General features: G+C 46.4%; 34 protein-coding genes and 1 pseudogene (1 of these 35 only partly in view). 27 read left to right on the forward strand and 8 right to left on the reverse strand.

Annotated features, from left to right (window positions below; translation table 11 throughout):
- Positions 1-2,924, forward strand: the 3' portion of a protein-coding gene (locus tag ONB37_12865) for a glycosyl hydrolase-related protein (protein MDZ7401047.1). It extends 343 nt beyond the left edge of the window; only the last 2,924 of its 3,267 coding nucleotides appear in the window; its start codon lies beyond the left edge, outside the window; it ends in the stop codon at positions 2,922-2,924.
- 105 nt (positions 2,925-3,029) lie between these two features.
- Here the strand turns inward: ONB37_12865 and ONB37_12870 are convergent, their stop codons facing one another.
- The 7 genes from ONB37_12870 to ONB37_12900 form a co-directional block, all read right to left on the reverse strand.
- Positions 3,030-3,470, reverse strand: a complete 441-nt coding sequence (locus ONB37_12870) for a LysM peptidoglycan-binding domain-containing protein (GenBank protein MDZ7401048.1) — start codon at positions 3,468-3,470, stop codon at positions 3,030-3,032.
- 435 nt (positions 3,471-3,905) lie between these two features.
- Positions 3,906-4,445, reverse strand: a complete 540-nt coding sequence (locus ONB37_12875; protein ID MDZ7401049.1) for a macro domain-containing protein — start codon at positions 4,443-4,445, stop codon at positions 3,906-3,908.
- A gap of 180 nt (positions 4,446-4,625) precedes the next feature.
- Positions 4,626-4,994 (reverse strand): acyl-CoA thioesterase, encoded by a 369-nt coding sequence (locus tag ONB37_12880; protein MDZ7401050.1) that lies wholly within the window; start codon positions 4,992-4,994, stop codon positions 4,626-4,628.
- Positions 4,995-5,137: 143 nt separating this feature from the next.
- Positions 5,138-6,163, reverse strand: coding sequence for a class 1 fructose-bisphosphatase (gene fbp / locus ONB37_12885; GenBank protein ID MDZ7401051.1), 1,026 nt, complete (start codon positions 6,161-6,163; stop codon positions 5,138-5,140).
- Between the two features lie 71 nt (positions 6,164-6,234).
- Positions 6,235-7,377, reverse strand: coding sequence for a D-alanine--D-alanine ligase (gene ddlA / locus ONB37_12890; GenBank protein ID MDZ7401052.1), 1,143 nt, complete (start codon positions 7,375-7,377; stop codon positions 6,235-6,237).
- A 346-nt stretch (positions 7,378-7,723) separates the two neighbouring features.
- Positions 7,724-8,845: an AI-2E family transporter gene (locus ONB37_12895; protein ID MDZ7401053.1), complete on the reverse strand. Its 1,122-nt coding sequence runs from the start codon at positions 8,843-8,845 to the stop codon at positions 7,724-7,726.
- Complete coding sequence (locus ONB37_12900; protein ID MDZ7401054.1) at positions 8,842-9,369, reverse strand: cyclic nucleotide-binding domain-containing protein; 528 nt, start codon at positions 9,367-9,369, stop codon at positions 8,842-8,844. Before ONB37_12900 ends, ONB37_12895 begins: the two co-directional genes overlap by 4 nt.
- Positions 9,370-9,562: 193 nt before the next feature.
- On the opposite strand from ONB37_12900, the gene ONB37_12905 reads away from it, so the two are divergent.
- The 19 genes from ONB37_12905 to ONB37_12995 all read left to right on the forward strand — a co-directional run bounded on the left by ONB37_12905 (position 9,563) and on the right by ONB37_12995 (position 33,160).
- The gene (locus ONB37_12905; GenBank protein MDZ7401055.1) at positions 9,563-10,711 is read left to right on the forward strand and encodes a peptidoglycan DD-metalloendopeptidase family protein; all 1,149 of its coding nucleotides are present in this window, start codon (positions 9,563-9,565) and stop codon (positions 10,709-10,711) included.
- A 227-nt stretch (positions 10,712-10,938) separates the two neighbouring features.
- Positions 10,939-12,033: a DNA polymerase III subunit delta' gene (gene holB, locus ONB37_12910; protein ID MDZ7401056.1), complete on the forward strand. Its 1,095-nt coding sequence runs from the start codon at positions 10,939-10,941 to the stop codon at positions 12,031-12,033.
- Positions 12,026-12,856 (forward strand): stage 0 sporulation family protein, encoded by an 831-nt coding sequence (locus ONB37_12915; GenBank protein MDZ7401057.1) that lies wholly within the window; start codon positions 12,026-12,028, stop codon positions 12,854-12,856. The genes holB and ONB37_12915 overlap by 8 nt, the downstream gene beginning before the upstream one ends.
- A gap of 291 nt (positions 12,857-13,147) precedes the next feature.
- Positions 13,148-15,196 (forward strand): methionine--tRNA ligase, encoded by a 2,049-nt coding sequence (gene metG, locus ONB37_12920; GenBank protein MDZ7401058.1) that lies wholly within the window; start codon positions 13,148-13,150, stop codon positions 15,194-15,196.
- Positions 15,177-15,998: a TatD family hydrolase gene (locus ONB37_12925; GenBank protein ID MDZ7401059.1), complete on the forward strand. Its 822-nt coding sequence runs from the start codon at positions 15,177-15,179 to the stop codon at positions 15,996-15,998. Before metG ends, ONB37_12925 begins: the two co-directional genes overlap by 20 nt.
- 12 nt (positions 15,999-16,010) lie before the next feature.
- Positions 16,011-16,850: a 16S rRNA (adenine(1518)-N(6)/adenine(1519)-N(6))-dimethyltransferase RsmA gene (gene rsmA, locus ONB37_12930; GenBank protein MDZ7401060.1), complete on the forward strand. Its 840-nt coding sequence runs from the start codon at positions 16,011-16,013 to the stop codon at positions 16,848-16,850.
- The gene (mgtE, locus tag ONB37_12935; protein MDZ7401061.1) at positions 16,837-18,192 is read left to right on the forward strand and encodes a magnesium transporter; all 1,356 of its coding nucleotides are present in this window, start codon (positions 16,837-16,839) and stop codon (positions 18,190-18,192) included. Before rsmA ends, mgtE begins: the two co-directional genes overlap by 14 nt.
- A gap of 93 nt (positions 18,193-18,285) precedes the next feature.
- Positions 18,286-19,071, forward strand: a complete 786-nt coding sequence (gene recO / locus ONB37_12940) for a DNA repair protein RecO (GenBank protein MDZ7401062.1) — start codon at positions 18,286-18,288, stop codon at positions 19,069-19,071.
- Between the two features lie 400 nt (positions 19,072-19,471).
- On the forward strand, positions 19,472-20,788 hold the full coding sequence (locus tag ONB37_12945) for a glycine--tRNA ligase (protein ID MDZ7401063.1): 1,317 nt from the start codon (positions 19,472-19,474) through the stop codon (positions 20,786-20,788).
- Positions 20,789-20,951: 163 nt separating this feature from the next.
- The gene (locus ONB37_12950) at positions 20,952-22,124 is read left to right on the forward strand and encodes an AI-2E family transporter (GenBank protein ID MDZ7401064.1); all 1,173 of its coding nucleotides are present in this window, start codon (positions 20,952-20,954) and stop codon (positions 22,122-22,124) included.
- A 127-nt stretch (positions 22,125-22,251) separates the two neighbouring features.
- Positions 22,252-23,523 (forward strand): methyltransferase, encoded by a 1,272-nt coding sequence (locus ONB37_12955; GenBank protein ID MDZ7401065.1) that lies wholly within the window; start codon positions 22,252-22,254, stop codon positions 23,521-23,523.
- 37 nt (positions 23,524-23,560) lie between these two features.
- Positions 23,561-24,736, forward strand: coding sequence for a hypothetical protein (locus ONB37_12960; protein MDZ7401066.1), 1,176 nt, complete (start codon positions 23,561-23,563; stop codon positions 24,734-24,736).
- A 249-nt stretch (positions 24,737-24,985) separates the two neighbouring features.
- Positions 24,986-25,864 carry an HAD family hydrolase gene (locus ONB37_12965; protein ID MDZ7401067.1) on the forward strand — a complete coding sequence of 293 codons (879 nt, stop codon included), beginning with the start codon at positions 24,986-24,988 and terminating at the stop codon, positions 25,862-25,864.
- Positions 25,865-26,102: 238 nt separating this feature from the next.
- On the forward strand, positions 26,103-27,257 hold the full coding sequence (locus ONB37_12970; protein ID MDZ7401068.1) for an Sb-PDE family phosphodiesterase: 1,155 nt from the start codon (positions 26,103-26,105) through the stop codon (positions 27,255-27,257).
- A 65-nt stretch (positions 27,258-27,322) separates the two neighbouring features.
- A complete protein-coding gene (locus ONB37_12975; protein MDZ7401069.1) occupies positions 27,323-28,480 on the forward strand; it encodes an aminotransferase class V-fold PLP-dependent enzyme in 1,158 nt (385 codons plus the stop codon).
- Positions 28,481-28,830: 350 nt separating this feature from the next.
- Complete coding sequence (locus ONB37_12980; GenBank protein ID MDZ7401070.1) at positions 28,831-29,154, forward strand: hypothetical protein; 324 nt, start codon at positions 28,831-28,833, stop codon at positions 29,152-29,154.
- A gap of 101 nt (positions 29,155-29,255) precedes the next feature.
- Positions 29,256-30,920, forward strand: a complete 1,665-nt coding sequence (locus ONB37_12985) for a CotH kinase family protein (protein ID MDZ7401071.1) — start codon at positions 29,256-29,258, stop codon at positions 30,918-30,920.
- 115 nt (positions 30,921-31,035) lie between these two features.
- Positions 31,036-31,596: a pseudouridine synthase gene (locus ONB37_12990; GenBank protein ID MDZ7401072.1), complete on the forward strand. Its 561-nt coding sequence runs from the start codon at positions 31,036-31,038 to the stop codon at positions 31,594-31,596.
- Between the two features lie 241 nt (positions 31,597-31,837).
- On the forward strand, positions 31,838-33,160 hold the full coding sequence (locus ONB37_12995; protein MDZ7401073.1) for an amino acid permease: 1,323 nt from the start codon (positions 31,838-31,840) through the stop codon (positions 33,158-33,160).
- Positions 33,161-33,199: 39 nt separating this feature from the next.
- Here ONB37_12995 and ONB37_13000 read toward each other — a convergent pair whose 3' ends face one another.
- A complete protein-coding gene (locus ONB37_13000; GenBank protein ID MDZ7401074.1) occupies positions 33,200-37,216 on the reverse strand; it encodes a choice-of-anchor J domain-containing protein in 4,017 nt (1,338 codons plus the stop codon).
- Between the two features lie 526 nt (positions 37,217-37,742).
- Between ONB37_13000 and ONB37_13005 the strand changes: the two genes are divergently transcribed.
- The 7 genes and pseudogenes from ONB37_13005 to ONB37_13035 form a co-directional block, all read left to right on the forward strand.
- Positions 37,743-39,701: a heparinase II/III-family protein gene (locus tag ONB37_13005; protein ID MDZ7401075.1), complete on the forward strand. Its 1,959-nt coding sequence runs from the start codon at positions 37,743-37,745 to the stop codon at positions 39,699-39,701.
- Positions 39,702-39,851: 150 nt separating this feature from the next.
- On the forward strand, positions 39,852-40,121 hold the full coding sequence (locus tag ONB37_13010) for a T9SS type A sorting domain-containing protein (protein MDZ7401076.1): 270 nt from the start codon (positions 39,852-39,854) through the stop codon (positions 40,119-40,121).
- 482 nt (positions 40,122-40,603) lie between these two features.
- Positions 40,604-41,761 (forward strand): hypothetical protein, encoded by a 1,158-nt coding sequence (locus ONB37_13015; protein MDZ7401077.1) that lies wholly within the window; start codon positions 40,604-40,606, stop codon positions 41,759-41,761.
- A 486-nt stretch (positions 41,762-42,247) separates the two neighbouring features.
- Positions 42,248-43,075: pseudogene (locus ONB37_13020) on the forward strand (S8 family serine peptidase).
- Positions 43,076-44,416: 1,341 nt separating this feature from the next.
- Entirely contained in the window at positions 44,417-45,082 is a 666-nt protein-coding gene (locus ONB37_13025; GenBank protein MDZ7401078.1) for a T9SS type A sorting domain-containing protein, read from the forward strand.
- Between the two features lie 441 nt (positions 45,083-45,523).
- Complete coding sequence (locus tag ONB37_13030; GenBank protein ID MDZ7401079.1) at positions 45,524-46,633, forward strand: hypothetical protein; 1,110 nt, start codon at positions 45,524-45,526, stop codon at positions 46,631-46,633.
- Between the two features lie 24 nt (positions 46,634-46,657).
- A partial coding sequence (locus ONB37_13035) for a S8 family serine peptidase (GenBank protein ID MDZ7401080.1) occupies positions 46,658-48,191 on the forward strand: 1,534 nt, incomplete at its 3' end.

Raw genomic sequence — 48,191 nt, forward strand, 5'->3', positions numbered from 1 at the left:
GGATCAATGGCGAAAAGAAGGGGCTATTCAAATGGACTGGAGAATATTTGCTGACACGAGATGCGAAGCCAGGGCAGGCTTTTTCTGTCGCGATCAAAGCAATCAACACGGGTGGCCCGATGCGGCTATTGGAGGCAAGATTGGTATGGGATCGGGCGAAACCGCTGGCGGACAAAGTCCAAGATTATATTTTAAGCCTGCGTGTGGGACAAAAATTATTGAGCGGTGATACCTACTTGAAAACCGGGCGTGTGCAATTGGATCGCGGTATTGATCTCAGCACCGTTCCGACCAAGCAGCGAACCCAGCTTCGCAAACAATTGGAGGAGGCTGCCAGACTCGTCGAAGTCACTGCCTTAAAAAATGGCTATCCCCAAATTTTTGAGGCGTCATTAGAAAAATCCCGGCAAGCCCTTAGACCGATCGGCAAATTTGCCAAGGAATTTACTCTAATATTTGATTCCAACGCCCACATCGATTGTGCCTGGCTGTGGCGATATTTGGAGACCATCAATGTCGCTAAAAATACATTCAGCTCAGTATTAGACATGATGGAAGCACGACCCGATTTCACCTATACCCAAAGTCAGGCCCATCTCTATTGGTGGATGGAAACATTGCATCCAAACGTCTTTCAGCGGATCCAACAGCGCGTCGCCGATGGTCGTTGGGAAATTGTTGGCGGGATGTGGGTAGAACCCGATTGCAACCTCATCTCTGGCGAATCATGGGCCAGGCAATTGCTTTATGGAAAGCGCTATTTCAGAGAGAAATTTGGGGTTGATGTGAAGATCGGATGGAACCCAGATTCATTTGGCTATAATTGGAATATGCCGCAGTTTTACCGTGATGCTGGCATCACTGCTTTCATCACTCAAAAGATCGGCTGGAACGACACCAATATGTTCCCATATCGCTTATTCTGGTGGCAAGCCCCCGATGGAACGAAAATCTTAACCTATTTCCCAAATGATTATGTCAATGAGATCAAGAATCCGTTCGCCTTGGTCGATTGGCTTCGCCAATTTGAGGCCAATACCGGCTTGAAAAACATGCTGGTACTCTACGGTGTGGGGGATCATGGTGGCGGCCCAGATCTAGAAATGATCAATCGGATTGAGGCCTTGAAGAAATTGGACATTTATCCCACCGTTCGTTACGGCACTGCTAGTGAATATCTGGATTGGATTCGTAGCCAAGACCTCAGCAATCTGCCAGTATGGACCGACGAGCTTTATTTGGAATATCATCGTGGCACTTATACCACACAATCGAACACCAAGCGACATCATCGCGAAAGCGAACAGTTGTTCGGTAATGCCGAACAAATCGCGGCGATCGCCGGTCTGTATGGGCACCCTTATCATCGCACCGATATGCTTGCTGGCTGGCGAGGCGTGCTGTTCAACCAATTTCATGATATCCTACCAGGATCGAGCATTTATGCGGTCTATAAGGATGCGGACGAACTCTATCAGCAGAGCCAGCAAATAGCCAAGCACGAATTAGAAACATCGCTAAAGTTTCTTGCAACGCTGATTAATACGAAAACAAAAAAGAACGTCACTCCAGTACTTATCTATAATCCCTTGGCTTGGACGCGCACCGATATTGTGGAGCTTCTCCTGCCCGAAGATGATCATCAAATTTATTCTCTATTCAACAGCCAGGGCAAAGCGATTCCTTCGCAGATCGTCTCAGCTGGAAGATACCGAAATAAGATTCTGTTCATTGCCGAAGATATTCCAGCCATGGGATATGCAGTTTACGAATTGCGCTCGCAACCGCCGAATCAATGGCAACACCTCAGCGCCACAGATCTTTCTGCTGAAAATGAGTTCTATCGGTTATCCATTGATTCTACCACAGGCTGGTTAAGCAGCATCTATGATAAACGATTGGAACGAGAACTCTTGTCCGGGCCTGGCAATGAACTTCAATTAATCAAAGATACCCCCAGTGCCTGGGATGCATGGAATCTGGGATTGGGAGAACGTTACCCCAGCAATTTTCGCGGTGCGAGGTTAATCGAGGAGGGCCCAGTGCGATCAGTGATTCGCGTTCAACATGATTTTTTAAAACCTGGTGTAGAAAAAAGCTATCCGACTCCCAATAATCCCAATAGCTATTTCACCCAGGACATCATTTTATACCGCGGCATCGATCGCATCGATTTTGTGACCGAAGCAGATTGGTGGGAAGAGCATGTGATGTTGAAAGTGGCGTTTGCCGTTGCCGCATCGGACAGCCTCGCAAGTTACGAAATCCCTTTCGGCACCATTCGTCGACCAACGACCATGCGAAACGACTGGGAAAAGGCACGGTTTGAGGTGAACCAGCACCATTGGTTCGATCTGACCGATGCCACGCAACAATTTGGTGTCAGCTTGTTGAATCGCGCTAAATATGGCGGCGATATTCATGGTCAGGTGATGCGGCTCAGCTTGCTCCGCTCTCCCAAATGGCCAGACCCCATGGCTGATATGGGCAAACACCGCATCGAATATTCTCTTTATCCTCATAGTGGCGATTGGAAAACTGGAAACAGTATCCGCAGAGGCTATGAATATAATTATCCGCTGCTGGCGCGAATTATCAGTTCACAAAAGGGTAAGCTGCCCAAGGTCCATTCGTTCATTTCTGTTGCGCCAGAAAACGTGCTCCTTGCTACCATCAAAATCGCCGAGCCGGAAAAAAGTTTCGATTTCGATGCCCAGGCAGACCCCCATATTTGGATCGTTCGACTCTATGAAACTCACGGAGAAGCTGCTGAAACCGTGGTTCGATTCCCACGCCCAGTGAAACGAGCTTGTAAGTCGAACTTTTTAGAAGAAGAAGGCGAGCCTCTCACATTCGAGGCCAATCAAGTGAAATTCAACTTGAACGCGCATCAAATTATTACGATCAAAGTTTGGTTGGAATAAAAAAGCCTCCCAGAGTCCAATTGCGGCTATGATGAGGATGCGGAGCCGACTCTGGGAGGCCGCTGTGGAGGGAGGAAGCTCTTTGCTCAACAAATGTTCATTCCCTCAACTCTCTGCTACTCGGACCGGAATCCAGATGATTGTGCCCACTGGCAACCGCAGCGGGTCGGTGACTTTGTTGATTCTTTCTAGCACTTTCCAATTCACCTGATACTTGCGCTCCAAATCGAATAAGGTCTCGCCGGGATTCACAATGTGAGGTTCCAATCTATATGATCGTTGTTCAACGCCTTCATTATTTGGTTGCTCATTAGGTGCTGTTGGTTGCTGAATTCCATTTTTGATCCCTTTCATCGTTTCATTGATCCTTGATGGATTGCAGACGATCTGAATCCAGCCCGCTGACAGCATCAGCATGAACATAATCAAAAGCAGCAGCATCAAAAAGCTGAATCGGATGACGGACCGAAACATTTTGGTTACCTCCTGTCTTATTTGTCCGGGCAATAAAAGGAGGTCACTCATCGGCGTGCTTCTTTTTTGCATAGGCGTTACCCTCCTTGTTGATTGGATTCGAATCCACTCTGGATATTCACAAAAATAATGCCATGAAATTGGAAGAGAAATAGTAAGGGTAACAGAATGCATATTCAGCGGTTAACAGAGGCTTATCATGGTGCGGTTTTCTAGCTCTTGCAGCAATATCGCAGCACCATTGCTATTTTTTTACGACATTTTTGAAAATGGCGATTTTTGAGGTTCATCAAAACGAAGCGCGTTGGAGAACGCTAAAAGCTATAATGCTCTGAATAGCGCCTGGACAAGTTCAAGAGGTGCAATTCGAACAAGCTATGCACCGGCAATCCATCCTTCGAAAAATTCTTTCGATCTTTGCCGATGTTGATGGAGTTGGCAACAATTGTAACTCAAACAGATCTGTGAGCTTTCTATCATCCGCAGATGATGGATTATGAGGATGTCTCAATCCGCCTGTTCTGGTAATAATCGGTTCAGCTTCTGTTCGAATACATCATAGGTTGCTTGATCGAACAAACAAAAGATTACGAGTTCAAGGCCGCTTTCTCCCTTAAGATATTCGATGGTCGTGGTTAACATGATCTCCGCGCAGCGGTCCACCGGGTAGCCGAAAATCCCAGTGCTAATGGCGGGAAAAGCAATCGATTTTAAAAGGTGCTTGTCAGCTAATTTTAAACTATTCAGGGTAGCATTGCGGAGCTTGGCATCTTCATCACCCTCCCCCATCCGAGGGCCCACCGCATGAATGACATGTTTTGCTTTTAAATTCCCCCCTGTTGTAATCACGGCGCCGCCGACAAATGTTCCCCCGATCTTATTACACTCCTCTTGGATCATAGGACCGCCCTTCCGTCGAATAGCACCGGCCACGCCGCCCCCTAAAATCAGTTGCGAATTCGCTGCATTGACGATCGCATCCGTAGCCAAGTCGGTAATATCCCCCTTCACCAATTCAATCACATGATGATCTATCATCTTCCTCATCTCGATTCCCTCCGATCCGTCGAATTTATTATGCGAACATGTAATAAAAAACTTTTTTTACTACCATGAAACGCAATAACAGCTCACTGACATTTGATTGCTTATCACTGATTACTACTGATGATTCACCACTGATTCCTGAATAGGATAATCACTACGTTCGTCCATTAAATCCCAAGCTCACGGGATCGGCACTGGTTTGCGGTCCTGGTCGACAGCCACATAAGTGATCTCGGCTGAGGTAACTGGAACTTCCTCGCCGGGGTGATCCCATCGGCTGGCTCGGACGTCGACCTCAATAGTGATTGACGTTCGGCCTTTCCGAATTGTTCGCGTATAAAATGACACCTGATCGCCGACGAAGACTGGTTGATGGAATTCCACTTTGTTCATCGCAACGGTCACATAGTTCATCACCGCCGTCTTGCGCGCTTCAAGCACGCCGGCAAGGTCAATATAAGAGAGAATGACGCCGCCAAAAACCGTTCCGTAGCGATTGGTGTCCTTGGGCATCGGCATCACACGAAGCACTGGATCTTGTTGAGCCATCTTTCTACCCTACTTGAAATCATCTCTATTACTGATTCTTCTGATTAAATTAAGCAAATTTCCAGATTTTTTCCGCATCACTGAGCAACTTTATTAATATGATCCCCATCATATAATGGCCAAAACGCATCTAACAAATGCAATTATTTTCTAGGATAGCTGATCTTCCCTTGAACAAATTGTTCTGCCAGATCGACTTCAAATTTGCTTCCGATGAATAACGGGGTGCGTTGGTGCAGCTCAGTTGGCTGGATTTCCGAGATATTGCGATAGCCATCGCTGGCACGGCCTCCAGCTTGCTCAAAGATGAAGGCCATTGGCGCAGCTTCGTAAAGCAACCGCAATTTGCCCGATGGTTTATTCGGGCTTTTGTAATCGAGCGGATAGAGAAATATCCCACCATACAACAAAGTCCGATGCAGATCCGCCACCATGGATCCAATATATCGAAGCGAGTACGGCTTTCCGATGTGATTATCCTTACTCTTCAGGTAATCCACAAATTGCTGGGTCCCCTTGTCCCAATAATGATAATTCCCTTCGTTCACGCTGTAAATATTCCCTTGCGGTGGAATTTTGATATTCTCATGGGATAAAAGGAACTCGCCTACACTGGGATCCAGCGTGAAGCCATGCACCCCATGTCCCGTGGTATAAACCAACATGGTCGAAGAACCATACACCACATATGCTGCTCCAACCTGCTTATAGCCAGGCTGCAAACAATCTGCAATGGTCCCACGCCTTTGATCGCTAATTTTGCGATGGATCGAAAAGATCGAGCCAACGCTCACATTGACATCGATGTTGGACGAGCCGTCAAGCGGATCGAACAACAATACGTACTTCCCGCATTTATATTCTTTGGGAATCAGGATCACATCTTCCTGCTCTTCCGATGCCATCACGCAAACCCGACCGGTTCGATCCATTGCCCGCCTGATGACCCGATCGGCAAACTCATCCAATTTCTGGACTGCCTCTCCCTGAACATTGGTCCTGCCAGTCTGGCCGAGGATCTCAACCAATCCAGCTTTGTTCACGTCGCGGGCAATGATTTTAGCGGCAAATGTGATGTCATAAAGCAATTGAGTGAAATCACCCTTGGCTTCGGGAAATCCCTGCTGCTGACGTTCGAGGATAAACCGCTCAATTGTAATCAATTCCATTTCACTCATTCCCTTCAATGGTCAAAACTATTCTTTTCGAAACAAGCAGACATTCCAAGGTTCTCGACTTATTAGATCACAAAGGAAGCTTTCAATTTTCGTTCCTTTTCGAATCGTTTCAGAGCCAATTGGATCAGTCGATCAATTAGCTCACTGTATGGTATGCCGCTGGCCTCCCACAATTTTGGGTACATGCTGATCTTCGTGAACCCAGGGATCGTATTGATTTCGCTCACAAAAATCTCGCGATTATCGCGCAAGAAGAAATCGACTCGGGCCATGCCCTCGCAGCACAGCACGCGATAGGTCTGGATCGCCAATGCCTGAAATCGCTGCATCAATTCAGGAGCCAGATTTGCTGGGATCTCCAATTTGGCGCCATGCTCGTCAATGTATTTGGCCTCGTACGAATAAAATTCATGTTGGGGGATAATCTCCCCCGGAATAGAGGCAATTGGATCCTCATTTCCCAATACAGAGCATTCGATCTCTCGGCAGTGAATATATTCCTCGATTAAAATTTTCGTATCGTACAGAAAAGCATCCTGAAGCGCTGGCGTAAAATGCGCGCGCTCTTTCACTTTATGAATTCCAACTGAAGAGCCGAGATTGGCAGGTTTCACAAAAAAAGGTAAGCCTAACTGCTTTGTCACATCATCAAAATCGATCGATGCTAATTGGCTGTCATGAAACACAAGGAACTTTGGCACAGGAACACCACCATCTCGCAGCAACCGTTTCATCACATCTTTATCCATGCCCACAGCCGAACCCAGCACGCCAGCGCCAACAAATGGGGTATTGAATAGCTTGAGCAGGCCCTGGATCGTGCCGTCCTCGCCATAAGGACCATGAAGCACTGGAAAAACCACATCGATGTGCCCCAAAGATTGATAGTTGGTAAGGCTGACCAATTCATTACCAGCTTGGCCAGATGGAATCAGAGCGATCCTCTGCGCATTATTCAGATTTAGCGCAATCCGCTTGGGGTCGTCAGCATTCAAAAAAAACCGCGATGGCTCTCCTAAATACCATTGCCCCTCTTTATCGATTCCAATTGATAACACTTCATATTTCTTTTTGTCAATGGCTTCGATGACGTTTTTAGCTGATTGGAGCGATACCTCATGTTCCGCAGATTTCCCCCCAAAGATAATTGCAACCCGAATTTTCTTGTTCACTGTTTCTGGTCCCTTCCGATTTTTTTGATCCATTCGTGTTTCATTCCAGCTCTTTTCAATAGATCTCTTCATTCTGTAACATTGAATTTATCTTATTGATTTCATACCTGCGAATGAAACTATCTTTTAAAACCTCCTGTGTCGGAATCTAAGAAAGTCCTGCATTCCTAGTAATGACATTTCCATGATTGCAAATTTATCGTGTTGTAGAAGGTCAAATCTATTCAGCTATCATGCCTTGAGCGACCGACTCAAATCTTCGGTAGGCAACAGTACAATGACTGAAAAGGGATGATGAGATTTGCATGCATGGCGTAACAAGTAGATGCCGGACATTCTCGCCGTCATTGCGTGCTGCTTCGACGTTCCACTTGGGTGGTCAAATACTCAATCTATAATGCTTGAAACTCCATACGATTTCTTTGACGATCACCTGAGCGACTGCAAAGGCAGGGATAGCGACCAGCATCCCGAAAATGCCACCAATGTTTCCACCCAATAAAATAACAATGATCACCAGCAAAGGATGAATTTGTACACTCCGCGAGACAATCACTGGTGATATTAAGACATTATCTAACAACTGGATCATGGCAAAAGCGATGATGATCCCGATCACTGAGCCAGCGGTGCCGTTTTCCACCACAGCCACCAAGATGGCGGGTAAGGCGCCAACAATTGGACCGAAATAAGGGATCATATTAGCTAGGCCAGCAATGATTCCAATGACGAAACAATAGGGGACCTTCAGAGAATAAAGCGCAATAATCGATAAGCTGCCAACAATCGAGGAAACCAGCAACTGGCCGCGAATATAATTGCCCAATTGAAGATTGGTTTTATAAAGCAAATTGAGCGAAAGCTCGAAATAGCGGTTCGGCACTGACTGGATGATGAACTTTTTGATATTATATCCGTCCTTGAGGAAAAAGAAGGTGATAAATGGAACAGTTACGATCAGCGTAAACGATGAAATGATGGCAAAAATCATGTTCAAACTTTTGCGCACCAAGGACGTGAATAAGTCATGCAACCGCGCGCTTACTTCTCGGGCAATTTCTGGATTTTTGAGGATTGGGATCCGATGCGTCAGGGTCATTTGAATTTTATCAATGACGGTCTCAGAATCTTGGCTCGCCAATACTTGAGAGAGGGTTTGAATTTCATGGTTCAATGTCGGCAACAATAACTTGATTCCGACAATAATTAACCCGCCAAAGACAATAAATAGAATTCCAACGGCTGCTCCTCGGTTGATGCCAAGATTCTCCAATTTATCCACTAATGGCGTCAATAGCAATGAAATGACCAACGAGACCAGCAACGGTAATAGAATTGGCATGAATATCGGCAATAGGCGAATCATTGCACCGACACTTAAGATAACCAGTAACACTTTGACAATTTTTTTGATCAATTGCTTGTTAAGAATGATCACCAATTGCTGATCAGGGCTGGGATTGGGCGTGCCGTTTTTTGGGTGCTGCGTATTCAAATTCATCGAATGATTACTGAGCTCTCATACTGCTGTTTTAATTCCTGTAATTCATTATTGCTGAGCCGCAATCGCTCGGCCAGCATTTGAGCCAGTTTCAGCAAAATTTTATTGCCAAGTCTCGGCTTGCTCTCAATCAAGTTGAACAAATCGGGGCGAAACAGACCAAACACGCTGGAGTTCTCCAATGCCACGGCAGTGGCAGATCTGGGCGATTCATCCAGAAGTGCCATCTCACCCAAAAACTCCCCAGAATGCAAGATGGCGAGTTCCTCCCGACTGGCATCATCATAGTTTTTATAAATGCCGATTTTGCCGGTCTCGATCACATACATGCCAACACCTGGCTCATCCTCAAAAAAAAGGACTTCACCCTTTTTATAGTGGCGATGATGCAGAATCCGCTTGAATTCCCGCAATTCGCTCTTTTTGAGCTGACTAAAAAAGGGCACTTTTTTCAAGATTGAATCAAGATCTGGCTTATGTCGACCGTTTTTATCGAAAATATTATTCCAATAACTGCTCGGCATGGTTGCTTAATCGTGTTTTAATAAAAACCGGGCTATTATCTCCCGTTCAGGCTTTTGTTATCAAACTGACTTTTTTCTGGCTAAATATAACACTCCCAAATTTATGAGTCAAGGCAATTTTAATTTATAATTAAATTTTATTTTTCTATTGATTTTCTTTAATAAATCAGTTATTTTATACGCCATGAAATTTTTGATCTCGACAATTTCGCTGATCATGTTTTTTTTCTCGGCATTGGGCGCTCCTCAAAGCGGTCGAAACCAAGCCAAAGGCCAGCTCGAACAGATTCGAAAAGAAATCGAGAGCTATCGGCGCAAGCTGCAACAAGAGCAACGGAAAGAAAAACAACTGCTGGATTCGATATCGCAGTTGGAGCGAGAGATCGATTTGACCCATCAGTTGGTAATGGAGCTGGAGAGAGAGGAACAGCGCCGCGCCAGAATGATCTCAAAAATCAGTCAGGCCTTGGATACCACCCAGACCGAACTGGATCGGTTGCAACAAATTTATGCGCGACGGGTGGTCAGCTTTTACAAATATGGTCGGGTCAGGGACTTGGAACTGCTTCTGTCGTCTCGATCGTTCACCCAAGCCCTCGCTTGGCTAAAATTTCAACGCTTGATTGCCAAAAATGATCAGCGCAATTATAATAATATTCTCAAAAAGAAAAATAAGATCGAGGTCCAACGGAGCCAACTGAAGCAGGAAGCGGTGGCGCACCGCCAGATTCTCAACGAAAAAAGGCAAGAAGAGGCACGTCTCAGGGAGACCAGTAAGAAGCGTGGCCAGCTCTTGGCCCAGGTTCAGAACAATAAACAAGCATTGCTGCAGCGGCTAAAAGAGTATGAGCTGTCAATGAAAGAAATTCAACGGCTCATACAGATCGAAGAGGATAAACGGATCGGACTGGAGCAACAGGGGGTGGTTCAGGCGACCGATTTTCCTTCTCTGAAGGGACGGATGATTTGGCCAACGCGCGGAAGAATTATCAACCATTTTGGTCGCTATCAGCATCCGAAATTCAAAGGGGTTACACTTCAAAATATTGGGATCGATATTCAGGCTGAATATGGTCAGGAGGTCCGCGCCACGGGGAAGGGGATCGTCACGGCGATCACTTGGCAGCGTGGCCGAGGAAATATTGTGATGATCAATCACTTCGGCGGCTATTTTACGGTCTACACTCATCTCGCCCAGATTTTCGTCCAAGTGGATGATAGTGTTGAGATCGGCCAGGTGATCGGCACGGTTGGCGACTCTGGCTCTTTAACAGGGCCCCAGCTTCATTTCGAGATCTGGAAGAACAAGCAGCCGTTGAATCCTGAGGACTGGCTCAGCTAATAACGTGGGCTATACATCTTCGCAGCCGTTGTTGTTTATCAGAAAAAATAGACTTCTGCAAATCGAACAGATATATCACAAAAGCATATTACTCCTGCGGAAGCAGGAGTCTCTTTTATTTGATGAGACATGATTGGCAAGATACTTGCCTTTGCGGGCATGGCATCAATACAAATTGTCAATGATCTAAGTTTTGCAGGAGTTTTTGAATACCAAGGGATAAAATCATGGCCTTTGCAAATATCATTGGACAGAAGCGGGTGATTGCTATGCTGGAGCGGGCATTGATGAGCGACCGCTTGCCACACGCGCTATTGTTTCATGGCCCTGAGGGCGTAGGCAAAGAGGCCACGGCAATCGAGTTGGCCAAGGCATTGTTCTGTCAGGTGGAAAAAATTTATTGTGATCGATGCGGCGATTGTAAACGAGTGGCACAATTCAGCCATCCCGATTTAATGGTCATCGTTCCAGCGCCGAAGCAAGCAAAGCCCGAGGAGCTTCAGCTCATTTATGAAAGCATGATGAAAAATCCTTACTATCGAACGCAGCTTTGGGCGGCGCCCACTATTTCGATCGAACAGATCCGAAGCTTAAAGAAGAAAGTGACCTTGACATCTTACGAGAACAAAGGCCATGTTGTGCTGATATTTGAAGCGCACCGAATGACTCCAGAAGCCGCGAACGCATTGCTCAAAATTCTTGAAGAGCCGTCTGGCAAGCTCACTATGGTGCTTGTATCGTCTCAAGCGAATTTATTATTACCGACAATTGTATCTCGTTGCCAACAGGTCCGATTTGATCCCATCCCATGGCAGGATATAGAAGCGGCACTGCTAAAAAATCAGGCGCTGGACCCGAAACGAGCCATGGTGATAGCAAGAATGAGTTTCGGGAGCTATCGTCGGGCTTTGGAGTTGCTGGATGAAAACGTCGATCAAAAACAACAGTTGATGATTGAGATATTGCGCAAAGTGTTGCTCTCCGATTTAGAGATCCTGACTATGGCAGAGACGCTGGTGAATCAACAGGAGAAGCGAACGATTAAAGATCTATTCGCGTTGATGCTGGTATGGTTTCGTGATGCGAGGATTATGGAACTCTTGGGAAATGAAAACGATTATAAAGAGAAAATCATTAACATCGATTATCTTGAGACCTTAAAAAAGTTCATTGCGACGATGGAGTTCCTCAATTATGAGCAGATAATTGCTGCCATTGAGGATGCTATCGCCTACATCGATCGCAACGTATTTATCAACTTGGTCGTGTTGCAATTGATGTTTCAATTGAAAAAGCTTCTGCGGAGAAAAACTCATGTATGATTATATAGAGGTGGTGTTCAAAGGGGAACGGAAACAAATTTATGCCAATCCTCAGCAATTTCCTTTTAAGGTCGGCGATTATGTGATTGTTGAAGCGGATAAGGGGGAGGACCTGGGTCAAGTGAATCAGGCTGGAGCGTTGCTTTCGATGAAGAAAAGCGACGTGCCGCTGAAATCGGTGCTCCGAAAGACCACCCCAGAAGATCTGAAAAAGCTTGAGCAAAATCGGCAAAAAGAGCGGGCAGCTTTTAAGGTTTGTAAAGAAAAGATCGAAAAGCACGGGCTTAACATGAAACTGGTAGATGTGGAATACCAGTTTGATGGGAATAAGATCACATTCTATTTTACAGCAGAGCGCCGGGTCGATTTCAGAGAGTTAGTGAAAGATTTAGCAGCGTACTACAAGGTTCGCATCGAGCTGCGGCAGATTGGCGTGCGGGATGAGGCGAGGCGGTTTGGGGGCTATGGGATATGTGGTAGAAAATTATGCTGTACGTCGTTTCTAAAGGAGTTCGATCCAATCACCACTCAGAGCGCGAAAGAGCAAAATTTGCCACTGAACCCTCAGAAACTTTCTGGGGTATGCGGTCGGTTGATGTGCTGCTTGAATTATGAATTGGAGTTCTATTTGGAAGCGAACCGAAAATTCCCTCCGTTGGGAACGCAAATCACCACCGAAAAAGGCATCGCTGTGGTTGACAAATTCGATGTGTTTAAAGAAGAAGTTATTTTAAAATATGAAAACGAGGAATACGAAAAACGATCGCTGGCGGAAGTAAACCAGTTGCTCAAGTCCCCTGCGGCTCAGGTCGCAAGCAGCTAAAACCGCTCAAAGAAAAAATGCTTCATATTCCATGCTTCTTTCGTCAGCTTTTTCCCTTAAGCTGAATTTCGTTTTCGTGTATATTAGCCAAGTTTACAAGACGGGTTTGGTTGGTGCAATCTCACCTGGCTTTTTTATGGCCTCATCTCGTCAAACTCCGATCTTGGCAATTCAGATGGTTGCAACTAAAAACGTTCAATCAATTATCGCCTTGAAAACGTTCATAGGTTGACGTCAATACCAATATCTAAACGAAGTGGTTAGTTCGATCTGAAACTGATGGAGAACATTGTGGAAACAAGAGAAAAGATCTTAGTGACCAGTGCACTGCCGTATGCGAATGGTCCATTGCATCTGGGGCATTTGGCTGGAGCGTATCTTCCAGCCGATATTTACGTGCGCTATCAGCGGCTGAAAAAGCGCGATGTGATTTTCATTTGCGGCTCTGATGAACATGGAGTCCCCATTACCATCGCCGCGGAACGGCAAGGTGTTTCGCCCCAGGAAATTGTAGACCGATATCATTATTTAAACAAAGCCTCGTTCGAGAAAGTTGGGATGAGTTTCGACAATTATTCTCGGACGTCGTTGCCATTACATCATAAAATTTCACAGGAATTTTTCCTCAAATTGCATGCGAAAGGCTATTTGAGCGAGAAGACTGTCACCCAGCTTTACTGTGAACATTGTGGTCGTTTTTTGGCTGACCGCTATGTGGAGGGAACCTGTCCGATCTGCCATGCGCCTGGCGCTCGAGGTGATCAATGTGACGCTTGCGGTCGTTCGATCGATCAGATTCAATTGATCAATCCGATCTGCGTGACCTGCGGCAATCGACCCGTCATCCGCGAGACGCGACATTGGTTCCTCAACCTTAAGAGTTTACAGCCGAAGATCAAAGCCTGGTTGGATACCAAGACTCATTGGAAAGAAAATGTCAAGAATTTCTGTGCGGGTTGGTTCAAGACTGGGTTGGAAGACCGCGCCGTTACGCGAGATCTGCGCTGGGGTGTCCCAGTGCCGCTGCCAGGATATGAGGACAAGGTGCTGTATGTGTGGTTTGACGCGCCAATTGGCTACATTTCTTCGACCGTGGAATGGGCACAAAAAATCGGACAGCCTGATAAATGGAAAGAGTATTGGCAGGATAGTTCCACGCGGCTGATCCATTTCATCGGCAAGGACAATATCGTATTTCACGCCATTATTTGGCCGCTGATTTTAATGGGCCACGGCGATTATATCTTGCCTGATAATATTCCAGCAAATGAATATTTGAACCTGGAAGGGAACAAGATATCGACCAGCCGCAATTATGCCGTGTGGTTGGACGAATATTTAGCCAAATTTCCAGCCGATCCGTTGCGCTATTGCCTGGCCGCCAATGCGCCAGAGACCAAAGACGCCGATTTCTCCTGGAAGGAATTTCAGCAAAGAAATAATAACGAATTGGCCGATATCTTGGGTAATTTTATTAATCGTTCGCTCACTTTTTTGAAAAGGCATTTTCACAATGCAGTTCCTACCCCAGGGCCCTTGGATGAGCTCGATCGGGAAATGCTCTCCCGCTTGGCTCAGGCCCCAGAAGATATCGGAAATTTGTTTGAGAATTTTGAGGTGCGCAAAGCGGTAGCGGCTTTTATGGACCTTGCGCGCTTTGCCAATAAATATTTCAATGACCAGCAGCCCTGGATCACTGTCAAGCAGCAGCCCGAAAAATGCGCTACGACTTTTTATGTCTGTGCCCAGGTACTGAAAGGGCTCGCCATTCTGATGGAACCTGTGCTGCCGTTTTCCGCTCGGGAGCTGTGGCAGATGCTCAACATGAGCACTCCGTTAGCCGATTGTCGCTGGGAGGACGCTGGCCAACCCAATGTTCCAATTGGTCATCGGCTTAATCAACCCAAAATTCTATTCAATAAATTAGAAGATGAAATCATTGAAGCCGAGATCAAGAAACTTCAAGCTATCACTAATAAATCACAAAAAAAGACTGAGGAACCATTAATGCTAGAAAAAATACCTTATGAACAATTTCAAAAAGTCGAATTGCGCGTCGCTACCGTGGTGGAAGCCGAGAAGGTCGAAAAGGCCGATAAGCTGCTGAAGATGAAGATCGATTTGGGCAACGAGCAACGCACCATTGTGGCAGGAATTGCGCTTCATTATACCCCAGAACAAATGATCGGCAAACAAATCGTCGTCGTGGCCAATCTCGAGCCGGCCAAAATCCGAGGGATCGAGTCCAACGGGATGCTTTTGGCGGCGGTGTCAGACGACCAAAAGCTTTCACTCATTGTCCCGGAGAAATTGATGCCCAATGGAACAGCTATCCACTAACATCCAATTGATCGATTCCCATGCGCATCTCGATTTCGAAAATTTCGATGGAGATCGGGAAGCTGTCATTCAAAATGCTCAACTCGCAGGAGTGGTGGCGATCATTAACATCGGGATCGATCTCGAGACGAGTAAAAGGGCAATTGCACTGGCCGAAGCTTACCCATTGATCTACGCGACGGTTGGCATTCACCCGCACGATGCGGCTGGCGTCATTGAATCAGATTGGCGACAACTCGAGGCGTTGATCGCGCATCCTAAGGTGGTAGCCATCGGCGAAATCGGGCTCGACTACTTTCGCACCTATGCGCCTCGAGACGTCCAAATGCAAGTGCTTCAGCGGCAATTGGAATTAGCAGTTCAATATCGAAAGCCAGTGGTGATTCATACCCGCCATGCTTGGCCCGATATATTGCCGATCTTCACTGCAACCTATCGCCGTAAATTGACCGGAGTGTTCCATTGCTTTTCTGGGAGCGAAAATGAAGCCAAAGCGATATTGGACGCTGGTTATTTCATTTCATTCACTGGGGTGGTGACATTCAAAAATGCAACTGCTTTAAAGATCGCAGCGAACCATGTGCCGCTGGATCGATTGCTACTGGAGACCGATTGTCCTTTCATGGCTCCAGAGCCATTTCGGGGGAGACGCTGTGAACCAGCGTATCTACCCTATATCGCACAGAAAATCGCCGATGCAAAAGCAATGAGCCTGGCAGAAATAGCGGAGCAAACCACCCGTAACGTGACCACATTGTTCGGTATTTCGCTCAAAAAAGATCAGCCAGGCAGATCCAATTGAATCTTGAGAACAATGCCTTATCAACGGCTAAAACCGAAAAGGAGCCTAGGGCAAAATTTTCTAATCGACGAGAATATCGCGCGAAAGATCATCGCATCCCTTCGTTTGACGGATCACGATTGGGTGCTGGAGATCGGTGCTGGGACTGGGATGTTGACCAAATATCTCATCGAACGCGCTGGCCAAGTTGTGGCTGTGGAGATCGATCAATCGTTGATAGATCAAATGCGCCAGAACCTTGGTTCTGCCCATAATCTCAGGTTGCTGCAAACCGATATTTTGAAAATCTCTTGGGATCAGATGCTGGAAGGGCGTATTGGTTGGAAGGCAGTGGCGAATTTGCCGTATCATATTACCAGCCCGGTCTTAATCAAATTGTTTGATCATTATCAGCAGTTTGATACCGCCATCTTGATGGTGCAAAAAGAGGTGGCTCAGCGCCTGAGCGCCGAGCCAAATTCAAAATCTTATGGCATCCTATCGGTATTTGCACAATTTTACGCCGAAGTCCAGGTGCTATTTGACGTTTCCAGACATGTTTTTTTTCCAAAACCCAAGGTAAAATCGGCGGTGGTTCAGTTGAAATTTAAACACGACCCAATTTTTGACGAGGTTCAAGAGCAATTATTTCGGCGCGTGGTTCGAGGAACATTTAACCATCGGCGAAAGATGTTACGCAATTCGCTCGAAGCCATACCGAATTTAAGAATTGATATAAATAAGCTCAATTTTAATTTGACACGACGACCCGAACAATTAGCGATATCCGATTTTATCGATTTAACCCGATTGATCGCAGATCGCCTCATCAGCACAGGGCTTGTTCGAAAGAGCGACAATGGAACAGAATGATCTAAGAGAAATTGTAGAGAATCTCGCGTATTTGGCAGATGCCAGCGATAGCGCCATGATCCGCAATATCATGGTGGGGCTTCATCCAGCCGACATTGCGGAGATCTTATACCATCTGGATGACGAGCATCGGAATTATATTTTTAATCTCCTCGATGCTGAAACCGCCTCTGAAGTCATCAATGAGATGGATCAGGTCTCGCGCGAGGACCTCTTAGAAGAGTTGCCAGAAGATCGCATCTCCGAAATCGTCGATGAGATGGAATCGGACGATGCCACAGATCTGGTATCGGAGTTGCCAGATGAAATGGCGCAGAAGGTGCTCGACCGCATCGATCGAGAGGATTCAGAAGAGGTCAAGGAGCTGCTGCGCCATGAGGACGATACGGCTGGCGGTATCATGGCTAAGGAGCTCATCGCAGTGCATCCCCACCACACTGTGGACGAGGTCATCCAAATCATTCGCGACAAGGCTGATGAGGTGTCCGATTTATACTTCGTTTATGTCGTTGATCAGTTTGATCGACTCTTAGGCGTAGTCCATTTGAAAGACCTCTTGTTGGCCAAAGGCGATCAAAAGATCGCGCAGATTATGGACCGGGATATCATTTCTGTCTCCACGGAGATGGATCAAGAGCATGTCGCTAACATCGCCAGACGGTATGATCTGGTTTCAATTCCCGTTGTGGACAAATTAGGTCGGTTAACTGGTCGCATCACTTTTGATGATGTCGCCGATGTGATGGAGGAAGAGGCGTCAGAGGATATCCAGCGTATGGCTGGAATTACAACAGAAGAGGAGTTTCGCGAAACCTCCATCGTGCGGATTTCTCAAGTTCGACTCCCATGGCTATTAATTGGATTTGTCGGCGAACTTGGTTCTGCATACGTGCTCCATCATTTCGAAGCTTCACTGAACCAGATTCTTGTCGCCGCGTTTTTTATTCCCATCATCATGGCCATGGGTGGAAATGCTGGAATCCAATCCTCCACTATTATGGTGCGGGGTATGGCCACTGGCGAGATCGGCCTCTACGATGTCAAGCGACGACTGTTTCGAGAATTTCTGGTCTCATTGCTTAATGGTTCGCTTTGTGGCTTATTGCTGTTTACTGTCGTTAGCTTTTGGCTGAAAATGCCAAAGTTTGGGATCATTCTCGCATCGGTGCTATTGTTGGTCATTTTGAATGCCTCGTTCGTCGGCGCAATTGTACCAGTGATATTGAAGAAAATCAATATTGACCCAGCTATTGCCACAGGACCATTTATCACGACATCGAATGATGTGCTCGGCCTGTTGATCTATCTGGGCACGATTACTATCTTTATTTCATACCTGTGAGCCGCGGCGGCTGCCAGGTTCGATTCTCAATCAAGAATATTTTGGGGTTAAAAATTTAACCTCTGATTGTTTAATGCTGGGATATTTAGTCAAATGCCATTACAAAAAACCGAAGCAATCGTGCTGAAAACGCAACGCTCGGGTGAGACTAGCAAGATCGTCACGTTATTCACGCCAAAATCGGGAAAGCTTCGGGTTGTGGCCAAAGGTTCTCGGGGACTGAAAAGTCGATTTTTTGGAACGCTCGAACCGTTGAACCATATTGCCATCGTGTATTATTTTAAAGAGACCCGAGAATATCAATATCTGAGCCAGGCAGACATCATCCATAGCTATGCAAAAATCAAGGCAGATCTGAAAAAATATGCATTGGCTAATGTGCTGTGTGAATTGGTGGATCGAACTGAATTGGAGCAACCGAATCCTTATCTGTTCCAGATTCTGATCGATGTGCTCAAGGGAATCAACGATAGCAAGACCCGTCTGAGCAGCTATCTGTATTGGTTTTTGCTTCGTTTTTTTAAGATCAATGGGTTTGATCCAGATTTCAGTCTGTGCCGAAATTGTCACAGCAGAACCACTAGTGGCATGGTACGCTATTCTCTGAGTTCCGGCGGTTATTATTGCAACAATTGCCCAATCTCCGAGCCAGAGGGTGTAACCGTCTCAGCAGATACGATTTTGTCGCTTGCTAAGATCAAACAGGCCTCGGTAATAAATGTCGAGTCCATTCCATTTTCAGCCAAAGGCGAAGCTGAGACGCTGCTATTATCGTTTCTTTATTATCATATTGAAGAAGCCAAGCATTTAAAATCGCTGAAATTTTACCGTCAGATGCAGGAAAATATTTTTAACGAGTCGATTGATCAGCCATTGTGAGGGATTCGACTCATCCGTTTGTCCGTCGCTGAGTTCAACAACAGTAATAGCATTCTGAAAGATGAGCAAATTGCGAACATTGAGGGTTTCATTCCTGTGAATACATGAACCCCTCGGTTCATATTAAATAGCATGCCAAAGGATGCACTGCAAGATCAGGCATGAGATCGACACCAGAAAGCAATTCGTATTTCTTAGAACCCTTTCGCAATCATAAAAGCGATCTTTCTCTTTGAGCAAGGATATCGAGCAAAAATGAGTGATTGATTCTGCCATTTTTCTGGTGCTGAAAGTTCATCTCTCCAGCCAGACTCGATGGTTAAAATAGAAATGGCAGATGAAAGATGATAAAATGCATCAATTGATTTAAACAAAACTCGAAAACAAGGAAGGCACGAGTATGAAGATTGCATCGACAGAAATCATGGAAAAAATCGTCTCTTTGTGCAAACGTCGGGGTTATATCTTCCAATCCAGCGAGATTTACGGCGGCATAACCAGTTGTTATGACTATGGCCCATTGGGAGTGGAGCTGAAAAAAAACATTAAAGAGTTTTGGTGGAAGACCATGGTTCAGCTTCGGGACGACGTGGAAGGGCTGGATGCTGCGATTTTGATGCATCCAAAGGTATGGGAAGCCTCGGGCCACGTGGAAGGTTTTACTGATCCATTAGTGGATTGCAAGGTATGTCACCATCGATTTCGGGCGGATCAAATTGCCACCCCGGGCAAATGTCCAGATTGCGGAGGCGAGCTGACCGAAATTCGCAAGTTTAATTTGATGTTCAAAACCCACATGGGGCCAGTGGAAGAGCAGGCTTCGGTAGTTTATCTTCGCCCTGAAACCGCGCAGGGAATTTATGTGAATTTCCTCAATGTTCAGAAAGCAGCGCGGCAAAAAATCCCGTTTGGCATCGCTCAGATCGGCAAAGCGTTTCGGAATGAGATCACTCCGGGCAACTTCACTTTTCGAACTCGAGAATTTGAACAAATGGAAATGCAATTTTTTGTTAAACCTGGGACTGATGCCGAATGGTTCGAATACTGGAAGGAGCAGCGGATGCAATGGTATTACCAATTAGGCATTACCCGCGAAAAACTCCATTTCCACCAGCACAGCAAAGAAGAATTGGCCCATTATGCGGCTGCCGCTTATGACATCGAATACGAATTTCCATTTGGCACCATGGAGCTGGAAGGTATTCATAATCGCACCGATTTCGATCTCAAGCGCCATACGCAGTATTCTGGCAAAGATATGTCTTATTTCGATGATGAGACCAAAGAGCATTACATCCCGTATATCATCGAGACCTCAGCAGGGGTGGACCGAACCTTGCTCACCTGCCTGATCGATGGCTATGAGGAACAACAACTGGAAAATGATACGCGGGTGGTGTTGCATCTCTCGCCGAAAATCGCTCCGATCAAAGCTGGTGTCTTCCCGTTGGTGAAGCGTGATGGGATGCCTGAATTAGCGCACAAGATTGTAGATATGTTACGGCGCTATTATATGGTCTTCTATGATGAAGCTGGGGCGGTTGGCCGGCGCTACCGACGCCAGGATGAGATCGGCACGCCATTCGGCATCACAGTGGACTCTCAATCGTTGCAAGATCAGACCGTTACTATCCGCGATCGAGATACTATGTTGCAGGATCGGGTGGCAATCGATCAAATTAAAAAATATTTAGACGACCGAATTTTGGGCGAATAATTTCAAATTGAATGAGATATTTTTGCCATCCGTTTAGAATTCAATCTTGCATTAAAAGAAAAAGCCAGCACAGAGCATTTTTAGCTCTTATGCGGCACCCATTTCAAGCTTTGATTGGAGTATCCGCGTTGTATATTTGAATTTCGTTCTCAAAGGAATTGAAATGCCAAAGGCAAAACCGAAGCAAGAGCCTCCGATAGAAGATGTAGATGCCATTCGACGAATGCGGGTCGAGCGCTTAAGCCGCATTCTTTTGTTGGTGGTGTTATTGGGCATTGGTCTGCTATTCTTCTGGATGGTCAAACCATTCCTGGTGTCAGCGATCCTGGCTGCGGTTTTTTCGGGCTTATTTTATCCGCTCTACAAATGGCTATTGAAGCTCTTTCGCGGCCGAAAAAGTCTCTCCGCTTTCATGTGCTGCCTCATATTATTCTTGGGACTGCTCATCCCGATCTATGCAGTGGCCAACATGGTATCGCGCGAGGCGATCTGGTTTTACGAAAGCGCTGAGGATGTGGTGCGCGAGATCATCGCCCAGGGCGATAGCGGGGCGCTTGGCCAAATCAAAAATTTGGAATTGGTCAAAAAGCTCCATCTGGATCAAATCGATTGGCAGAAAGAATTGGGCGACCTTGCCAAACGGCTGGCAGCGATCCTCGGCACCGTCATCAACAAGGCGTCGAAAAGCACCTTTCAGTTGATCACCAACCTTTTTCTCACTTTCTTCGCCATGTTCTATTTCTTTCGCGATGGTGATCGGTTTATCCGTCGCTTCAAATATTTGAGCCCATTGTCGGATCGATATGAAGAGGCGCTGATCCAGCGGTTCATCAATGTTTCCAAAGCGACGATCAAAGGGACATTGCTGATCGGCATTCTGAAAGGCGTGCTTGGGGCTATTACTTTTTGGATTTTTGGCATTCATGCCGCAGCGCTGTGGGGCGTCGTCATGGTGATTCTGTCGATCATCCCCATGGTGGGCTTCGGTTTGGTGATGTACCCAGCCGCTATTATCATGATTGTGATGGGAAAAATCTGGCAGGGCGTCGTCATGCTGATCATCGGCGCTGTGGTCATCGCTCAAATCGATAATGTACTGCAGCCCAAGTTGGTCGCCAAAGAAGCTGGGATGCATGATCTGCTCATTTTTTTCTCTACTTTGGGTGGATTGAGCATGTTCGGTGTGATGGGCTTCATTATTGGCCCGATCATCGCAGCGATGTTTGTTGCGGTGATCGAAATCTACGGCACGGAATTCAAATCCCAGCTCGATATTGCCCAACGCATTGGCGCATCTGAGCCAGGGGTCACGCCTCAGCCAGTGGAGCAAAAATGATCATTCCTCAAAATGATAGCGTGCATCTCATCTAATACTTTGTTAAAGGCAATAAGACAATCAGATCCGAAACGATGGATTCGGTAGTGAGACGATTTTTTCATTTAGGCCAAACGGAGGGAGACCAATGACTTCTCGAGAGCGGGTAAACCTGGCGCTTCAGCATCAAGAACCAGATAAGGTGCCGCTGGACCTTGGCGGGAGCGGCGTTACTGGAATGCATGTGAGCTCGGTCTATCTATTGCGTCAAGCACTGGGCTTGGATAAACCTGGGACACCAGTGAAAGTGATCGAACCGTACCAGATGTTGGGCGAAATTGCGCCAGATCTCATGGAGGCGCTGGGAATCGACGTTGTCTCATTGAGTGGCCCAAAAACCATGTTCGGCTTCAAAAACGAAGGCTGGAAACCCTGGCAGACTTTCGATGGGACGCCCGTGCTGGTGCCAGAGGGCTTTAACACCGATCCAGAGCCAAATGGAGATATCTTGCTATATCCCGAGGGCGATAAATCGGCCCCACCCAGTGGCCGAATGCCCCGCGGTGGCTGGTATTTCGACGCCATAGTTCGCCAGCCACCAATCGATGAGGATCAACTCAATGTCGAGGATAATTTAGAAGAGTTCAAGCCGATTTCCGACGAGGAACTGGCCTATTTTAAAGCCGAAGCTGAGCGCCTGACCACCGAAACCGATAAAGCGCTATTGGGCAGTTTCGGCGGCACCAGTTTCGGCGACATTGCACTCGTGCCCGCTGTATGGCTGAAAAATCCCCGTGGCATTCGCGACATCGAAGAATGGTATATCAGCACCGTGACACGGACCGATTACGTGTATCAGATCTTTGAACGACAATGCGAGATTGCACTGGCCAATTTGGAAAAGATCTACCAAGTAATTGGCAACAAAATCTCCGCCATTTTTATTACCGGTACCGATTTCGGAATGCAAACCGGCCCGTTCATCTCACCCGCCACATATCGGAAATTATATCAACCCTTTCATAAAATGGTAAATGATTGGGTCCATCAGCACACCCAATGGCGCACTTTCATCCATTCCTGCGGTTCGGTCTATGATCTGATCCCCGATTTCCTCGATGCAGGTTTCGATATTTTAAATCCCGTACAATGTTCAGCAGCCGGAATGGATCCAAAGCGATTGAAACAACAATTCGGGGATAAAATCGTTTTCTGGGGAGGAGCGATCGATACCCAGAAGACTCTGCCATTTGGTTCGCCACAGGACGTTCGAAACGAGGTGATCGAACGGATCAAGACGTTCGCTCCAGGCGGAGGGTTCATCTTTAACGCGATTCATAACATACAAGCTCGCACGCCAGTGAAAAATCTGCTGGCATTGTTCGAGACATTTAATGAATATCGAAACTACCCAATCTAAACCAACTCTCTAAGATCAATCGCTCCAATCAAACATCATGAAACTTTTCGATCGAACAAAGCTCAACACCCTTTCTCTCAGCCAGCGAACCAGCAAATCGGCCATAGAACGCATTGCGTGGCATCCTTCCATGGCTCCTCCACCTGTGAGCCAACATTATCGAGAGTTAATTGAGAGGATCGCCGTGCAAATGCTCGATGCGCGCCAGCAGCAGGCCAGCGTTATCCTGGTGTTCGGAGCGCATCTAATTAAAAATGGATTAGGTCCCTTGGTCAAACACATGCTTGAGCAGGGATACGTTAGCCATGTGTCCACCAATGGGGCTGGTTCAATCCACGACTGGGAATTTGCCTTTCATGGCTACTCGGAGGAGGACGTTCGCGCCAATGTTCACATCGGCCAATTTGGCATCTGGGAGGAAACTGGCAAGTATATCAACCTTGCGGTGTTACTGGGCGCTGCTCGGGGACTTGGCTACGGAGAAGCCATTGGCGAGATGATTCATCAAGAATGCCTCATGATACCCTCTTGTGATGCGCTCGAACGACAAGTGCTCCATTTTGTCGAAAATCACCAATTCGGTCACCCCAAGCTGGCCGCGATGATCGATCTGCTTCGCACGATGCAAAGCCAAAAATTATCCGTGCCAACTGGTCGATTGCCACTCGCTCATCCGTTCAAACAGTACAGCTTTCAAGCCGCAGCTTTTGGTGCAAAAGTTCCAGTTACGATTCATCCAGGGTTTGGGTACGATATTATTTATACAAGCCGCTATAATTGTGGCGCGGCGTTCGGTCGGGCATCCGAAGTGGATTGGTTACGATTTGCTCATAGCGTCTCTCAATTGGAGGGTGGGGTCTATCTTTCCATTGGCTCTGCTATTATGTCGCCAATGATTTTTGAAAAAGCGCTTTCAATGGCTCGAAACGTGGCGCGACAGTCAGCGCAGTCAATCAGTGATTTTTTAATCGTTGTTAACGATATCCAGCCGACCGGCGAATGGTCCTGGGGCACAGGACAAGAACCACCGAAAGACTCGCCCGCCTACTTTTTGCGCTTTTGCAAGACGTTTGATCGGATGGGAGCCAGGGAAATGCATTACCTCTGCCTCGATAATCGGGCATTCTTGATGAATCTTTATCATTGCTTGAGGCAAAAATCGGAACCGGCCCCAGAAAATACTGGCGTGACGGTGCCTCGCAGCAGCTTATGATCCCATAAGATCATGGCTATTAGAAGTTTTGTCTAAGGATTCTGGAAGAGGGGACAATTTTCTTCAACAGAATGAGTGCTCCACAGCAACAATTGCTAAACTGCATTTGGTGGCATTTCATTGCTGTGGGAGTAAAAGTTCTTTTTAATACAGCATTGAAGTCTGACGAAGCAATTTGATGATGCTTAAAAATTTTGAATTGATAGAGAGCGAAACAATTTTTAAAGGTTAACCCAAAGTTCAGACATCATGATAACTCCATCAATCGAAATCATCCGACCATTTGATGGCCGCAGGATTACGACGGCGTTGTTCGATTTTGATGGCACACTGTCGCGCGAGCGCGATGGCTGGATTAATCTCATGGTTGCCACCAATGCTGCTGCGATGGCTGCTGCATTGCCCAATGTGCCAGTGTCTGAAATTTTCAGTTGGGCGATCAACGACATCGAACAGACGATTGGAATCCCCACCTATCAGCAGATGAAGCGTCTCGCCGATGCCATTCGGAATCGAGGCGGCATTAGCTTATCGCCAGGGCGCTATAAAGAAGTTTATAACTTCGTATTGCAGGCCATGGTCAAAACAGCGCATTGGCAGGTAGAGACCGAGCAGCGTTCCATCGAAGAATTAAGGGTTCCAGGCGCCATTGAATTGCTGACCGCAATGGCGGACAAATTGGGACATGGCGCACTATTTTTAGCGAGTGGGACCGACATCGAACCCGTCATAGAAAGCTCCCGCTTTTTGGGATACGCCCCGTTCTTCGAAAACCGGATCATTGCATCCGGTTTTAATGGGCATTATGAGGACTGTCCCAAAAGACAGATCATCGACCAGCTTATTCGGGAACGTCGGCTCGGACCTGGTGAGTTGCTCACCTTTGGCGATGGCGTCCCAGAGATCGAATATACCGCGCAATCTGGTGGAATTTCTGTGGGGGTTTTGACACGGGATGAAAGCCATTATGAATTTCTTGGCCATTTCACGCATACCAATAAGCGACAGCGCTTGATTCAGGCTGGCGCGCATGTGTTGGTCTCGAATTTTTGTGAAACAGAGCAACTTATGGAACTTCTATTTTCTGACCAAACATTGTTTTCCAGCGCTAAAAATGAGTTGAATTAGTTGTAGCTAATGCATATATTCTTTTGTCTAAATAACAATGACTCAATCGAATCGATTTCGAACTGATGTCTATCAACAAAATCGTCGGAACCAAGTGATCTTCATATCTTTGGCTGTGATCGTCCAGAGTTGCGATCGAATTCGTGCATGAGCATGGCATCCTGATTCGTGGACAATCTGAATGGTATTTTGATGATAGCCAACGGACGATGATCAATTAAGCGAAAGGAGCCGCGCCTTGAGCAACGATTCAAAAAGCAAATTATTAGTGCTACTGTTCACGCTTGCGCTCTTGATCTCCTTCTCCTGGTGTTTTGCTCAGCCTCATGGTCGGACCGAACTCAACATTCCCAATATCCCAGGCTACATCACCTTAAAATGTGACTTTCATACCCATACGGTTTTTTCTGATGGATCTGTCTGGCCGACCGTGCGGGTGGAAGAAGCCTGGCTCGAGGGATTGGATGCGATCGCCATCACCGATCATATCGAATATCTGCCCCATAAGGATGATATCACGCCCAACCATGAACGCCCCTATCAAATTGCCAAGACAAGAGCAGATGAGTTAGGCATTATTTTGATCAAGGGAGCAGAGATCACCCGCGACATGCCACCGGGACATTTCAATGCGCTGTTTCTGAAGGAAATTGATCCATTGGACACAAAAGACTGGCACGATGCGCTGAAAGCCGCGCATGACCAAGGAGCGTTCGTGTTCTGGAACCATCCTGGCTGGCGCCAACCTCAAGAAGTTCCTGTCTGGTATAAGGAACACACTGAACTGCTGGAATCTGGCTGGTTTCAGGGGATCGAGATCGTAAATGAATACAGTTACTATCCGCTGGCATTTCAATGGGCGAAGGAGAAAAAGCTGACCATTCTGGGGAACTCCGATGTCCACTCCCCAATCCAGTTGACCTATAATCCAGCTCGAGGCCAACATCGTCCCATAACTTTGGTATTTGCCAGTGAAAGATCGGAGTTGGCTATCAAACAAGCTCTGCATGCCCGACGCACGGCTGTTTATCATAACGATTTCATTTACGGGGATGCGCAATTTTTAACAGCAATTTTTCAAGCTGCAAACCAAATTGTAACCCCAGAGGCGACAATCAAAGGCACAAACCGAGCGATTATTCAGATTCGGAATGATTCTGATCTATTATTCGAATTGATAGCTTCGGGTTCGCGAGAAGAAATTTCTTTTCCAGAGAAAATATTGATTTTTCCGAAACGAACCGTGGAATTTCAAGTGAGGGGAAAATCGAAAAGTGTGGCAGGCAAAAAGGAAATCATATTGCCATTTATTGTGAAAAACCTTTTATCAGCACCAGATCAAAGCGTGCCGATCGACTTCAAAATTGTGATCCAGTTTCTACCTGAATCATAAGCGACCAGCTCAACTTTTTTGATATCATCGAGCTGTTGCAACCTAATTTTGAGGGAATATGGGCTATGAATGATCTTTTGAAGTGGCGGAAGGAATTTCCGATCCTGGAAAAGACAGTTTATCTGATCAACAACTCCCTGGGTGCGATGCCGCGGGCGGTGTATGACAATTTGAAGCTGTACGCCGATATCTGGTCCACACGAGGGATTCGGGCTTGGGAGGAAGGTTGGTGGGAGTTCATCGGCGAGATCGGCAATATCCTGGCAGATATCATCAATGCCCCTAAAAATACCATCTCTATGCATCAGAACGTCACCATCGCCGAAGCTGTGGTGCTCTCCTGCTTCAATTTTCAAGGGAAGCAGAACAAGATCGTTTACAGCGATATGAATTTTCCCTCAGTGATGTACTTATACCAGGCGCAAATCCCGAACGGTGCAAAAATCCAGATCGTTCGCTCCGAGGATGGTATCACGGTTCCCACCGAAAAAATGGTCGCTGCGATCGATGACGAGACATTGCTGGTGCCGATCTCGCACGTCTTATTCAAAAGCGCTTACATTCAGGATGTTGAGGCGATCATCGAAAAGGCACATCAACATGGAGCCCATGTTGTGCTCGATACTTATCAATCGGTTGGAACCGTTCCAGTGGATGTCCAAAAACTGAACGTCGATTTTGTGGTCGGTGGTTCGATCAAATGGCTATGCGGTGGTCCTGGTGCCGCTTATCTCTACGTTCGCTCCGATCTCGGTGGCCGTTTGCAACCAAAGTTAACCGGCTGGATGGCGCATCAGATGCCATTTGCGTTCGAGCCCACCATGCGATTCACCGATAACATCGCTTTCAAATTTTTGAATGGCACGCCCCATTTGCCAGCGCTCTATACGGTAAAGGCTGGCTATGAGATCATCCGACAAGTGGGTGTCGAAAATATCCGACGTCGTTCGGTTCAGTTGACCGAGCGGATCATCCAACACGCTCAACGCTTTGGATTTAAAATCAATAGTCCCCTCAATGCTGACCAGCGCGGTGGCACTGTGGTTGTGCAAATGGAGAACAGCCAGCAAATCGCAAAAGAACTGTTGAAACGGGATTTTCTGATCGATTGGCGACCGAACGCTGGCATCCGAATTTCGCCGCATTTCTACAATACGGAAGATGAGGTCGACGCCATCATGGAGGAGATCTGGAAACTGTCGAATAACCGATCTTTGATTTGATCGAATAGCCAGTCTTCTTTTTGGGAAGATAGCCAGAATAATTGGCTGAACGCTTCAAAAATTCGAAAAGGAACATGATTATGGAGCCATCGGTTAAGGATACCAGCGCGCGATGTTGTGACGAACATCCTGCTCAATTCAATAGTTAAATGCCATTGGATGTTTTTTTCCAATGAGAAACTTGATGCTCCAATTCCATTACGCGCCCAAAATCGGAACCAATAACTAGCTTTGTTCATTTTGGATTAGACGGTTATCTGCGTCGATAGGAGATATTCTGACTGCTCAAATCTTGATGACGCAATTATCTAAAACCAACATTATAACAATAAACTTTGGAGGATAAAATTATGGCGTACACCTTCAAGGAACTCAAAGGTAAGACGGTTGCAGAATTGCGGGAAATTGCGAAGACTATCGAGCATGAGGCGGTGAAGGGATATACGCAATTGAACAAAGAGCATTTGTTAAAGGCATTATGCACCGCCTTGAATATCGATATGCATGAGCATCATGCGGCAAAGCTTCAGGAGAAGACCAATATCAAAAAAGAGATCCGCAGATTGAAAGTAGAGCGGGATAATGCCATCGCCGCCCATGACCACAAAAAGCTTAAAGAAATCCGAAGAGAGATCAAAATTTATAAGAATAAACTCCGACGAGCAATACTATAATTTCCACCCGAGCAAGAGGTTGCTGACTGGTCACCTTGATTGACCAGTCAGCACAAATTTCCGATGGATTTAGATGCTCATTTTTATCTGAAGAGACTTTCATGAACAACTATTTTGGTGCCGCAATCCTCGCGGTGTTTATCAGCAGCATCTGTTTTCAATTGCCACAATTGGTGGCTTCGAACCAAGCCGATCAGAGTGCTCAGTACAGCGTTGAACTAAAGTCATCAAATCTTCCAATTATCACTATTAGTACCAACGGCCAGCAGATTATTGACGAGCGCCGGATCCGAGCGCAGATGAAAGTGATCTACAATGGAGTTGGTCAGCGCAATAGCGTCTCTGACCCAGCCAATAATTATGATGGCTGGATCGCTATCGAGTTGCGGGGGAGCGCTTCGATCTCATATCCAAAGAAGAGCTATCGGTTGGAGACCCAGGACAGCAATGGCAATAATCTCAACGTTTCGCTCATCGGAATGCCGGCTGAAAATGATTGGGTCCTCTATGGCCCTTATGATGATCAATCGTTGATCCGCAATGTGCTGGCCTATAAACTTTCTAACGACATTGGAAGATATGCCAGCCGCACCCGGTTTTGCGAGCTGGTTCTCAACAATGATTATCGTGGCGTTTATGTTTTGATGGAAAGGATCAAGCGGGATAAAAATCGGGTGGATATTTCCAAGTTGGATTCGCTGGACCGATCTGGGGATGCGGTGACGGGAGGATATATCATTAAATTCGATAAAGTCGAAGGAGAAAACGTCGGTGGCTGGTGGTCGAATCGTGGCATTTTTTATCAATACCATTATCCCCGGGCTGATGCGATCTTCCCAGAACAGAAGGCCTATATCCGAAATTTTATGAACCAGTTCGAAACGGCCATGAGTCAGCCCGATATTGCCGATCCCAATTCCGGCTATCCGAAGTATATCGATGTATCCTCATTTGTCGATCATTTTATCTTAAATGAATTCTGCAAAAATGTTGATGCCTATCGGATCAGCAATTTCATGTATAAGGATCGCGATCGTAAAGGCGGCAAGCTCTGTGAGGGTCCAATCTGGGATTTCAATCTCAGTTTCGGCAAGGCCTGGTACAAGGAAGATCTCTTTCGAGATGATGAATGGGAGGTGGACCATAATCACTATAAGCCCAATGATTGGCCGAAAGTGCCGTTTTGGTGGGAGCGATTGGGTCATGATCCCACTTTCGCGCAATTGGTGGAACAGCGATGGCGAGAGCTCAGGGCTACCGTGCTCAGTCTGGATTATGTCTATCGGACGATTGACCTTTTAGTGGATACTTTGCGCGAGGCGCGGGTACGAAACTTTGAGCGCTGGCCCGAAACTGCCAAAGATCATGATTATGAAACAGAGATCCTGATGATGAAGCTCTGGCTCAATGATCGCGTCAACTGGATCGAAAAACATCTGGCGCAGTTAAGCGCCGTTCAAAGCCCGATCAGAGCAGACAACGTCCCAATTGAATTTGTGTTGGAACAAAATTATCCAAATCCATTTAATTCCACAACCACCATCTGCTATCGGATTCCTCAGCCTGCCAAGGTTCAGTTGATCATTTTAAATATCCAAGGTCAGGAGATCGTGCGGCTTTTTGATGGATCCCAGCTCCCTGGACGCTATCAAATCTCATGGGATGGGAAAGACCACCGGGGCATGCCCATCGGCTCTGGAGTATATCTTTACCAGCTCCGTACCAATGAACTGACTTTAACCCAGAAGCTGCTATTAATTCGATGAAATTTTTTTATTGATAGCCCAAAACCCAGAGGCATGCCTGAATTTCTCAGCGGCAATTCGTTCATGAAGTTTCCATCTTAAGATTGCAAGCAAAATAGATTTTCGATGGCTGATAATGGCTCAATCCACGGACAAAATTTTTATGTTTCATAAGCCGAAAGGCGTTGTGGTAACGCGGAAGGATGAGCACGGTCGCCGGACGGTTTACGATTGCCTGCCAAATTGGGTGTTGCAAGATGGTTGGGTGCCCATTGGTCGTTTGGATCGCGACTCTCGGGGCATGCTTTTGTTCACACAAGATGGCGAGATCGTTGACCGTTTGACACGTCCCCATGCTTGTGCCAAGACCTACTTGCTCTGGGTGCGCGGTCGGGTGACCAATCAACATATCGCCATGATGAAAGCAGGAGTAATGGCTCAAGGTGAATTGCTAAAAGCCATTGAAATCCAGCTATTGGGGGGTGCCGGCCCCAAATCGCGCATTCAAATTGTGCTCGATGAGGGTAAAAATCGCCATCTTCGTCGAATGTTCAGTCAATTGAAAGATCCGCTTCGTGGGACTTCGCTCAAGGTCGTTGACCTCAAACGGATCGCAATCGGTTCAGTGAAATTGGATATCCCTTCCGGCGACTGGCGGTTTCTCACTTCGGCCGAGATCGACTCGCTCACCCGCTGACTATTCCTGCACCAGAATGCTGTATCAGGATTTCGTCAGTTAAAGTTGCAAAAATCGAAAGCCGTAGTTCCAGTGTCATTCTTGCCAATGCAGGAATCCAGCTCCAAACTGTTATTATTCTCGAGCCAATCAGGCAATACCTCACCGCGCAGGCACAACGCTGCTCGAATACTTCTGGAATCGATCGAAAAGACTCGATTTTACTTAAACCTCATCCTTTCACCCGTGACCACATCTGACAATGAAGAGACAAATCGGACTTACAACCGCCACTTCCATCGTTGTAGCCAATATGATCGGTACTGGTATTTTCGTCACCACGGGATATATCGCAAAGCTGGTTCCTGGTCCAGCCTGGGTGATGCTCTGCTGGGCAATTGGCGGGTTCATCGCTATCTGCGGTGCTTTATGTTATGGCGAGCTCTCTACAAGAATGCCTGAAGTGGGTGGAGAATATGTCTATTTGAAAAAATTATACCATCCCTTGCTCGGTTTTCTCACTGGCTGGACCAGCTTGATCGCGGGATTCTCAGCGCCGATCGCCAGTGCCGCCCTGGGTTTTTCCGCCTATGTCTTCGCTGGAATGAATATTCCAATCACGGATCATCAACCGTTCCCACAAAAACTATGCGCTACTCTCATTATCCTGATCTTCACTCTGATCCATTACCTCGGAATAAAAATCGGTGCTAAAGTCCAGGTGCTTTTAACTGCCTTGAAAGTAATGATCATCTTGGGGCTGGCAAGTCTGGGCCTCTGGTTTGGAACCATCAGCCAATTGCCGCTCATGGAAGAACCATTTGCCTCATTCAATGTGCTATCTTTTGGCACAGCGATTATGCTGGTGATGTTCGCATATAGCGGATGGAACGCCAGCAGCTATATCGCTGGCGAACTAAAAAACCCCAGAAGCACCCTTCCCTGGTCTCTGGTTTTAGGAACGATTATTGTTATTTTTCTCTACCTCGCCATCAATGCTTTTGTACTAGCTATGCTGCCCTATTCTGAGCTCAAAGGAACAATTGCGGTGGTTCATGCGGCCGCTGTGAAAATCTTTGGCGACTGGATCAGCAATGGCATAAGCGCATTGGTGAGCATCTGCCTCCTGTCTTCGCTCAGCGCATTCATTATGGTTGGGCCAAGGGTCTATTTTGCCATGGCAAAGGATAAATTATTTTTCCCATTTGCCGACCAGATTCATCCGCGCTATCAAGTCCCAGGAAGATCGATCGTCCTCCAGGGCGCAATTGCGGTCGCCATGGTACTGATCAGCCCATTGGAGCAATTGTTATTGTATATCTCATTTGCGCTGAACATTTTTCCCTGGCTGGCAATCATTGGGTTGTTTATTGCGAGACGCAGAGGGATCGGTGAAGTGACAGCGGTCAGGGCGACGGGATTCCCCATCGTTGCAATATTGTATCTGGGATCCAGCCTACTGTTGATGGGTATCATGTATCGGGCCCGGCCTATCGAATCCACAGCAGCACTGCTGACCGTGCTGGCGGGGATTCCGTGCTATTTTATCTGGATAAAAATTGTGAATTGGAAAAAGCCCCTGTGAAAGAAGCTTTCCTCCACAAGGGCTTCAACCCACCGCGTCTCACCGCACCAGTACCATCTTGTTGATGGCTTCAAAACCTGTGGTTGTCATTTTATAGAAGTAAATCCCGCTCCCCACCATGAGACCGCCATCGTCACAGCCATCCCAAATAATCGAATAGCGGCCAGCCGGTCGTACTTCATCCATCAATCTCCGCACTGTTTGCCCCATGACATTCATCACTTCGATGGTCACTTTCGCTGATTGAGGCATCTCATAATGGATAATCGTCGCTGCATTGAACGGATTCGGTTGATTTTGACTTAAGTGCCATCGTTTCGGCAATTTTGAACTCCGATCATCAATGGACGCAGCAATGATCGCTGGCGCATCATCAATAACGAGTTCGATCAATTTAAAATCGGTTGCACTCGGCACATTCAAACCGCTTCGTTCAAATAGCAAATCGATGTGCAAGTTTTGCTCTTGCAAAGATCGCCCTGCTGCAAAGGCCAAAATAATCTGATTCGATGTGCTATGAACTTCCATCACGATATCAGGATTTTCACAGAGCGAACCAGAACAAAATTTCAAATTATCCGAGTCATACTGCAGTTTCAACCGACCCGAAAATGCTGGAGAAGAAAAATTCAGAATTAGAGGCACAAGCGTCATTGCATTCTCTTGTAGCAGTGGATCTTGGAGATGAACCGCTACGTTGGCCTGAGTCGATTCCTCCTCGGCTCGTCCCCAATTCCCTGTCACATCGCCATATAGGATGCCGAAATAGTCCTGATTGAACTGAGAACGCTGCAACGCGACATAGGAACGACCAGATGGCGCGCTCACCCAGTTCGAGTCGGTCATGACAAAATCGTGTGGCACAAAGGTCCAATCCCTGCCGATCGGAAATTGAGAATTTGTGCCGACAACCCGCTGCAAGATGTATGAGGCATCATAAGCTGAGACCTTTCCGTTCCCCGTGACATCTGCGGCAATTTTTTGATACGGGCTCAACTGTTTAACGCCCACCACATACTGAAGCGCAAATGAGGCGTCCAGCGGCGTAATGGCATCTCGGGAATCATTAGTTTTATTTGGCATCACCTGGTAGTTGCCGGAGTGAAGACCTAAAAATTTGTATCTGCCATCGCTGTCGCTGATAGCTTTCAGGTTCGATGCGCCAGATAGCAAGATCTCCGCATCGTTTACTGGCATCTGACTATTGGCATAGTAGCTGACCCGACCATCGATATCCGCTATCGTGTAAATATGCAGATCGACAGGGACGAAACGGTTTGGCTCATCCAAATCATTGCTTGAGATGGCGATCGTGGCGGAGTAATAGCCAATCCCCAGGGTATCGCCATTGACCACGGAATTGACCTGCAACTGGATAATTTGGCTGGCATCTGGCTGGAGCCTTCCCGCTGTTGGGCTCAGGGTGAGCCATCCGAGCTCCACTCGCTCGCCAGCAACCATCACTTCGTCCAAGGCAATATCGGCATTGTCGCTGGCGACAACGTTGAACGCCAGCCGCACATTTGAATATCCGCTGAATGCAGAAAGGTCGACGATCGTATAATACCAGGTGAAATCCTCCCATCTTCCAATATCCCCAAAGGTCCATAAAGTTTGCCAAGTCTTTCCATCGTCGAGACTGATCTTGAGAAACAAGTCACCGTGATCGTAAGGGGAGACATGCCAATAATAACTACTCTGCCACCAAAAGCTAATCGAGGGAGTGCGAACGGTCGAAAAATCCAAAGCCGGGCTAATTAGCCATTCGTTGAGGTTGATCCCCCAATAGCACACCGCGCTGTAATTGCCGGAGAAAACATAGCTCTGAGAATCGATGGTCCAATGAGCCGGCTGAGTTCCACCGGGGCTACTTGGGCCATCGATTTTGGTCCAATTCGGTGGCGGGACAGTCCCACTTTCAAAGCCCTCATAGAGCAAAATATCTCCGATCCGTTCGCTGTGATAAATCCCCCTCGGTTCTGTCTCGCCTGGCTTGGTCTTCCTCGCGATTTTTCCGAGCGGATTATTTGGATTGTCCCCATAGCTATTCCCATTGTTTTTGCTCTTCGGAGAGCGAATGGCATCTGTTTTTTTGCTACCGTTGATGGACCATTTGGTCTGGTCAGAATCCATCGGAAATCCCACCAAAGCTTCTGAGGCCATAGCTGCATTTGTCATCTGATTAGCGATGGTCATGGTCCTGGCACGCACCGCGAGGCTGAAATCAAGTGCGCTTCCTCCAACATTGCTGATCGTCATCGTCATGATAACTGATTGCCCGCGAATGAGATCGATGCGAAAGGAATCAGGAATCACCGAGATGGAGGGAGCTCCTCCCTTGACATAGTTGATCGCCTGGTAGGCATCGACCCGACCAAATCCTGAGGCTAAATCAAAATGGGGGTCGCCAACATCAAGAGACTGATCATTCAGTACCTTGGCTATCTGCGTGGCATGCAATCCTGGCGCTGCTTCACGGAGCAAGGCAGCAATACCAGCACTGTGCGCTGCCGCCGCAGAAGTTCCTATAAACGGATTGCTGAAAAAACCAAGTTTTCCCACCTTGGTTTGCACCCCATCGATAGCCGCATGATCAGGTTTATTCCGTTCCAGAAATCGGATGGGGTTACCATCGGCATCATATTGATAGATTCTCGCTGGTCCACGACTGCTAAAGCTTTCGATCGTGTCATAGTTGGTATCGGCAGCGTTGATGGCCGCAACCGCCAGGCAGTGTTCAGCAGCGCTATGACCAAAAATTGCTCCGGTGCCGCCAGTATATTCTTGCGGGGTCACATCCGTACCAAAGGCATAAAGCGTTATGCGCCGCGGTTGACCACGATATTTTTTCAGGCATAGATGCACGGTGATGCTGGAAGCTCGGGGATTCGTATAAGCAAGCATTTCGACAGGATCATCATCACCATCTTGCGTGTCTTCGCTGGAGGCCAATGTGGATTGCAACTTATCATCATACAGATAAAGATCGTAATCATCCCGCGCTTTGCTGAATTGATTATTCCATTGCACCACAGCAGTGATTGTCGCCTTAGGGCCCAATTGAATATTCATGGTCTCATCCCCAGAGGCAAAATTATGCCAGCCATCATTGTCCCCATCCGAAAAATCCGCCTCATAATGATCCTGTTGCAGATCCCCAGCCGAGGTGATATAAACCACATTGAAATTTTCCACAAGATCATTTATTGTCTGCGCAATGATGCCATCCTCGAATACTGGTTCGAGTGGGTATATGATATCATCGCAGATCACGGTGCAACCAGCCTGTTGTAGCAATTTGATGTTATTGGAGAAATCTGTCTCGCTACTGCCCTTGTCCGCAAAGGCGAGCTGAGCACCTGGAGCAATATCATAAACGATCTCTAACATAGCTGTACCAGCATCCCCACCAAAACGATTATTGATAATCTCAATGGTTCGTGGTAAATCACCACTTGCCTGGGAATTAGCGACATGGCTGCATCCGTCCGAAAGAATCCCGATTTTTTGGCCGATACCAGAAACTTGAAACGATCTTCTCGCTTGATCGGCTCGCAAAATGACATCCCCAGCGGTTACCACCTCTCCAGATTGCAAATACGGTTTCAAAACCGGCCGGATGTGAAATATTTGCTCAAGTTGTGCAATTTTTTCAAGCTGAGCCACTGGAATCCATCCCACGATCTGGTGATGATTCGAACTAATCGGCAAATGCTCTGTGCTCGCTTCGATCTTGAATCCAAGTTGAACGAGCTGTTTCAGAAAAAAACCGGAAATTGCCGTCGTTCTCAATACCACATGCACCTGCTGCTGGTCGATTTGCAATAAGGGACTCATTGGAAAGCCCGATAGATCATTTTGCCCTTCAAGCCCCTCAGATCGCCACCTCATGCATAGATCATAAATAGCCGTGTTCAGCTTATTCGCAGTTACCATCGCCCTCAAACGACCGTCCTTGCTTGCTTGGGGAGAAATAAAAGTGAGATCCTGACCGAGCAGAGCTGATAGCCATGTGAACGACGCCAAAATCAATCCAATAAACATTCGGGTCTTCATAATTGGTACCTTCAATAAGATTATTGTTTTTTCTTTCAATTTTGGATTTCTTGCTCACAGATTCTTTTGAAGATTCCTTACCACTTGGCACATTAGCATCACGCCATTCGAATTGCGGAATCATCAAGATCTCCACTATGGATCTGTGAGCGGCAAGTCAATATCTCGATCATTCAAGAATTCAATCGTCCTTTAGAAAAGGCAACATTCGATTTTTAGCTAACTTTGAAATGGTTATTACTGCAAACATAACGCCAAACCGCTTCAAAATTAGCCAAATAAAATTATTGCATTTCTCCGCGCCATTCAATAAATTCGACATGAGACATTGTCCATACCATAAAAGTATTGCCACGAGCTTTTGGGAGATAAAAATTTTTTGGTGCTTTTTCTATATTTCGTCGGTGACATAAAAGAACAATCTCCATTTTCGATTTGCAGGATATTTTTAAATCTGATTTGCTCACTGCTGGTTTGCGAAAAGAGTCATTTATCAGAAGAACAAATAGACCGAGAGGGATTGCCCATGCTCAACCAAACCTTAAAAGCGATGTTAATCATCATGCTGATTTGCTCCCTTGTAACTGTTGGTCACGCTCAGCGGATTCGGTCGATGCTCAGCCGAAGTTACCCAGTAAGCGAATTGCAGCGGATATTGACCTCTCAATCTGATTTTCATCCATTTCCGCGCTGGTCGGAGCGATCCGCCTGGAACAGCTTAGCCGAGCCCTTGCGAAAATTTCTCATCGAGCGAGGCGAGAATTATCTGAACTATCAATGGCCCGCCCTCCCTGCCACGTTGTTCCTTGAATTTGCTCGCACCGGCAATCGGGAAAACTTCCAGCGTCAAGCCTTTGCGCGTCGGGATGCCCTATGCCATCTGGTGCTGGCAGAATGCACCGAGGGCCGGCGTCGATTTCTGGATGATATCGTCAACGGCATCTGGGCCATCTGCGAGGAATCCTATTGGGGCGTCCCAGCCCATGTGGGAATGCAGAGGCAAGGCGTTGGTTTGCCAGATATTGCCGAGCCCACAGTTGACTTATTCGTCAGCGAAACCGGCGCATTATTAGCATGGACCTATTACCTTCTTGGCGAAGAGCTGGATCGTGTTTCGCCTTTGATCAATCAGCGCATTTTAGCCGAAATAAATCAGCGATTACTCACGCCTTGCCGTGAGCGGCAGGATTTCTGGTGGATGGGATTTATTCCCGGCTTGACCATTAATAATTGGAACCCATGGATCAATTCCAATTGGCTTGCTGCAGTGTTGCTCACCGAAAAGAACCCAGGAAGACGCATCCAGGCGGTTGAAAAAATTATGCGGAGCCTGGATGTTTTCATCGACAGCTACCCGGATGATGGTGGCTGTGACGAGGGGCCTAACTATTGGGGTCGCGCCGCCGCTTCCCTTTTCGATTGCTTAGAACTATTTTATCTTTCCAGCAACGGCAAAATCAACCTTTACAATCAGCCGCTCATCAAAGAAATGGCGCGCTTCATCTATCGCGTTCATATCGCCTATGATTATTATGTCAATTTTGCTGATGCCGCGGCAATCGTTTACCCAGAAGCCGATTTGATTTATCGCTTCGGAAAGCGGATTGGCGATCAAATTATGCAGGATTTTGCAGGCTATCTCGTTTCGCGCCGGGGCGAATTGAGACGATTATTGACCAGCAGCATCGGCCGGCAACTGGCAGCTATCTTTAATTATGACTCGCTTCTGGCAGCAAATGCCACAGCTCCGTTATTGCGCGATGTCTGGCTGCCAGGCCATCAGGTGATGATCGCCAGATCTCTGGCCGGCTCTACCGCCGGATTATATGTGGCTGCTCAGGCCGGCCACAACGCCGAAAGCCACAACCATAACGACGTGGGAAACTTCATTGTTTACATGAATGGTGTGCCTATGATCATCGATGTCGGCGTTGAATCTTACACCCGCAAGACATTTAGCGCCCAGCGATATGAGATTTGGACAATGCAATCCGCTTATCATAATCTGCCCAGCATCAACGGCATCATGCAAAAAGACGGTCGACAATACGCTGCCAGAGACGTACTTTATTCCTCCAATGATAGCTATGCACAACTGAAAATGGATATCGCCAGCGCTTATCCAACTGAGGCGGGGATCAATTATTGGGTCCGCACCATCCGGCTCAATCGCAGCCAGGATATCACCATCACCGATGATTTTGATCTCAAGCTGGCCAGTGATAATATCCAGTTCACTCTGATGACCGCTGCCAGACCTGAGTTGCTTGCGTCCGGTCAGATCAAGCTCAATCATTCCATTGATCAGAGCTCGGCTCAATTGCATCTTTCTTTCGATGCTGATAAATTCAAAGCTGATTTTGAGATCATTCCGATTAAAGATGACAATCTTAAACGAGTATGGGGACAACAAATCTACCGAATTTTATTGAAGAATATTGTGCCATTGTGGCGAGAGTCGATAAATGTTAAAATCAGCCAGTGAGCAAAAATTGCTCGAACAAATGATTCGATCGAAAATGCTGAACTTATTTAAGCTGAAATATCGAACATAAACATCTTTATTTTAGATCACATTCATATCGAACAATACCAAGCCCTGCTAAAGCCACGGCTTCACCAGGACAAGATACTTTTGCCAGAAACTTATGCGCTGCGACAATATTACCCCAATCCCTTTCATTCCTGCACCCGCATCGAATATTCCCTGGCAGAAGCTGGCAAGGTGAAGCTAGCGGTTTATGATCTCCTGGGACGCGAAGTGGCCATTTTAGTGAACCAGCAGCAGCCAGCAGGACATTATGAAGTGACCTTTGATGCCCGCGATTTAGCTAGTGGGGTTTATATCTATCGCCTTGAAGCTGGCGCGTATGTTGCCAATAAGAAGCTGGTGCTGGTTCGTTAGCGATGGCATAAAGAAGACTGACCGGTCGGTGGCAGCGACTGGTCAGTGACATGTTTTACCAAGCAACGGCGCTGCTGTTAAAAATATCAAAAAACCTATTGACTTTTTCTTTTTTTGGATTATAATTAAGGTAACGGCTGAAATAAGACAAGCAATCATTCCTAAACTAATAAATTGATGAATAACATATGACCGATGGGTTAAAGCTGCGAAACTAGACTTTAAAAATGAAAAAGTGCAGTCGTCAATCTTCAAAAGCCGGGGTCGAAACTTCAAAACTCGGTGAGAGCATAAAAGATAACAACTGATGGGGTAGCTTCTGCCTGAGCCCAATGAAATGGCTAGTGACCGGATAATGCCCTGAAAAAGCCAATCTGTTTTTGATGAGCAAGGACGGAAGCTGAATCAAACAGTTTGATAATAAATGTGAGAGGAGAGGCTTTAAATTTTAAATTTCTGACCCTAATGGAGCAAGAGACGCCATGAAGAAAAAAAATATTCAATTTATAGCCCTCTCGATTTTATGGTTGCTTTTTCTAACATGTACCGAAGATGTTCCTCTAAAAATTAAAGAGGATGAGCTTTCTCCTGGAACCTGGCAATCCCTGGAATTTCATGATAAAGTACCAGTCAACCTTACCCTCGCTGAGCCGTATCTTTACGTAGCCGCAGCAAAGGACGGTGTCTGGCGTCGGAATATAGCTCAAATGAATGCAGATTGGGAATATTTAGGATTAGCCAGCTATGATTCGACGCTTGGCCCTCTGTACGGCGTTGCTAAAGTTGATATCTGGGGCAATGATATCCTGGCAGGACTTGATGCTCCTATTGAAATAGAAAAAGGTATAAAGGTCGGAATCTGGCGCTCTCGTGATGGTGGCAAAACCTGGGCGCCATCCGATTCAGGCATCAGAACAGATAATTATCGTTCTAGCAAGGTGTATGATTTAAAACGTTCACCGCATGATCCTCAAATAATATTAGCTGGGAATAACACAATTTTCAGATCAAATAATAATGGCGAATCATGGACATTAGTTTATCCAGATCGTCGAGATGTGAGCATTAGATATTATGGTTTTACCTGGCATCCTTCCAATCCCAACCTTGTATGGGCCTACGGACAAAGCGGGCGTGGAGATCCATTTCTTCAATATTCAGATAACTTCGGAATAATGTGGCAAGATTTGAGAACTGTTAGGTTTCTTCAATATAAAGCACTTTCTTTATTTGATCTCGAGTTTGATGCAATAAATAATAATGTAATTTATGTGGTAACTGACGGTGGAATCTTCAAATCTTTAAATGGTGGTCAAGATTGGATAGACAATGTGGAACCATCGCCTCCGATTTTGGTTGATAGTAGTATTACTGTCTTCTGGAAGATACTATGTCATCCAACACAATCAGATATCTTCTTTACCATTTCCCGCAACCAATTATATCTATCTTCTGATGCTGGCACTTCCTTTTATCTTCTCACATCACCAAACAAAGAGAATATTTTCACACTGGAATTTGACAGACTAAGGGATATGTTATATATTGGGGCTGCTGATGGAATATTTCGGTTGAAAAATCCGCTGAATGCACCGCGAATTAAATTATCATCTATCAGTGAAATCCAGAATTTAAATTAGAGGGAGGATCAAACCATGGATGCCAAGACGAATAAGTTTATTATATGCCAGATAGCTCTCGTTGCATTGTTTAGTATATTTGCATTTTGCTTTGGCAGCGCATTTTCACAAGAACAAATTATCCAAATTCATGGAATTAGCTACGCCTTAAAAAATGGAAGATGGTACGTATATATTCATAATGAGTTTGGTGCTGAAAGCATCCCCAATCGGATTATAGTGCGCAGAACCGATCGCGGAATTCTTACAGATAATGACCTTAAAGCGATAGGAGTTCATGACATTCGTTTTGCCAGCCCTCGGTTTTTGGAAGGATATTATGTTTTATCTCCGCTTGATAGCCTTAGATCTTTTGAGGTAGCGCAGACGCTTTCATTGTCAGGTCTTTTTGATTATGTCGTCCTGGATGGCTATGGAAAAAGAGGTGTAACTGCAAATGACCAATATTTTACTCAGCAATGGAATCTAAGTGGAACAAAGCTGCGCATGGAAAATGCCTGGGATATTACTGCTGGAAACCCTTCCGTTATTTTAGGTATTGTTGATTCAGGTTGTGATTATGGACATCCAGATTTATCAGGTAATATATGGTCAAATATCGGCTGGGACTTTGTGGATAATGACAATTCACCCATCGACAGCTATGGTCATGGTACCAATGTCACAGGAATACCAGGCGCCAGAACGAATAATTCGATCGGAATTGCTGGCATAGCTGGTGGCTGGGGGAATCAGGCTGGCGTCTCATTAATGATCCTAAAAGATGGGAACCAAGATCCTATCATTTCATTAACTGCCCAAGCTATTGAATGGGCAGCTGATCATGATGCTAAAGTTATAAATATCAGCAGTCAATTTGAACCAAATGACCCTGATTTAGAGCTACTTGAAGCTGCTGTTAATTATGCTGTAGGATCACACGATGTAGTTGTAGTTGCTATTGCGGGTAATCACAAAGACTCCTATAAAAATGATTAGAGCATTCGTTATCCTGGAAAATGGTCCAATGTGATTTCATGCGGAGCCACCGACCAAAATGACGTAAGATTTTCAAACAGTTTATACGGACCCGAGCTTGATGTAATGGCGCCAAGTATGGTATACACAACTGATATAAGAGGCGCAGGAGGTACAGTTTCCGGTGATTATTATGACAGTTTCGCTGGTACTTCAGCGGCTGCACCGCATGTCGCTGGACTTGCGGCACTGATTCGCTCGGTCGATCCATCTTTAAACTGGAGCCAAGTTCGCGAAATCATCTGCAACACAGCAGATAAGGTTCCTGGTATGGGAGGGCAACCTTTTTCAAATTATTATGGCTACGGTCGCATCAACGCCTACCAGTCCTTGCTTATGGCCTTAGCCTATGCCAACAAGACTCCCAACATCTCGCCCACCATCTACAACAACCAGCGCATCTTAGCCCGGGGACAGAATAATCCCGCTAACATGCTCCATGAAGTGTTCGCCGCTGGCGTGAGCGAAAGCTACGAGCTATTCTATCGCCGCTCCAGTAACAATGGCGCAAGCTGGGATGTCACCGCCCGCTTGAGTGCGGGAACCGAAAACAACCGGCAGCCCTGTCTGGCCATCATCGATGAAGGCACAACCGATGGCGTCCATGTGGTGTGGCAGACCAAAAAAGCCAATGTCAAATATAAAGTTTACTATCGCAAAAGCAGCAATGGTGGCGCTTCCTGGGGCGATCCTGTGTTGGTAGCCGATGACATCACCTGCTCCTCTTATCAAAGCGCTGGACCCATGCCCGTCATCACTTCAATTTCATACGCTGGTAGCTATAAACTTATTGTGGTCTGGGTAACCAGTAGTGGTTTAAAATACCGAACGGCCTCCAATGATCAATGGGCAACGACTGGCTCCCTGGATGACTCGCCCGATAATGATAAAGTGTGGTTTCCGTCACTCATGGGCAAAGATAGCTGGGCATCTCTCCTTTATTCAACGCGCGACAACGTCTTTTCGCGTATCTACAATAACGGCAGTTGGTCAAGCCGAACTACCGTCGACAAAACCACCACCATTTTCGACCGCGCTCCACAAGTGGCCATCACCTACGGCAATGAAACCGCCGCAGTCTGGTACGCTCGACCTAGTGGGGGCGGCAATTATCGCATCTGTTTTCGCATGGGCCAAAGCAATAACACCTGGAACAGTCAATATGATGAATTTAGCCACACCAATCGGGATGCGCTATATCCGACGGTCACCGTTTATGGTCCGCCGCAAGACGATTGTTCCACCGTGCTCTATCATACCTCAGACAACCAGGTTCATTTGCAACTGAAAGTGGGCGATGATGGCTCGTGGACTGCCTATACGCCAGGAACTAATAATCGCTTTGCCAACATCACCGCTACTCGCTGGGATACGCCCAAGATGATCTGGACGGGCAATCAAACCAGCGGCGCTGGTCCTTATCCCATTGAGCTGAGCCAGCAATATCTGCCCAAGATCGCCCAAACCAGCCATTGGGTTTATCATCGTCGCGCCGACTTTGAACATCCCGATGACGCCAGCGCGCTATCGCTGGAATGGGGCGAGATCGAAGTCAGCACCAAAAGCGGAGAATCCCTGTCGCTGGAATTCGTCCCCTGCAACCAACACATCAATCTGCAGCTTAATGATGCCACGATCATGGATTATCTGGCCACTCAGCCAATAGCGCTTCCTGCCACGGCCGAACAATTGCGCTTTCATTATCGCGTATTCAGCAGTTGCGAGCAAGATACTTTGGCTGATAAAATTGCCACTGGCTTTACCAATGTTGAAGTGGTCTTTCGAATAACGGATCAAGCTTCAGGTCAGAGTTATGTCCTCACAGAACGCTACGCCGATACCAATGGTGCTATTGATGAAAAGCAGGAAGTGACAGTGGATGTCTCGCCCTTGGCTGGAGCTTCGATCGTCATCAGGCCCGAGCTTGGTGGGCCAGCGGTTGTGGGAAAGCAGTTCAGCTACAAGCTGGGTCACATTTACATCGAACAACCTAAGGCGCTGCCAAAGCCAAGGCCGCAACAGTTGAAAACACTTGAGCCAGAGACGTTTGCCATAACACAAAACTATCCCAACCCCTTTAATGCCTGCACCCATATTCAATATTCCCTGGCAGAAGCTGGCAAGGTGAAATTAGCGGTTTATGATCTTTTGGGACGCGAAGTGGCCATTTTAGTGAACCAGCATCAGCCAGCAGGATATTATGAAGTGACGTTTGATGGCCGCGATTTAGCCAGCGGGATTTATATCTATCGCCTTGAAGCTGGCGCGTATGTTGCCATTAGAAAGTTGGTGCTGGTTCGCTAGCAATGGCACGAGATGAAAAGACTGACCGGTCGCTTGTACACGACTGGTCAATGCGATGTGCTCCTAAGCAGCGACGTTTCTGTTAAAAATCTCAAAAAGCTACTTGACTCTTTTTTTTCTTGATTATATTAAAACCGAGGCTGAAAATAGGACTATCCATCTTTCCTGACTTTATAAGTTGACGACTGAGATACGACCTACGGATTAAACCTGCGAAACGGAACCTGGATCAGAAACTGGCTACGGAATAGAACACCACGCTTGAACGAATAGCGCTTGCCTCGTCTTGATGAAACGACTACTAACAGAATAATAGCTGGAAAAAGATAATTTGATCTTTGATAATTGGAACGAAACCCCGAATCGGACGCTTTGACAATATTGTTGAGCCGAGAGAACAGGGGCCTTTTATTACTTATAGGAATGGAAGGTGATAATGCGATGAGAAAAAATTATCTAAAAGTGCTGGGCTTTTGTCTGTCCATCCTCGGGCTGGCTATGCTTTTATCATGCCAGAGAGGAAAAGAGATCACTCGACCTGAACAACCTCGCCCCCAGGGCTGGATAGCGATGGGATTAGAAAACCTTCAGGTCAATCGAATCAAAGTTATCGGCGATTGGGTGTATGCCTGTACCCGGCAAAATGGCTTACTGCGAAGTCCCCACAATCTGGCTGCTGAAGCAGATTGGCATTATCTTGGCTTGGCGAATTTGCGCGTAGACGTCGGATATCAGGAAGGTCTAACAGATATAGTGTCTTTAGAAGACACTCTGATCGTGAGCGTGAGATCTGGGAATTTCTCGCCTGCGGTGTCTGGCATTTACCGCTCGATTGATGATGGTAAAACCTGGATCAAATCGGATTCTGGTTTTTATACCGATCAATATTATAAGGGTACCGCTAATGTCATTCGATTAATCCAATCTTCCCAGAATCCTCGTTATCTTTTAGCAGTTTGTAGCGGAGGGCCATTAGTATATTTAAGCCAGGATTTTGGCCGTGCCTGGAAGTTAATATTCTCCATTTTTTCAGGCATTACCTTTTATGCAGCAGCTTTTCATCCGTTAAGTTTAAATGAGCTCTGGGTAGGAGGCAACAGCAATAGGGGATTACCATTGCTGTATAACTCAACAGATCAAGGAACTACCTGGCAAGAGATGCTCAGGTGGCCCTATTATCCAGATGTGCAAGATATGGTAAATGATATTGTGTTTAACCCGTATCATGGCAAGCCCTTATATGTCTGCATGAATCATTTCATTCTAACAACAACCGATGCGGGCCAAACCTGGGTGAAGTCTGATACATTAAAAACAGGTTTGTGCAATTTGGATATCAATCCTCATAATGCTAACGAATTGATTGCCTGCGGTTCAAAAAATTTGTACAAATCCATCGATGGTGGTCATAATTGGACAGTGTTAACCCAAGGTCCCCCTGATTTATTCATGATTAACATGGCCATAGATTGGGATAAAAGAATCCTTTATGTCAATACTTGTGAGTTCAGATTAGAAATTTCAGCCGGAATATTTAAGTTATTTTTCTAAGTTATACAACGAAAGGAGATCGTCATGAATGCTTTTGCCAATCGAATGAATAATATTTCTTTCATTTTGATTTATGTATTTATGTTATTATTAATATCATTATCCTCTGCACAGCAACAATATTTTTATTTAATGGATCGAACCTATTGCTTTGCAGGGGGGAAATGGTACACTTATTTTCAGGGCAGCATCGGTGATGAGATTATAGCGCATCGTATTGTTGCCCGTCTTAGGGATAAAGGTTATCTGAAGGGCTTCAATTTTGCTGATTATAATATTCAGGGCGTTTCGGTAGCCCGCCGGCGGATTTTGAATGGCTTTTATCTGCTTAAAGTGATGCCAGACGCGGATCCTTTTAAAATTGCCAAGCAATTGGAAGAAACAGGTCTCTTTGACGTTCTTGAATTTGATGCCCTGGGACAAAATTTGGGCACGCCCAATGATCCCCATTATATTAATCAATGGAATCTTAAAGAAGATAAGCTCGATATGCCGCATGCTTGGGATATTAGCACTGGCAGCTCTCAGGTGATCCTCGCTGTGATTGATGGCGGCGTATTATATACTCATGAAGACCTCGATGCCAATCTCTGGGTTAATTCGGCTGAAGATCTCAATCACAATGGCTGGCCCGATTTCTTTTCGGCAGCTCAAGGCGGGGATTTGGATGGAGCTGATAATGATGGTAATGATTACATTGACGATCTGATTGGTTGGGACTGTTTTGATGATGATAATCTCCCAGAAGCCGATACACATGGTACTGGCGTAGCGGGGATAGCAATTGCGCAAACTAATAACTTTGAAAATGGTCAATATCGAGGTGTAGCAGGAGTAGCTGGTGGCTGGGGTAGCCAAAAGGGAGTAAAATTTATGAGCCTTGATGATTTAGGTCCAAGTAACCTTGATCAATTTGCCATGGCGGAGGGAATCCAATATGCTACTGATAATGGAGCAAATGTCATTAATATTAGCGGAATATTTGAAGAAGATTATGCTGTCGTTAGAGAGGCCGTCAACTATGCCACAACTAGTCCCAATGATGTTGTTATTGTTTGTGGAGCTGGGAATGCTGGAGATGAAGTAATGTACTATCCAGCACGGTATTTCAATACCATCTCTGTGGGAGCAACCATGCAAGATGATACTCGTTGGTTTCAATATCCAGAGGGCAGTCAGATTGGCAATGAATTTAATGAGATTTATCTTGATATCATGGCTCCAGGTGCACCAGGAAGTATCTGGACCACCGAGAGCAATGGCTTATACTCTCAAATGGGCAAGACTTCAGCCGCCACGCCACATGTTGCCGGTGTCGCTGCTTTAATGCGCTCTTTTACTCCTGAATTAAGCTGGCAGCAGGTAAGAGACATCTTGCATAACTCAGCTGAAAAAGTGGCGGGCATGAATGGAAAAAATTATACAGATCAATATGGCTACGGCCGCATCAACGCCTACCAGGCAATTCTCATGGCCTTAACCTATGCCAACAAGACCCCAAACATCTCGCCTACGATCTACAACAACCAGCGCATCTTAGCCCGAGGACAGAATAATC

Source organism: candidate division KSB1 bacterium (assembly GCA_034506395.1).
Taxonomy (GTDB): domain Bacteria; phylum Zhuqueibacterota; class Zhuqueibacteria; order Thermofontimicrobiales; family Thermofontimicrobiaceae; genus Thermofontimicrobium.

What these genes read in the sequence shown, in the direction of transcription:
- ONB37_12870 (MDZ7401048.1), bottom strand. Translation starts at nt 3,470, where the DNA reads ATGCAAAAAAGAAGCACGCCGATGAGTGACCTCCTTTTATTGCCCGGA.
- ONB37_12875 (MDZ7401049.1), bottom strand. Translation starts at nt 4,445, where the DNA reads ATGAGGAAGATGATAGATCATCATGTGATTGAATTGGTGAAGGGGGAT.
- ONB37_12880 (MDZ7401050.1), bottom strand. Translation starts at nt 4,994, where the DNA reads ATGGCTCAACAAGATCCAGTGCTTCGTGTGATGCCGATGCCCAAGGAC.
- fbp (MDZ7401051.1), bottom strand. Translation starts at nt 6,163, where the DNA reads ATGGAATTGATTACAATTGAGCGGTTTATCCTCGAACGTCAGCAGCAG.
- ddlA (MDZ7401052.1), bottom strand. Translation starts at nt 7,377, where the DNA reads ATGGATCAAAAAAATCGGAAGGGACCAGAAACAGTGAACAAGAAAATT.
- ONB37_12895 (MDZ7401053.1), bottom strand. Translation starts at nt 8,845, where the DNA reads ATGAATTTGAATACGCAGCACCCAAAAAACGGCACGCCCAATCCCAGC.
- ONB37_12900 (MDZ7401054.1), bottom strand. Translation starts at nt 9,369, where the DNA reads ATGCCGAGCAGTTATTGGAATAATATTTTCGATAAAAACGGTCGACAT.
- holB (MDZ7401056.1), top strand. Translation starts at nt 10,939, where the DNA reads ATGGCCTTTGCAAATATCATTGGACAGAAGCGGGTGATTGCTATGCTG.
- ONB37_12915 (MDZ7401057.1), top strand. Translation starts at nt 12,026, where the DNA reads ATGTATGATTATATAGAGGTGGTGTTCAAAGGGGAACGGAAACAAATT.
- ONB37_12925 (MDZ7401059.1), top strand. Translation starts at nt 15,177, where the DNA reads ATGGAACAGCTATCCACTAACATCCAATTGATCGATTCCCATGCGCAT.
- rsmA (MDZ7401060.1), top strand. Translation starts at nt 16,011, where the DNA reads ATGCCTTATCAACGGCTAAAACCGAAAAGGAGCCTAGGGCAAAATTTT.
- mgtE (MDZ7401061.1), top strand. Translation starts at nt 16,837, where the DNA reads ATGGAACAGAATGATCTAAGAGAAATTGTAGAGAATCTCGCGTATTTG.
- recO (MDZ7401062.1), top strand. Translation starts at nt 18,286, where the DNA reads ATGCCATTACAAAAAACCGAAGCAATCGTGCTGAAAACGCAACGCTCG.
- ONB37_12945 (MDZ7401063.1), top strand. Translation starts at nt 19,472, where the DNA reads ATGAAGATTGCATCGACAGAAATCATGGAAAAAATCGTCTCTTTGTGC.
- ONB37_12950 (MDZ7401064.1), top strand. Translation starts at nt 20,952, where the DNA reads ATGCCAAAGGCAAAACCGAAGCAAGAGCCTCCGATAGAAGATGTAGAT.
- ONB37_12955 (MDZ7401065.1), top strand. Translation starts at nt 22,252, where the DNA reads ATGACTTCTCGAGAGCGGGTAAACCTGGCGCTTCAGCATCAAGAACCA.
- ONB37_12960 (MDZ7401066.1), top strand. Translation starts at nt 23,561, where the DNA reads ATGAAACTTTTCGATCGAACAAAGCTCAACACCCTTTCTCTCAGCCAG.
- ONB37_12965 (MDZ7401067.1), top strand. Translation starts at nt 24,986, where the DNA reads ATGATAACTCCATCAATCGAAATCATCCGACCATTTGATGGCCGCAGG.
- ONB37_12975 (MDZ7401069.1), top strand. Translation starts at nt 27,323, where the DNA reads ATGAATGATCTTTTGAAGTGGCGGAAGGAATTTCCGATCCTGGAAAAG.
- ONB37_12980 (MDZ7401070.1), top strand. Translation starts at nt 28,831, where the DNA reads ATGGCGTACACCTTCAAGGAACTCAAAGGTAAGACGGTTGCAGAATTG.
- ONB37_12985 (MDZ7401071.1), top strand. Translation starts at nt 29,256, where the DNA reads ATGAACAACTATTTTGGTGCCGCAATCCTCGCGGTGTTTATCAGCAGC.
- ONB37_12990 (MDZ7401072.1), top strand. Translation starts at nt 31,036, where the DNA reads ATGGCTCAATCCACGGACAAAATTTTTATGTTTCATAAGCCGAAAGGC.
- ONB37_12995 (MDZ7401073.1), top strand. Translation starts at nt 31,838, where the DNA reads ATGAAGAGACAAATCGGACTTACAACCGCCACTTCCATCGTTGTAGCC.
- ONB37_13000 (MDZ7401074.1), bottom strand. Translation starts at nt 37,216, where the DNA reads ATGAAGACCCGAATGTTTATTGGATTGATTTTGGCGTCGTTCACATGG.
- ONB37_13005 (MDZ7401075.1), top strand. Translation starts at nt 37,743, where the DNA reads ATGCTCAACCAAACCTTAAAAGCGATGTTAATCATCATGCTGATTTGC.
- ONB37_13015 (MDZ7401077.1), top strand. Translation starts at nt 40,604, where the DNA reads ATGAAGAAAAAAAATATTCAATTTATAGCCCTCTCGATTTTATGGTTG.
- ONB37_13025 (MDZ7401078.1), top strand. Translation starts at nt 44,417, where the DNA reads ATGGATTATCTGGCCACTCAGCCAATAGCGCTTCCTGCCACGGCCGAA.
- ONB37_13030 (MDZ7401079.1), top strand. Translation starts at nt 45,524, where the DNA reads ATGAGAAAAAATTATCTAAAAGTGCTGGGCTTTTGTCTGTCCATCCTC.